The sequence below is a fragment of the Fodinibius roseus genome, from assembly GCF_900129315.1.
Lineage (GTDB): Bacteria > Bacteroidota > Rhodothermia > Balneolales > Balneolaceae > Fodinibius > Fodinibius roseus.
In genome coordinates this window covers 1-57,671 of record NZ_FQUS01000012.1, presented here as the reverse complement: position 1 = coordinate 57,671, position 57,671 = coordinate 1, and the positions used below count along the sequence as shown (strand labels likewise).

The 57,671-nt window shown below is 50.6% G+C and carries 32 protein-coding genes; all 32 read left to right on the top strand.

Annotation, left to right across the window (positions count from 1 at the left end; translation table 11 throughout):
* Window positions 1-152: 152 nt before the first annotated feature.
* The 32 genes from BUB16_RS12000 to BUB16_RS11840 all read left to right on the top strand — a co-directional run bounded on the left by BUB16_RS12000 (window position 153) and on the right by BUB16_RS11840 (window position 57,082).
* Window positions 153-1,673 (top strand): sulfatase family protein, encoded by a 1,521-nt coding sequence (locus BUB16_RS12000; RefSeq protein WP_211483163.1) that lies wholly within the window; start codon window positions 153-155, stop codon window positions 1,671-1,673.
* A gap of 284 nt (window positions 1,674-1,957) precedes the next feature.
* Window positions 1,958-3,838 carry a sulfatase-like hydrolase/transferase gene (locus BUB16_RS11995; RefSeq protein WP_084088241.1) on the top strand — a complete coding sequence of 627 codons (1,881 nt, stop codon included), beginning with the start codon at window positions 1,958-1,960 and terminating at the stop codon, window positions 3,836-3,838.
* Window positions 3,839-3,868: 30 nt separating this feature from the next.
* The gene (locus tag BUB16_RS11990) at window positions 3,869-5,275 is read left to right on the top strand and encodes a sulfatase family protein (protein WP_084088240.1); all 1,407 of its coding nucleotides are present in this window, start codon (window positions 3,869-3,871) and stop codon (window positions 5,273-5,275) included.
* A 129-nt stretch (window positions 5,276-5,404) separates the two neighbouring features.
* A complete protein-coding gene (locus BUB16_RS11985; RefSeq protein WP_073064398.1) occupies window positions 5,405-7,624 on the top strand; it encodes an alginate lyase family protein in 2,220 nt (739 codons plus the stop codon).
* Between the two features lie 818 nt (window positions 7,625-8,442).
* Complete coding sequence (locus BUB16_RS11980) at window positions 8,443-9,801, top strand: sulfatase-like hydrolase/transferase (protein ID WP_073064396.1); 1,359 nt, start codon at window positions 8,443-8,445, stop codon at window positions 9,799-9,801.
* A gap of 243 nt (window positions 9,802-10,044) precedes the next feature.
* On the top strand, window positions 10,045-11,754 hold the full coding sequence (locus BUB16_RS11975; protein WP_211483162.1) for an FAD-dependent oxidoreductase: 1,710 nt from the start codon (window positions 10,045-10,047) through the stop codon (window positions 11,752-11,754).
* A gap of 120 nt (window positions 11,755-11,874) precedes the next feature.
* The gene (locus BUB16_RS11970; RefSeq protein ID WP_434083891.1) at window positions 11,875-13,584 is read left to right on the top strand and encodes an FAD-dependent oxidoreductase; all 1,710 of its coding nucleotides are present in this window, start codon (window positions 11,875-11,877) and stop codon (window positions 13,582-13,584) included.
* Between the two features lie 254 nt (window positions 13,585-13,838).
* Window positions 13,839-14,399: an RNA polymerase sigma factor gene (locus BUB16_RS11965; protein ID WP_073064387.1), complete on the top strand. Its 561-nt coding sequence runs from the start codon at window positions 13,839-13,841 to the stop codon at window positions 14,397-14,399.
* Between the two features lie 545 nt (window positions 14,400-14,944).
* The gene (locus BUB16_RS11960) at window positions 14,945-16,024 is read left to right on the top strand and encodes a FecR family protein (protein WP_073064383.1); all 1,080 of its coding nucleotides are present in this window, start codon (window positions 14,945-14,947) and stop codon (window positions 16,022-16,024) included.
* Between the two features lie 49 nt (window positions 16,025-16,073).
* The gene (locus BUB16_RS11955; RefSeq protein ID WP_170864374.1) at window positions 16,074-19,505 is read left to right on the top strand and encodes a SusC/RagA family TonB-linked outer membrane protein; all 3,432 of its coding nucleotides are present in this window, start codon (window positions 16,074-16,076) and stop codon (window positions 19,503-19,505) included.
* Window positions 19,506-19,526: 21 nt separating this feature from the next.
* Window positions 19,527-21,326 (top strand): RagB/SusD family nutrient uptake outer membrane protein, encoded by a 1,800-nt coding sequence (locus BUB16_RS11950; RefSeq protein WP_084088238.1) that lies wholly within the window; start codon window positions 19,527-19,529, stop codon window positions 21,324-21,326.
* Between the two features lie 239 nt (window positions 21,327-21,565).
* Window positions 21,566-22,384, top strand: a complete 819-nt coding sequence (locus tag BUB16_RS11945; protein ID WP_084088237.1) for a sialate O-acetylesterase — start codon at window positions 21,566-21,568, stop codon at window positions 22,382-22,384.
* Window positions 22,385-22,505: 121 nt separating this feature from the next.
* On the top strand, window positions 22,506-23,096 hold the full coding sequence (locus BUB16_RS11940; protein WP_073064380.1) for an RNA polymerase sigma factor: 591 nt from the start codon (window positions 22,506-22,508) through the stop codon (window positions 23,094-23,096).
* Between the two features lie 351 nt (window positions 23,097-23,447).
* Complete coding sequence (locus tag BUB16_RS11935) at window positions 23,448-24,536, top strand: FecR family protein (RefSeq protein ID WP_073064377.1); 1,089 nt, start codon at window positions 23,448-23,450, stop codon at window positions 24,534-24,536.
* Window positions 24,537-24,642: 106 nt separating this feature from the next.
* Window positions 24,643-28,092 carry a SusC/RagA family TonB-linked outer membrane protein gene (locus BUB16_RS11930; protein ID WP_073064374.1) on the top strand — a complete coding sequence of 1,150 codons (3,450 nt, stop codon included), beginning with the start codon at window positions 24,643-24,645 and terminating at the stop codon, window positions 28,090-28,092.
* Between the two features lie 29 nt (window positions 28,093-28,121).
* On the top strand, window positions 28,122-29,654 hold the full coding sequence (locus tag BUB16_RS11925) for a SusD/RagB family nutrient-binding outer membrane lipoprotein (protein WP_139240293.1): 1,533 nt from the start codon (window positions 28,122-28,124) through the stop codon (window positions 29,652-29,654).
* A gap of 292 nt (window positions 29,655-29,946) precedes the next feature.
* Window positions 29,947-31,392 carry a DUF4832 domain-containing protein gene (locus tag BUB16_RS11915; protein ID WP_170864373.1) on the top strand — a complete coding sequence of 482 codons (1,446 nt, stop codon included), beginning with the start codon at window positions 29,947-29,949 and terminating at the stop codon, window positions 31,390-31,392.
* A gap of 318 nt (window positions 31,393-31,710) precedes the next feature.
* Complete coding sequence (locus tag BUB16_RS11910; protein ID WP_073064361.1) at window positions 31,711-33,318, top strand: sulfatase family protein; 1,608 nt, start codon at window positions 31,711-31,713, stop codon at window positions 33,316-33,318.
* A 202-nt stretch (window positions 33,319-33,520) separates the two neighbouring features.
* A complete protein-coding gene (locus BUB16_RS11905; protein ID WP_084088245.1) occupies window positions 33,521-35,053 on the top strand; it encodes a sulfatase family protein in 1,533 nt (510 codons plus the stop codon).
* Window positions 35,054-35,226: 173 nt separating this feature from the next.
* Window positions 35,227-36,981 carry an arylsulfatase gene (locus BUB16_RS11900; protein WP_211483160.1) on the top strand — a complete coding sequence of 585 codons (1,755 nt, stop codon included), beginning with the start codon at window positions 35,227-35,229 and terminating at the stop codon, window positions 36,979-36,981.
* 465 nt (window positions 36,982-37,446) lie between these two features.
* Window positions 37,447-38,895 (top strand): sulfatase, encoded by a 1,449-nt coding sequence (locus BUB16_RS11895; RefSeq protein ID WP_073064658.1) that lies wholly within the window; start codon window positions 37,447-37,449, stop codon window positions 38,893-38,895.
* 55 nt (window positions 38,896-38,950) lie between these two features.
* A complete protein-coding gene (locus tag BUB16_RS11890; RefSeq protein WP_073064655.1) occupies window positions 38,951-40,381 on the top strand; it encodes a sulfatase in 1,431 nt (476 codons plus the stop codon).
* A gap of 307 nt (window positions 40,382-40,688) precedes the next feature.
* The gene (locus tag BUB16_RS11885) at window positions 40,689-42,164 is read left to right on the top strand and encodes a sulfatase family protein (protein ID WP_211483159.1); all 1,476 of its coding nucleotides are present in this window, start codon (window positions 40,689-40,691) and stop codon (window positions 42,162-42,164) included.
* Window positions 42,165-42,349: 185 nt separating this feature from the next.
* Window positions 42,350-43,690, top strand: a complete 1,341-nt coding sequence (locus BUB16_RS11880; protein WP_073064354.1) for a BNR repeat-containing protein — start codon at window positions 42,350-42,352, stop codon at window positions 43,688-43,690.
* Between the two features lie 99 nt (window positions 43,691-43,789).
* Complete coding sequence (locus BUB16_RS22040) at window positions 43,790-43,921, top strand: hypothetical protein (RefSeq protein ID WP_280173655.1); 132 nt, start codon at window positions 43,790-43,792, stop codon at window positions 43,919-43,921.
* 63 nt (window positions 43,922-43,984) lie between these two features.
* Window positions 43,985-45,421, top strand: a complete 1,437-nt coding sequence (locus tag BUB16_RS11875; RefSeq protein ID WP_073064351.1) for a hypothetical protein — start codon at window positions 43,985-43,987, stop codon at window positions 45,419-45,421.
* 202 nt (window positions 45,422-45,623) lie between these two features.
* Window positions 45,624-47,033: a sulfatase family protein gene (locus BUB16_RS11870; protein WP_073064346.1), complete on the top strand. Its 1,410-nt coding sequence runs from the start codon at window positions 45,624-45,626 to the stop codon at window positions 47,031-47,033.
* Window positions 47,034-47,209: 176 nt separating this feature from the next.
* A complete protein-coding gene (locus BUB16_RS11865) occupies window positions 47,210-48,886 on the top strand; it encodes a sulfatase family protein (protein ID WP_170864372.1) in 1,677 nt (558 codons plus the stop codon).
* Window positions 48,887-49,171: 285 nt separating this feature from the next.
* Window positions 49,172-49,777 (top strand): RNA polymerase sigma factor, encoded by a 606-nt coding sequence (locus BUB16_RS11860; RefSeq protein ID WP_073064342.1) that lies wholly within the window; start codon window positions 49,172-49,174, stop codon window positions 49,775-49,777.
* Window positions 49,778-50,336: 559 nt separating this feature from the next.
* Window positions 50,337-53,066, top strand: coding sequence for a PVC-type heme-binding CxxCH protein (locus tag BUB16_RS11850; RefSeq protein ID WP_084088232.1), 2,730 nt, complete (start codon window positions 50,337-50,339; stop codon window positions 53,064-53,066).
* A 111-nt stretch (window positions 53,067-53,177) separates the two neighbouring features.
* A complete protein-coding gene (locus tag BUB16_RS11845) occupies window positions 53,178-54,635 on the top strand; it encodes a right-handed parallel beta-helix repeat-containing protein (protein WP_073064333.1) in 1,458 nt (485 codons plus the stop codon).
* 86 nt (window positions 54,636-54,721) lie between these two features.
* Entirely contained in the window at window positions 54,722-57,082 is a 2,361-nt protein-coding gene (locus BUB16_RS11840; RefSeq protein WP_073064330.1) for an alpha/beta hydrolase family protein, read from the top strand.
* Window positions 57,083-57,671: the final 589 nt, after the last annotated feature.

Genomic DNA, 57,671 nt, shown 5'->3' with positions numbered 1-57,671 from the left:
GTCAGCGCCTGTTTTGCACGCTTTTTCGCTGGCCCGAAAGAGAAAGCCAAGATACATATTTCGTTATGAGCTATGTTAATGCTTACTATTAAAAATGTTGGATTATGAACACTGTTCGCTCGTTTGGTTTCCTTGCTAAGAAAATACTGCTCTTGAGTTTGATCACATGCTGGGGGATATCCGGTCACGCCCAGGAGCAGCGTCCCAATATCCTGTTTGTCATCAGCGACGATCAGTCCTTTCCGCACGCCTCGGCCTACGGATCGGAGTTTGTGGATACCCCTGCTTTCGACCGGGTGGCCGGGGAAGGCATTTTGTTTATGAATGGTTTTGTGGCCTCACCCGGCTGCAGTCCCTCGCGCGCTGCGATACTGACGGGGAGATATCCCTGGCAAAACGAGGCCGCGGGGACGCACGCCAGTTCGTTTTCTGAGAAATATACCGTACTGCCCGACCTGCTTGAAGAAGCGGGATACACGGTGGGCTATACCGGCAAGGGATGGGGACCGGGGGACTGGGAGGCGGGGGGCAGGGAGCGGAATCCGGCGGGACCTGCGTTCCAGGATGAGGAGCTTACCCCGCCCCATGACTATATACGCGATACCGATTATGCGGGCAACTTCCGGGTTTTCCTGGAACAGCGTCCGCAGGAATCTCCCTTTTATTTCTGGCTGGGCACTTCCGAACCGCACCGGGCCTATGAAGAGGGTATAGGCCGGGCGGCGGGCAAAAAGCTTGAGGATGTGGAGGTGCCGGACTACCTGCCGGATACGCCTGAAGTGCGAGGCGATCTGCTCGATTACGCTGTTGAAATCGAATGGTTCGACCGGCACCTGGGAGAAGCGCTCGCACTGTTGAAGGAGCGGGGTGAGCTTGAAAATACCATGATTATTGTGACTTCCGACAACGGGATGCCGTTCCCGCGGGCCAAGGCGAACCTCTATGAGGACGGGATTCACGTGCCGCTGGCCATAAGATGGGGGGAGCACGTGGCAGGGGGACGCGTGGTTGAGGATCTGGTCAGTTTAATCGATATTATGCCGACCGTTCTCGAGGCGGCCGGGGTCGAGCACCGGGGCGAATACGTGATGACCGGAAAGAGCCTGATGAATATCCTGACCTCCTCCGAAGAGGGCATCGTGGATCCCTCCCGCTTGGCGGTTTATTCGGGACGGGAGCGTCACTCGAGTTCCCGCTGGAACCACCTGGGGTACCCCCAGCGGTCCCTGCGCACGCATCAATACCTCTACATCCGGAACTTCGCCCCCCAGCGATGGCCGGCCGGGAGTCCGCGCCGCATTGAAGATGGACAGCTGACTCCCATGCACAGCGGCTATCACGATATTGACGCCGCTCCCGCGCTGGAGGTGATGACGGAACAGGCCGATGATCCCTATTTCAACCGGTACCTGCACCTGGCCGTTGGCCGGCGTCCCGCTGAAGAACTATACAATATTAAGAAGGATCCCGCCTGTATCAACAACCTGGCGCTGGATCCCGAATACGAAGAGCTTACCCAAAGTTTCCGGGAGCGGTTGAGGGGAGTTCTCAACAAAACAGGAGATCCGCGCGTGGCCGGTGACGGTGATGTGTGGGAAAGCTACCCTCGTCTCCGGGGACCCATGCGGGAATTCCCGGCCCCGGAATGGGTGCTGCCGGTGAAAGAGGATTGAAGATTGTTATTTTTGAATTAGATTTTGTTAATTGGTCAGGGTTCAGGTTTTTAAAACGGGATATGATTGCCCGATCCCTCTCTTACCCAACGGCCGCCGGGGGGAGTCAATAATTTTTTATACTATTTTTACCGGTCATGGGATCTGCGGGTACCTCCGGTACGCCCCCAGAGCTTGCAGAGATGGATGTACTTGTCGGCAAGGATCGGAGGATGGACTTTATGCACGGGACAGCCATTTTATAAACAGTTATCTAACCCATATTCGCATTAACAGATAAAACCATGAATTGGACAGGGAAAAGAATTTGGACATCTATCACAGGAACGGGATTGATTCTGCTGCTGGTTTGCGGCCTGGTCGGCTGCGGGGAATCCACGGAAGACTCTCCGGAAGAGACCCTGGAGGAGCTGCCGCCGCCGAACATCCTGTGGATAACCAGCGAGGACAACAGTCCGATTCTCGGGGCGTATGGGGACGACTATGCGGATACACCCCATCTCGACCGGCTGGCCGAGCGGGGCACGGTCTATGAGAACGCCTATGCCACCACGCCCGTATGCGCACCCTCCCGGTTCACCCTGATCACCGGCACCTACGCCAACCGGATGGGCACCGAAAATATGCGCAGCCGCTTTCCCATCCCGGAGCAGATCCGTTTTTTCCCGCACTACCTGCAGGAGGCGGGCTATCATACGACCAACAACCGGAAAAAGGATTACAATACGGTGGACCAGCCCGGGGCCTGGGATGAGTCCAGCGGGGAAGCCCACTACCGCGACCGCGAAGAGGGCCAGCCCTTTTTCCATGTACGCAATATTACCATCAGCCACGAGAGCAGCCTGCACGATCCCATTGATACGCTGATTCATGATCCCGGCCATGCGCCGGTTCCCCCCTACCACCCGCAGACGGAAGCCGTGAAGAAAGACTGGGCCCACTATTACGATGAAGTCACGCGGATGGACCGCCAGGTAGGTGAGATCCTCGAAGAGCTGGAAGCCTCCGGCGAGGCCGAAAACACCATTATCTTTTATTACGGTGATCACGGGGGAGCGGTGCCCGGCTCCAAACGGTTTATGAACCAGCGGGGGCTGCAGGTGCCCCTGATGGTGTATGTGCCCCCGAAATACCGGCACCTGGCCCCGGAGGACCCCCGCACCGACCGGCTGGTTTCCTTTGTGGACTTCCCGGCGACAGTGCTGAGCCTGGCCGGCATCGAACCGCCCGAATTTATGGACGGCAGACCCTTTTTGGGGGAATACGAAGCTGTCCCCCGGGAGTATGTGCATACGTACCGGGGACGCATGGACGAGCGGTACGACCTGGTGAGGGCGGTCCATGACAAAGAGTTTTTGTATGTCCGAAACTACATGCCCCAGCGGATATACGGGCAGCATCTGTGGTACCTGTGGAAAGCGCCCTCGATGCAGAGCTGGCATACGGAATATCAGGCGGGCACCCTGGATGAAATCCAGCGCCGCTTTTTTGAGCCCAAGCCGGCCGAAGAACTGTATAAGCTCTCCGACGACCCCTACACGGTCCATAACCTGGCGGACGACCCGGAATATCAGGAAGAGCTGAGGCGGCTGCGGGAAGCCAACCGGGAATGGATCCGCGGGCAGCGGGATGTGGGCTTCATCCCGGAGGGTATTATCGATCCTCTCCGCGGCGAACGCCCCCTGGTCGAGGCGGTCCGCGAGGATGAAGTCCCCCTCGGGGAGATTATTCGAACCGCCGAGATGGCCTCGCGGGGCGTGGACGACCATATAGGGGAGCTGGCCGACCGGCTGGACCACGAAGATCCCTCGGTGCGGTACTGGGCGGCGATGGGACTGGCGATCGGCCACGAGCACGCCTCGGCCTACGAGCAACAGCTATTGGAGCGCACTGATGATCCGTCGGGGGTGGTCCGGGTCGCCGTTGCGGAAGCGCTGTATGCGCTGGGTCGCCGGGAGGAAGCCTTCGGCATGCTCGGGGAGAGCCTCGAGCATCCCGATGATCATGTGAAACTGCGGGCGATCAACTTTCTGGAGACGGTACGCTCGGATCCGTTTCCCGGGGAGCTGACCGAGCGGCTGCGTGCCCTCGCCGAACAATACGAAGGCAGTGACGGGACCGGCAACTATGTGCACCGGGCCGCCTCGAGACTGGTCGCAGAATAAGATTCAATAATTAAATAACCTAATATCAGTATGTTGCATAATAGTAGTAAGGTATTTTCAAATTTTAAACAGCGCACGTTCCCCCGAATCGCAGGCATCGTTTTGTTACTGTTTTCATGCATAGGCCTCGCCGGTTGCGGAGAGCAGGCAGCAGACGAGGGACAGCCGCCGAATATTGTTATTTTATTCGCCGATGACATGGGGTATGGTGATCTGAGCAGTTACGGGCACCCTACGATTGCGACCCCGAATATTGACAGTCTGGCCGGGCAGGGGGTGCGGTTTACCTCCTTTGTCACCGCCTCCTGGTGCGTGCCCTCGCGTACGGAGCTGCTGACCGGACGTCACCTGCCGCGGGTGGACCTGGGCGGGGGCACCGGCTCCGACGGGGAAGGGGGGCTACCCGACAGCGAGGTGACGCTGGCCGAAGGGCTCCAGGCGGCCGGGTATGCCACCGGCATGGCGGGCAAGTGGCACCTGGGGTATATGGAAGAGGAGTTTCTGCCTCCCAACCAGGGTTTTGACAGCTGGTTGGGGCTTCCCTATTCCAATGACTACCGCAAGCCGTGGGTTCAGACCGAGGAGCCGCTGGGGCTGTACCGGGGGACACAGATGGTAGAGCATCCGGTTAACCAGGATTCCCTGACGGTCCGATACACCGAAGAGGCCGTCGACTTTATCACCTCCCGGGCCGGGGAGGACCAGCCGCTGTTCTTCTACCTGGCCTACAACATGCCGCACCTGCCGATTCACACCACGGAGGAATTTCGCGGGCAGTCGCGCGGGGGCTACTACGGGGATGTCATCGAAACCATCGACTGGAGCGTGGGCCGGGTTCTGGAGGCCCTGGAGTCCGAAGGACTCTCTGAAAATACGATTGTGTTTTTTGCTTCCGACAACGGTCCGTGGAACAACCTTCCGAAGCGGATGCTGCAGGAAGGCAACAAGCACTGGCATACGGGCTCGCCCGGGCTGCTGCGCGGATATAAAGCTACTACCTACGAGGGCGGCACGAGGGTACCGGCGATGATTCGCTGGCCGGGTCAGATTCCCGCCGGACAGGTGACCGATGAGCTTGCGGGGATGCCGGATATCTACCGGACGCTGATGGAGGCGGGCGGGGCAGATCTGCCCGATCATACCCTGGACGGCTACGATCTGATGCCCTTTTTGAAGGGAGAGCAGGAAGCCTCGCCCCGCAAGGAGTATCCCTATTTTCTGCGGGGACAGCTGCAGGCGTACCGGGAGGGGCCGTGGAAGTTGCGCATTATGGAGCCGGAACCCCAGCTGTTCAACCTGCAAAACGACCCGGGCGAGCGGTGGAACCGGGCGGAGGAGCATCCCGGGATTGTGGACCGGCTGCAGGGCAAGATAGAAGAGCTTGCCAGGGAAGTGGGAGCGGAGCTGCCGGAGCCGGAAAAAAAGGAGCAACAATAGCGTCATATAAGTATACCGTCCCCCTGGTCCCGATAGCACTTTAAACGGTTAAGATGGATCCCAACGGAGCAGTAAGGAGGGACAAAATGTGAGCTGGTATTTTGATTCAAAGTTCTGTATGTCCGTACTATGTATAATTATATTTCTTTTATTCTATGGGCTGCCATAACCTTTTTAGCCGTACCTCCTGTTACGGTTGTGAATACAGCTGCAGGTATAACAGAGGATAAGATAGTGGGTACGGCAGAAGAAAGGGTTTTACTGTCCGCCGAACTCACGGAGGATTCAACAGACTGGAGGGCGATAAGGAGCGTTGAAGAGGTTTGGGGTGCTTATCCGGACCGGGTTCGATTTCTGATGGAACAGCTGGATCTTGATAAAGCGGGACTCGAAAAAGTGAGGGTAGCCGTGCAAAATGGGGATACGGTTAAGGCCGCCAAATCTTTAATAGCGTATTACAAAGAATCCGACTCTGGTTTATGGCTGAGGAATAAGTCTTTCAATTCTTTAGAGACTTCTGTTCTTAGAGAGGCAAATCAACTCTTAGATAACTCTGTTAATATCAGTGGAACTCAATTAACTATACCTTCCAATGATAAAGGAGGGTGGCAGTGGGATTTCAAAGGACCAGAGAAAGATAAAGAGGTAGCATATAAGTTAAATGCACACGAATATCTAGTCTCTTTATATAAGGCAGGTATAAGTATTAAAAAGGATGAATATATAAAAAAAATTGATTCTATAATGAGAGACTGGATCATTCACAATCCACTGCCCAGTGAACAGGATTCGATGTATATGGTGCTCAATACGTCCACGGAAACCCTGGACTGGAGGGATATCACGGAGGTCCGGTGGAGAGATTTAGAAGCGGGAGTTCGTATGGGCGCTACCTGGCCTCAAATATTTTATGGATTTCAACAATCCGAAGATTTACTTCCAGCCACTCGCCTGCTTATGCTTTCAAGTATTGCCGAACATGCCGGGTACCTGCGGGAATATCATAAAGAGGGAAGTAATTGGACTATTTTAGAAATGCATGGTCTTTCCCTAATTGGACTTGCTTTTCCTGAATTCAGAAAGGCGGAAGATTGGACTCAATATGCTCTTGAGGTAATGGAGGGTGAAATCAATAATCAGGTATATCCAGATGGAGTTCAAACAGAACTATCAACAAAGATTCAGTGGACAGCGTTAAAGCGCTTTGAGTCGCTGGCGGATAATTTTATGCAAGCGGGACAGGCGGTCCCGGGGAGCTATGTGGAGCGGCTGGAGCAGATGTACCGGTACCTGGCCTACAGCATGCGCCCCGACGGACACCAGCCGCTGAACAATGATTCCGACCGGGAGGATCTCCGGCCGAGAGTCCTGGAAGCCGCCGGCACATACGGGCGGCCGGACTGGCGCTGGATTGCCACCAACGGCCGGGAGGGACAGCCGCCCGGGGGTGTGCCGTCGGCGGTTTTCCCGTGGGCCGGCATTCATGTGATGCGCGATGGGTGGGGCCCGCAGGCCCAGTGGGGGTTCTTTGATACGGGTCCCTTCGGCACCGGCCACCAGCACAGCGACAAGCTGCACCTGTCGGTGTCCGCCTACGGGCGGGACCTGCTGGTGGACGGGGGACGCTATACCCATGAGAACTACTTTAGTTTTGACCCGACCACCTGGCGGGGGTATTTTCGCAGCTCATTTTCCCATAATGTGATTCTGGTCGACGGAGGGGGACAAACCAGCGAATCCAACCGGGCCGAAGCGGCCCTGGTATCCGGGGACGATTACCTGAACAGGCCTGGTTTTGACTACGCGCGTGGCACCTACGGGGGAGCCTATGCCGGGGCCGCGGGAGGGGCGGCCCATACCCGCGCGGTGCTGTATGTGCGGGGACGATACTGGGTGGTAGTGGACCGCATCGCCACGGATCGCCCGCGTGAAATTCAGGCCCTGTGGCATTATGCCCCCGGGCTGCCGCTGCAAAGCGAGGGGCACCGGCAGGTGGTCTCGACCAGCCCGGGCGGGGCCAACCTGCGCATCACCCCGGCCGGTCCCGGTGCCATGGAGTGGACGCTGGAGGTTGTAGAGGGCCAAACGGAGCCGGTTATCCAGGGATGGTACAGCGAGACCTATGGCCGGAAAACCCCGAATCCCACGGCGGTCTACAGGGCGGAGATCGACGGCGATGCGGTCTTCGGCTGGGTGTTGACGCCCGCCGGCGGGGAGGTCCCGCCCGTGCGGGCAACGCTGCTGGAGGCTACCCCCCGGCAGGCCAGGATCCGCGTGGAGGTGGAGGGCGAACCCCCTGTTACGGCCACGGTCCCCCTGCAGGAGGGGCTCTCGCCAATTATAAAATGACCTTCCTAAGAAGGAGAAGAACACAATATTTTTGCCATGGCAGGTCCATATCTAAGAATAATTCTATGCAGGAATTATTTATTTTAAATTGACGAAGACGAATTATAAGATAAATCGTCCGGATCCTGTCTTTGTTTATTATCCTGATCCTGATGTTGATGGTCAACACCGTCTTTGCCCGGGTGATCTCTATCCTGTTTATCTCATTCCCACCCAGCGGTTTATACTGGTTCTATTTTTCTTTTCAAATTAGTAAGTACGTTTAGTTTGGATTATTCATGAATAATCCAAACTAGATTGATTTTGATTTAAATAAATAATTAACATTTTATAAAGAAGATCTAAAGGTAAGATATTTTTAGAAATGGGGGAATGCGCTGTATAAAAACCTTGCTTCATACAGTATCATTAGTAAGTATTTCAAAAATGTATCGGAACACATATTGTGGTTATGGGTAAACCAATTCACAAGAGAACCTATACTGAAAGTCGGTTGACTGCCGCATTATATTTGGCACCGAAATATCTGTTTAATGTTTCATGTGGATGTTTAAAAATGCGGCCGGGAAATGGTGATTAAGATGTGTATGATATAAAAGATAAATATCGTGAAATAAAGAAAAATTAAAGACTACCTATTTAACTCTCCCAAGTAGAGATAAGTCGGTTGATGGATCAAATAAATGATCGGACTCTGGATCCTACAGAAGAAATTTACCCGTTGGGAACTCCCTATTAGAGCGTCATTTTTAGCCGGTGGTTATGGATGGGGTAAATGACCCCAGTATATCGATAACAAGTAATTTTGGAATAAACTTATGAAAATCCCACATCTGGTTGTAAACCTTGGATCTATTGTACTGTTAATCTTATTGTTTTTATTAGTTTCATCATCTGAAGCGAAGATTAGCAAAGAAAAGGAAGTCCATAAAGATAGACCCAATATTCTATTTATCCTGGCTGATGATCTCGGGCTCGATGGGATCAGTGCCTATGGTGGAGAACTCGTCGAAACTCCCAACATTGACCGCCTTGCCAAAGAGGGGATGAAGTTTTCCCACATGTTTGTGAATCCCTATTGCACTCCGACACGTTCTGAGCTGTTGACGGGACGATACCCGTTTCGGACGCAGACCCTCTTTCCCATATCAGATTATGAGCGCCATAAAAATGATGTGTTAAAAACATCCGAGCCAAGTTTCGCCCGGCAGTTAAAAAAAGCGGGGTATAGAACCGCTATAGCCGGCAAATGGCAGCTCTCGTTTTTGTCAAAACAAGATTGGGTCCGTGACTTTGGATTTGATACCTACCAGTTCTGGCAAATCATGACGGAGAATAATGAGCGGACGACGAGATACCATAATCCATACTATCGCAGGGATGGAAAGGTTATTCACGAAGAGATCAACGATCGATACGGTCCGGATGTTATGGTTGACTTTCTTACCGACTTTATAACCGATAGCCACCGGGAAGGCCGTCCGTTTATGGCGTACTACACTTCGTTGCTGCCTCATTTCCCCTGGGTACCGACCCCCGACAGCAAAGATTCCAGCCTGTCCGGTAGTCTTGAGCGGGGTATAAACTATGGTGTGCCAAAATATTTTCCGGATATGGTTCGGCGTCTGGACTATAACGTTGGCCATCTCCTGGAAACCCTGGATCGGTTGGGAATTGCTGATAATACGGTAGTGATATTTCTGACTGACAACGGTACGGATCAGCATCTGTATTCAAAATTTGAGGAGCAAACGCTGTATGGAGGGAAAGCCACCCTTACCGACCGCGGATCACAAGTGCCCCTGCTGATACGATGGCCAGAAAAAATTGAGCCCGGGAGTGAAAATACCCATTTGATTGAGGCCGCTGACTTTCTTCCTACTTTAAGTGAGATTACCGGTGCGCCGCTGCCAAACCAGTCGATCGACGGTAAAAGTTTTGCTAAGAGCCTTACCGGTGATGACGGTTCTTATCAGCCCAAAGAGTGGGTTCATGTCCAAACGGCCAATGGACGCTATCTGCGTACAAAAGAATGGATCGTCACGGATGATGGAAAATTTAAAAGAGTCAAACCATATCCCACGGATGCAGTGGAGGTTGATGAAACTGAACTGAGTGAAACGGATAGAAACACGTTAAAGCAGCTGGAACAAACGCTGAAAAGTCTTCGGGACTGAAGGGAAGAATGAAAGCATTAATGCCGTCACAGCATATTCAGCTATTTCCGGAGGTTGCCACACACTTGAGGTTCTGTTTGCAGCAAATGGTAAAGAGCTAAAAATAAAGTATTCATTGCGGGTTATTCTTGAAGAAAGATTAAAGCGAGGTAAAGATGCGGCTTCATGATCATCGTGAAGAGGTTAGCATGCAATTTGAAATAAATAACATGGTGGAATATGTCGGTCAATCGAAGAGATTTTTTGAAACGTTCTATGGTGCTTACAAGCGGACTTCTGGTGCCCCGGTATCTTGCGGGCTGTAGCGGTGCTCCCCGGGACGAAAAGTATGATATGGTGATTTACGGGGCGACCTCCGCCGGGGTGATTGCGGCGGTGGCTGCCGCCCGCAAAGGGCGTTCCGTGATACTCCTGGAGCCGTCGGGACACCTGGGAGGACTGACTACCGGGGGACTCGGACAGACTGATATTGGCATTGAAGGTACCATAGGCGGGATGTCACTGGAGTTTTACAGCAAAATCCGCGAGTACTATACCAATGACGACGCCTGGCAGTACCAGACCCGGGATGAATTTATGAACCGGACCGACCGCCTGCAGGAGGGAAGTGACGGCATGTTTGCCTTTGAGCCGCATGTGGCCAAGCAGGTATATCAAACGATGCTTGATGAGGCCGGCGTTCCGGTGGTTATGAATGAGCGGATTATCCTCGGCGGCCGGGGGGTGAGGATGAATCAGGATAAAATCACCGCCGTCGAAACCACCTCGGGAAATGTCTACAAGGGTAAGATGTTTATTGATGCGAGCTACGAAGCAGATCTTATGGCTATGGCAGGGGTTTCCTACACCGTGGGACGGGAAGCAAATTCCAAATACGGGGAGACCCTGAACGGGGTTCAGAAAAGAAGGGCCCATAACCACATTTTCAGAGAACAGGTGGATCCCTATGTAGAAGCCGGGCAGCCCGGCAGCGGGGTATTGCCCGGCGTCCATAACGAAAACCCGGGCGAGGATGGAGAGGGCGATGATCGCGTGCAGGCCTACTGTTTTCGCTTGACGCTTACCGATGTATCCGAAAATCAAATTCCGATCGAAAAGCCTGAAGGATATGATGAGCTCAGGTATGAACTGCTGTTCCGTAACTTCGAGGCGGGCGATCACCGGATTCCCTGGATAAACTCTCCCATGCCCAACCGAAAGACGGATATTAATAACAGGCTGGCGTTTTCAACGGATAATATCGGGATGAATTATGATTATCCGGAGGGCAATTACGCCACCCGTTCCGCCATCATTGACGAGCACCGGAATTACCAGCAGGGCCTGTTATGGGCGCTTGCCAATCATTCCAGGGTGCCTGAGAGTGTGCGCAGTGAAATAGGGAAGTGGGGACTCGCGGCCGATGAATTCCGGGATAACGGATCCTGGACACCACAGCTGTATATCCGGGAGTCCAGACGCATGCTCGGGGAGTACGTAATGACCGAACACGATTGCCGCCGGCTGGAGATGGCCGATGATCCGGTGGGACTGGGGTCCTACAATATGGACTCCCATAACGCGCAGCGTCATATCACGGAGGAGGGATACGCGCAAAATGAAGGCAACATTGAATATACCCCGGGCGGTCCCTATGCCATCTCGTACAGATCACTGACCCCTCGCAGCGAGGAATGCTCAAATTTACTCGTGTGCTGTAATGGCGTGTCCGCTTCCCATATTTCGTTCGGTTCCATTCGCATGGAGCCGGTCTTTATGGTGTTGGCCCAGTCAGCGGCCAATGCGGCCGATATTGCCCTGGAGACCAACAGTGCGGTGCAGGAGGTCCCGTACCGGCAACTCAGAGAGCGGCTGCTTGAAGAGGGACAGAAACTCGATATCGATCTCGAGCAGTGGCCCCCGGCGGACCAGCCCACCGATGAACTGTGTCAGGCTGACTGCGGCCGGCTGTAAGGAGCAAGAATCATATAGCGTCCGCAGGATTTTTAATATACATACAGACACGGTTTTTCTATGCAGGATTACTTAGCAGAAGCATTGAATTTCATTTCAACTAACATAGGATATAGTAACATGAGAATGAGCCAGTCTAAATATTACATAAAAAGACTATCCCTTGTCTTCATTTTAATGGGTATCGCTCCCCTGCTGTTTGCGCAGCAGCATAATGCTCCAAAAAAGGCCGGTCACTACCAGGCGGATGTCGTTATCTACGGGGGCGCCTCAGCGGCGGTGACGGCGGCGGTGCAGGCGTCCCGCATGGGAAAGTCGGTAATCATGGTGTCACCGGATATCCACCTGGGCGGGCTGACTTCCGGGGGACTCGGGTATACGGATGTGGGGGACAAGGCGGTTATCGGGGGACTCTCACGGGAATTTTACCAGCGGGTGTATACCCATTACCAGGATACGGCGGCCTGGCGGTGGCAGGATCACGCCGATTTTGGTGAGCTGCGCGGGCAGGGTACCCCGGCCGTGGACAAAGACAAGGCTACCATGTGGATCTTCGAGCCCCATGTGGCGGAGCAGGTCTATGAGGAGTGGATAGCAGAGGAAGCGATCACCGTACTTCGTGATGAGTGGCTGGACCGCAAGGGCGGGGTGATCAAGGAGCAGGGCAGGATCCGATCGATCGAGACCCTGAGCGGGAAAGTTTTCCGGGGACAGATGTTTATTGATGCTACGTACGAAGGGGACCTGATGGCGGCCGCCGGGGTCGACTACCACGTGGGACGGGAGGCCAACAGCGTATACGACGAAAACTGGAACGGGGTGCAGACGGGAGTCTTTCATCACAGCCACCACTTTGATCCGGAAACGGATCAGGTTTCACCTTACTTTTCACCCGGCGAGCCCTCCAGCGGTATTATCGGGGGCGTTTCGGCCGCTCCACCCGGCCGGAAAGGGTCCGGCGACCAGAAAATCCAGGCCTACTGTTTCCGGATGTGCCTGAGCGACCATCCCGACAACCAGGTCCCTTTCCCAAAGCCCGACAGCTACGAACCCTCTCAGTACCTGTTGTTACTGCGGATGTTTGAAACCGGCTGGCATGAGCGAAATAACTTTTTTGCCAAATACGATGCGATCCCGAACCGCAAGACCGATACCAACAACCACGGGCCGGTCAGCACCGACTATATCGGAATGAACTACGATTACCCGGAGGCTTCGTACCAGCGCCGGGAGCAAATCATCCGGGAACACGAGGATTACCAGAAGGGACTGATGTATTTTCTGGCCAACGACCCGCGGGTGCCCGCGGAGATACAGGAAGAAGTGAACCGGTGGGGACTGGCTAAAGATGAATTTACGGACAACGGCCACTGGCCGCACCAGCTCTATATCCGGGAAGCCCGGCGGATGATCGGCCGGTATGTCATGACCGAACACGAAGTGCTGGGCAAGCGCGAGGTGCCCGAGCCGGTCGGGATGGGGTCTTATACGATGGACTCCCATAACGTGCAGCGATATATTACCCCGGAAGGGTATGTTCAAAACGAGGGCGACATCGGGGTGCACCCGGATCAACCCTACCAGATAGCCTACGGGTCGCTCGTGCCGAAAGAAGCTCAGGCGGAGAACCTGCTGGTCCCGGTAGCGCTGTCGGCCTCCCATATTGCTTTCGGGTCGATCCGCATGGAACCGGTATTTATGATTTTAGGGCACAGCGCGGCCGCCGCGGCGGCTCTGGCCCTTGAAGAGGAGGTGAGCGTGCAGGCCCTGGACTACTCGCTGCTGCGCGAGCAGCTGCTCGGGGACGGACAGGTCCTGGAATATGAATAAGAGAGACCGCTTTTCTTTGTGAATAATCCAGCTTAGATTGATTTTGATTTAAATAAATAATTTAGATTTTATAAAGAAAATCTAAAGGTAGGATCTCCCATAGAAATGGGAACGGATGGGAGTAAAAATTTAGCAAAATAGTATTCAAAATCAGGTATTAATTGAGCTTGGGTTAAGATGTCAATCGTTCGAGGAATAACTGTGTCCATGCGATACTGGATAAACATTGCTGCCAGGTTTATCCAGACAATGTTATGAAAAAAGACCATTATGCAGAAGATGTCAGATTGTGGAAGCGTCTTCTCGACGATGATCGCGAGGCATTATCCGAACTGTTTCAAAAATATTACAGGCCATTGCTGAACTATGGATTAAAGCTTATTCCGCGGGAAGAGCTGGTAAAAGATAGTATACAGGAACTGTTTTATTCCATTTGGGAGCAGCGGAGTAATCTGTCGGACATAGAGTATGTCCGTTCCTATTTGTATATATCCCTCAGAAGAACTATTTACAGACAGAATGAAATTAAACAAAAAAGAAATAAGAGAGAGCAGTCCTATTCTGAAGAGTCTTTCCGGCATGTGGTAAATAAAGAGGATCTGATGATGATGGAAGAATTCGAACGAGAGCAAAAACAGGAACTAAAAAGAGCCCTCGAAACACTTAATCAGAGAGAAAAAGAGACAATTTTCCTGAAATTTTACAGTGGATTGTCAAATGCAGAAATTGCCGAGGTTATGGAAGTGAACCGGCAGAGTGTCTATAATTACGTGCACCGGGCCATTCAGGCATTGAAAAAGTTTTTGAATGTATAGATTCTGGTGCCGAATTTCAGACTGAAATTAGAATAAAGGCTTTTCCTTGAATTGCTCATGGCTGGGAGGGTAGTGTAAATTAAACCCGGCGGTGTTGGGTAGTGTAATCTAAACTCTGTCCGGTTTGTTTATTTTTCAGGATTACGGGTTAAATCCAGCGGCAGCCGATCTCTCAATCGAATGACTGGACAGGTATGCCTCCACCTTTTCTTTTTAAAAAAACAATTCATCACTACTGCACAGTCAAATAAATTCATTCTGTGCGTTCAAATACACCTTTAATCGGACGTAATGATAAAGCGGAAGCAGTACATGTCTTTTAGGGCTTATCTTGTTGTAAATGGAGTTTAAGATAGTAAAATCGCTCTCAACTCCGAAATAAATGAGTCGGTTGTGCCGGTTGGTGATAATCTTCTTGCATGCAGCTGATTTTGGAAAATATTGTTGATTTTAGAAAAAAAGAATTTTAGATGAGTAGATTTTAGGTATGGCTTCCTTTATAAATATGGAATAGAAAATTAACCAGATAAATAAAGCTACCAACAGTGTCAGAAGAGGAACAGATATTATTAGATCTATTAGATGATCCTTCCTTTAATCGCTGGATTAATGGAGAAGCTGGTAGAACAGAGCAAAAAAGGTGGGAAAACTGGCAGGAGGAGTCCCCTCTGCATGCAAGGGTCAGGAAAAAAGCCGATATGCTTTATAACTTGCCGATGGAAGAAAGCCGGGGTAGTGACCTTCAGCAAGAGTTAAAGCAACTCCAGGAACGTATTGATGAGCGTAATAACATATTTCAACTACCTGACAAAACCAGGCAAAGTAGTACCGGATACCGCTGGGCAGTCGCAGCCAGTATCGCACTTCTTATAGCAATGGTTGCAGCTATCACACTCTTTACTCAGCAGCAACCGAAAAAGGCTAACTCAGAGCCGCTGTATTCAAATGTTGAAGTAGGGTATGGTGAAAAAGCGAATTTAAAGATCAGTGACGGCTCAAGAATTCGGCTGAACGCTAATTCCACCTTGCGATATAGCCCTGAACAGTTCAATCGAGCTCTCGTGGAAGTCTGGTTAGAGGGGGAAGCTCATTTTTCGATTACCAGAAACCCGGATGGGAAGAATCGAAATTTTATTGTCCATACTCCTGATGGTGATATACATATACTCGGAACTCGCTTTAATGTAAATACTCGTTTTGACCGAACGGGGGTCGTACTGGAAGAAGGGAGTTTAGAAATACTGTTCAAAGACCCTGCAAAAGGGAAACCGGAAAATTTCAAGCTCAAGCCGGGACAACGGGCCCAGTTTTCTTCAAGTCAGTCTGACATTCAGCTGCAGGAGGTGGATACCCTGCTTTATACCGCCTGGCTTGACGGAAAGCTTGAATTTAGAGAGACTCCTCTTAGCGACTTGATCAAAAATATTGAGCAAACCTACGGAGTATCCGTGGAGGTTCAGGATTCGACATTGTCAAAAAAGAAAATTTCGGGATCACTCCGAAATCCGGACTTGCAAACCTTGCTGGAAGGGGTAGAAGCTGTGCTGAATGTAACGATAGTGGAGCAAAAGGATAATTTATTCTTGATAGCCAGAAAGCAAAATATCAATAAGGGAAAAATATGATATGGATCGATACAGATTGATGCTTAATCAACATATAGGGAATACAGATATGCAAAAGAGAATAGGAGGAATAATAGGGGTGCTTTTTTGCCTGTGTTTTGGTAGTGTAGACTCGCTGCACGCTCAAACAGTGGAGAAGAGAATGGCTCAGGCTGAATTAATACATAATGAGCATTTGGACAATGTACCCGATTCCGGGATACAACTGTCTAAAGCCCTGGAGCGATTAGAGGAAGAATATGATATCTCCTTTATGTATAAAACCGGATTGTTTTCATTCGACAATAAGTTACTGTCAAAAATATTAGTGCCTGTTGAACATCTTGAGCATGATAACCTGACACTTGTTCTGAAAAAAATACTGGAGCCATACAACCTTACCTATTCTCGTATAAATAACCGGACGTTCGCTATTTCATTTGACCTTACCAGATACGCCACCAAGAAAGAACAAAAGGCACAGGAACAGATTCAAGGGGTAGTCACGGATGCCGAGTCCGGAGAAACCCTGCCCGGCGTCAATGTCATTGTAAAGGGAACGACCACCGGTACCTCTTCCGGCAGCGACGGGACGTATAAGCTGACCCTGGAGTCGCTGCGGGATACGCTGGTGTTTTCTTTTGTGGGTTATCAGACTCGGGAAGTGCCGATTGACGGGAGGACGGAGATTGATGTGGCCCTGCAACCACAGGCGATTGCGGGAGATGAGTTAGTGGTGATCGGATACGGAACCGCACAAAGAAAAGATGTCACCGGTTCGATCGGGAGTGTGAATATTTCTGAACGGGCCCAGGTAGAGTCTATCACCAACCTGGAGCAGTTTTTTCAGGGAACGGTGCCGGGACTTAATGCCGGGCTTGCAACGGGACCGAGGGGGTCGACAAGTCTTGAGGTGAGGGGACGAAATTCTATTCAGGCCGGCAACGACCCGCTTATTGTGCTTGACGGGGCTCCTTATTACGGAAACTTATCGGCGATTAATCCCAATGACATTCAGTCGATCGATGTACTGAAGGATGCCAGTGCGGCAGCTGTATATGGAGCCAGCGCAGCTGCGGGCGTTATTGAGATAACAACGAAACAGGGGGGAGATGCAGAACCGTCAATAACGTTTAACAGCAGTGTTGGCTTTACAGAGAATGGTTCCAACCAGCGTCCCTACGGTCCCGAAGAATATTTGCAGCAGCGAAGTGATGTGGCAACGAGGCAGAATCCCGGCCAGCCGGACCATTATTATTCCGACCCCAGGGATCTTCCTGCTGATTTGACGCTTGAGGAATGGAAAGCCATGGATTCGGCTACGTCAGGGAGTCCTGAGGAGATCTGGCTGGGACGGATAGGGCTGGCCAGTAATGAGATTGAAAATTTTATGAATGGCAAGACGATTGACTGGTATGACCAGGTCTATCAAAAAGGGGTTAGAACCAACCAAAACTTAAGCTTGTCGGGCCGGGAAGGGGGACTAAATTATTACTGGTCGCTCGGATACACCGATAACAACGGTACTGTTACCGGGAGTCGATTCAAGACGGTTCGAACCCGCTTGAATGTTGAAACAGAAGTGGCTGATTTTATCAGGGTAGGTATTAAAAGCCAGTATCAAAACAGAGAAGAGGGATATCTGAGTGCATCTGCCGATCAGGTAACTTATCAAAGTCCATTTGGGGATAAATATGAGGAAGACGGGTCACTGCGTTGGGCGCCTAACAATGATCGTGTTGCAGCCACGAATCCCTTTCTGTATACCACCGAAAGCGGAAGAGAATCGATGGATAACATTAATTTGATTATTGGTAATATCCACGCTGAATTAATTGATTTGCCTTTTGGTCTCGGGTATAAAGTACGGTGGAACAATATGTGGGGAATGGTGAGAGATTATATCTTCAACCCGTCAACAGTACCGATGGGGCTGCCCGGGGGTAACTCAAACAGGCGTGAAAGTACAACCTATGATTGGACCCTGGATAATATATTGACATGGAATCGAACGATACAAGAGAATCACGAGTTTGATTTTACTTTTCTTTTCAATGCTGAAGCCCATGATGACTGGACTTCGAGATTAGCGAATGAAAGCTTTGAGCCCAATGAAAACTTAGGATTCAGCGGCATCGAATCCGGAGAAAACCCGACGGTTAACAATAATGACACCCGGTCTACGGGAACGGCATTGATGGGGCGATTAAATTACCGATTAATGGACCGCTATTTGCTTACGGTGTCTTATCGGAGGGATGGATATTCAGCTTTTGGTGAAAGCAATCCCTACGCCTATTTCCCTGCTGCCGCCGTTGGATGGAGACTATCTGAGGAACCTTTTTTCAATGCTGACTTTATCAATAACTTAAAGCTGCGACTCTCATGGGGGATAAACGGCAACAGATCCATTGGCACGTATTCTGCTTTACAAAGATACAGCACGGCCGACTATATTTATGGAACCTCGACGGTAAAAGGGGTTTATGCCAATAATCTTGCCAATGCCGACTTAAAATGGGAAGAAACCAGAAACACGAATATTGGCGTTGATTTCGGATTATTTTCCGATCGATTATCCGGTTCTATAAATGCCTATCAGATGTCGACCAAAAACTTACTGCTTCAAAGATCATTGCCAAGCATTACGGGGTATGAAAATATATGGGCTAATCTTGGCGAGGTCGGCAACAAAGGTCTGGAAATGAGTTTGGAATCCAGAAATATACAGAAAGAAAATTTTGTATGGCAGTCCACCTTCACTTTTTCCATGAATCGCAATGAAATCAAACATCTCTATGGAACCATGGAGGATATTGTAGATGAAGAGGGGAATGTTATTGGTCAAAAAGAAGCAGATGATCGTCAAAATGGTTGGTTCATCGGTCATGCACTGGATCAAATATATGATTATAAAGTGTTGGGAGTGTGGCAGACGGATGAAGCAGAGGAAGCCGCGGAATACGGTATGCAACCGGGCGATTTGAAGCTGTTGGATGTGAATGAAGATGGCGTTCTTTCACCGGTGGAAGACAAGGTATTCCAGGGTTATACCAAACCTCGCTATCGGCTTAGCCTGGGTAATACCTTTAGCTACAAAAACTTCGATTTGTCAACCATGTTTATCTCACATCTCGATTACTACGGGGCCGCGAATATACATAAACATACCGATTGGAGATATGGAAGAGCTAATAATTATGATGTCCCTTATTGGACACCGGAAAATCCCACAAATGAATGGGCGCGGTTAGACTCCAGAGGAGAAAACCCGAATTTTACTTACTGGGAAAACCGTTCCTTTATCCGGCTGCAAAATGCGTCACTGGCCTATAATTTCCCCACGTCTCTGCTGCAAAAAGTTAATATCAAAAGCCTGCAAGCCTATGTTAATGTACGAAATGCCTATGTAACGCCGCTTGCCGGCTGGGATTTTTGGGATCCGGAAACCAGAGATCAAGCTCCCAGAATATATTCGCTCGGTATTAATCTCACTTTCTAAAACATTAAAGCTTCAATTATTATGAACTATTCGTACTTGAAGGATATTAAAGTCGGTTTGGTGCTTGCTATTCTTGTCGCAATAGGTACCAGCTCCTGTGGTGATACCTTTTTGGAACCTGATCCGAAATCGTTTTTAACTCCCCAGAACACGTTGATCGACCGGTCCGGATTTGAAGCAGTACTATTAGCTAACCGAAGGGCACTGGGGACAGAGTTTTATGGCTTTCATGCCGGGATACTTTCAGAATATTATTTTACGGATATTGCGGTAAATGCTGCCGGGCCGAGTGTACACCCTCATAATATGGAGCGGCAAATTACTCCCACCGGCGATGGTTCCGCAAAAATAATAGAATACTGGGATCGAGGCTTTGACGCCGTGAATTATGCCAATATTGTTATCTCTAATATTGACAAAGACAGGGTAAACTGGCAAAGCGACGAAGAAAGAAATACTGTATTAGCAGAGGCATACTTTCATCGATCCTACTGGTATTATCGATTGGTTCATCAGTTTGGAGATGTACCGCTTGTGTTGGAAGAAGTACAGGAGCCAAGACTTGATTTCAATACCTTTACGCGTGAATCAATCCTGACACAAATAAAAAATGACATGGAGTTTGCGGTTCAGTGGCTTCCCCGGGATGTGGAGCCCGGCAGGGAGAACCGCGCGGCGGGATATCATCTGCTTACCAAAATTTATCTTTCCCTGAGGGAATTCCAGAATGCAGAGGAAGCGGCCACTCAGGTAATTGACAATGGCAGCCATGCCTTGATGACCGACAGGTTTGGTAACGGTCCCTATGCGGATAATCCCGACTTCAACGTTTTGTGGGATCTGCATCAAAAAGAGAATATAAGTAGCAGCGGTAACACTGAAATGATACTGGCTTCTCAAGACCAGATAGATACGGAGGGAAACAGGGGATCGGGTAACCAGATGGGGACGCAAATGATCCGGAATACCCTTCCTGTTTGGTGGTGGGGACGCGTGAGAGATCCCAACGGCGCTCCGGGCGCAACGGATGGTCCCGCGGGCAATCCGCTTTCTGACTCATTGGGAAGGGGATCGGGTTTCTGTGCTACCGTTCCGTATTATAACTACACCATCTGGCAGGATTCCAATGATTTGCGGCATAGTGAGGTGAACTGGTTTTCAAAAGATGATTTTTATTATAACAATCCCTCCTCCGAATACTATGGTGAACCTTTCGTAGGGGAGTTTATTCAGGATACTATACGGTCGTGGTATCCCTTTGCTTATAATAAGCTGTATGTCCGTGACGAGGTGAATGAGACCAGGAAGCAGGGGGGACATAGCGACTGGTATATCTTTCGCCTGGCGGAAACCTACCTGTTGCGGGCTGAAGCCCATTATTGGCAGGGAGAAATGGGGGATGCGGCCGGTGATATCAATGTGGTCCGTGAACGAGCCCAGGCAACTCCCGTAAATGCCGGAGAGGTTACGATCGGTTATATCTTTGATGAGCGGGCCCGTGAACTGTATATGGAGACGCCGAGGAAAACCGAACTGACCCGTGTGGCCTACATCATGGCTCAATCGGGGCGAAACGGTTATAGCATAGACAACATGTCTCAGGACAACTGGTACTATGATCGGGTTACCGGTAAAAATGTCTATTACCGGGAAGAACTGACCTATGGCGCAAATACCTATAGAATAAGACCCTACCATGTATATTGGCCCGTGCCCCAAGACGAAATTGATGCCAATGTACAGGGGAATATCAATCAGAATGAGGGGTATTCCGGGGCCGAGGATAACGTTCCTCCCCTTGATCTAAGCGACCTGGAGTAAATAAAGGAATCCCCCGAAAAATAGGAAGAGGTCATCACAAATTAATTGGATCCCTGTATGTTTTTCCAGGAGGTACGGGTTGGTTTGCCGAAGTTTTTATATCGGAGTCTTTCTGAAGAAGGGTACAACTATTATATTTTCTTGCTGCAATGACCTTTAGTGAGAGGGATTGAGCAGGTTAATTAACCGGCTTGACCAAACAGTAACTGATATATGAATTAATAAACCAAGTAAAATAGATGGCGAATATCAGGATATCCCTGCTCTTAACCGGTTTATGCCTGCTGGCGGTTTTACACATTCAGTGTGATAAAGCGCCGGATTCTGCAAAAGAAAATTCGCAGAATAAGAAAAAGCTTCATCTCTTTATTTTAGCGGGCCAGTCAAATATGGCCGGCCGTGGAGAGGTCCGGTCCCGGGACCGAAAACCACCTGAGCGAGTTTTTAAGCTAAGCCGGGAGGGCAAGTGGGTACCTGCCGTAGAACCGGTGCATTATGACAAGCCCAGGGCCGGTGTAGGTCCCGGGCGCAGTTTCGGTATGGCACTGGCTGAGGAAGATACGACGATTAAAATAGGTTTGATTCCCTGTGCCGTCGGAGGATCTTCCGTCACGACCTGGAAACCCGGCGGATTTCATGAGCAAACGCAAAGCTATCCCTATGACGATTGTATGAAGCGTAGCCGGAAGGCGATGGAAGACGGAGTACTGAAAGGCATTCTCTGGCACCAGGGAGCGTCAGACAGCAACGCCAGGCTGGCTCCCCCCTATAAGGATCGTTTGTATAACTTGGTTAGCCGGTTCAGAAACGACCTGAATGTTCCGGAACTGCCCTTTATAGCCGGACAGTTGGCGCATTTTGAGAAAAAACCCTGGGATAAATGGCGTACAATGGTGAATCAGGCGAATGCCTCCCTGGCTGACAGCCTGTCAAATACTGCTTTTGTTTCTTCCCGGGGACTGACAGACAAAGGGGACCTGGCCCATTTTGATACGCGATCATCCCGTGAACTGGGAAAACGATATGCAGAAGCATATCTCAGGATTACGAATCAGTAATAAAGCCTTCTGAAGGAAAAGCATTCTCAATTGTATTTGACATTTGAACGCAGGCCATTATTTTACTTATGGACGGTGTAAGATCCGGCGTGTCGGAAATAAAAAAGTCAATACCTTCAGGATGCTCATCCGAGATAACAACAGAAAGGCATATGGGGATACAAGTGACTTAGAGCTATGTCGTTTAACAAGGTGGGGAGATGAAGACGCCTTTTCTGAGTTGTTCCGGCGGCATTATAACGCTCTTTATCAATACGGGATGAGCTTTTACTCCAGTAAAGCATTTGTCAAAGACTGCATTCAGACGCTCTTCTTGCGATTATGGAGAAAAAAGGAATATTATTTAAGGGATATCCAGTCTCCAAGGGCCTATTTGCTGGTATCCCTGAGGAGAATAATGCTCCGGGATAAGAAGAAAAGATCGGCGAGAAAGGAGAGAAACAGGGAATATGCAAGTGATTTTTCAAAGATAAGCCATGCTGTAGAGCAAAGTATAATAGATCGGGAAATTACAGAAGAACACAAGGTACTTTTGGAAACCGCACTAAACTCATTGACGAAGAGGCAAAAAGAAGCGTTTGTACTGCGACTGCATCAGGGGTTGGACAATGAGGAAATTGCCTATGTGATGGAGATTACCAAAGGGCGGGTGGAGGATCTTATTTACCATGCCACCAAGAGCATAAAAAAAGAGATTAGCGAAAGGGCTTAAAACATTTCCCTTCTTTCTGAAATAAATTTCAAAAAAATCCAAGAGTTTTATCAGGTCGCTGTTTCTATAATAGTGAAGGGAAAGCAGTCCGGGATTATTCACGAAATAGTAACAATTAAAGAGTAAGCCATTGCTATTGATAGACCTATCGAATAGTACGTATAGCTCAAAGTTTAGTGCAGTCGCAATGGGCTGCGAAATTGAGCCGTGCACTTCGTTGAAAAAAATGACGTGCCCAAGGTACATAAGTACCTTTCTGCCACCATTTTTCGTTCGCTTCATTCACATACAAATTTCTTTGTGAATAATCCGGGCAGGGATAATGTAAACAAGTAACATAAGAGTTATATCGTGTCAGAAAATCCGAATTTAGAAGACCTGTTGACCAGCGTTTCTTTTGTACGCTGGATCCGTGATGAAGGGAATCCGACAGAAAACAGCTATTGGAATAATTGGGTTGAAAAGGACCCTCAGCACCACGAACTGGTGGAGGAGGCGAAACTCTTACTTACTACAGAGAAACATCAGCTTGATTCCGGCGATATAGAAGATGAACTGGGAAAGCTCAGGAATAAGATCAGCTGGGACAAAAAAGAGGATCGTGCTGTACTCGGTGCAAATATAAGCCCTCGCTTTTCTAAAAGATCGTGGATGGTTGCCGCCAGCATTTTGTTGGTTTTAGCTATTCTGAGTGGGGGATTCTATATGAATTACCATGAGGAAACCAGCCGACAAGAAAGTGTGGCCGAAGCGGCACCGGTTCAGGAATTTCGAACTGATTTTGGAAAAAAGAAAACCCTGCGCCTGAAGGACGGTTCGGAGATCGTACTTAATTCGAATTCCCAGTTGAGATACAATCCCAACATAAAAAGAGGAGAGGATATAGAAGTTTGGCTGCAAGGAGAGGCTTATTTTGATATAACTCATTACGGTAATGAGAACCAACGGTTTTTTACCGTCCACACTCGCGATGGAGCGGTTCAGGTGCTGGGTACTAAATTTGCCGTTAACTCATTTGGTGAAGAAACTCAGACGGTATTAAGTGAAGGAAAAGTAAAGGTTAGGGCTAAGAACGATTTACAGGGTCACAAAGTGGAGCAAATACTAAAACCGGGCGATTTGGCTCGGTTTGGCCGGTCGCGCAAGACCATAGCTCTTCAGGAAGTCAATCCGCTGGTGTATACCTCCTGGACTGATGATAAGCTGGTGTTTGAGAAGACCCCTGTGACGGAGGTGAGTACACGAATAGAAAATACTTTTGGGGTAAAAATTAAGATTACGGATGAATCTTTGCGAAGAAGAAGGTTGTCAGGTTCTATCAGAATACCCAACCTTGAGGTGTTGAAAGAAGCCCTTGCAAAGCTTCTCGATGCAGAGGTCAGACAACAAGGTCAAGTGCTGCATATTGAGCCTAAATCAGAGTCAGTCAAATTGGATTGATGATCAAAAATGCATTCTTGTTTAAAGAATTAGCAGAAAGTGATCAAAATAAGCGGTGTTGTAAAACTATAAAAAATAACATCTAAATTTCTAAATTGTGCGGATTATGAATAAGCTACGACTCTCTATCATACTGGTTATTACCTTCCTGGCTGTTCATGTAGCAAATGTTGAATTATTGGCACAAGATCAGCAGCAAAGCCAGTTATTGGTTAACAACAATAATAGTACAGATAATATACTGCAGTGGAATACGGACCAGGTTTCGCTTGCAGATCTGCTGTCACGGCTTGAGGAGAGGTTCAGCGTCACATTCTTATATGATCATCAAACGGTTACAGACAAATTTGTTAGCCGCTCTAAAGCCGGGTTGAGCGGGAATCCCGGTCCCGAGCTATCGCGTATATTACAGGAGTTGGGACTGGCATACGATGAAATCCATGAGGGTATATTTTTACTGATGCCCAGGCATCTGCCTTTGGACAAGGCGTTTTTGATGCAAATGGTTTCCGGAACGGTTACCGACGCCCAATCCGGAGAGACCCTGCCCGGCGTCAATGTCTTGGTTAAAGGAACCTCAACAGGTACTTCAACGGATAGTGACGGGTCATTTGAATTGAATGTGGAGTCGTTGCAGGATACACTTATTTTTTCCTTTGTCGGTTATCAAACCCGGGATGTCCCCATAGAAGGACGTGAAACCATTGATGTGCAAATGAGACCACAGGCGGTGGAAGGAGATGAAGTGGTAATAACAGCTTTTGGTATGGAGAGAGAGCGAAAAGCACTTGGATATTCGACACAGGAAGTCAGCGGTGATGAACTGGGCAATGTGGGAGAAACCAACTTTGTCAGTTCTCTAAAGGGAAAAGTTTCGGGAGTCAGTATATCGGAGTCCCCCACACCCGGCGGATCTACCGGAATAATCATAAGAGGGGCAAATTCGATTTCCGGCAATAATCAACCGTTGATTGTGGTGGATGGTATTCCGATCGACAACCAAAATTTGGATTCGCCAGGTCTTTTTGGAGGCATTGATTATGGAGATGGGATCGGTAATATCAATGCTGAGGATATCAAGAACATCAATATTTTAAAAGGACCTAATGCTGCCGCAATGTACGGGGCACGAGCCGCAAACGGAGCTGTTATTATAACAACGAAGTCCGGGCGCGGACAGACAAGAGGAGTTGGCCTTTCCTATTCAAGTAATATCAGTCTCCAGCAACTCAGCGTATTTCCGACATTTCAAAATAAATGGGCCGGGGGGTATGATGACAATACGAGCGCATATGGTACCACAACCTACAACGGGCAGGAATATTTGCTATATCCAAGTTGGCTGTTGGACCAGTGGGGACCGGCAATGGACGGCAGGGAGGTTATTTTACAAAAAATGCCTGAACTGGGGCCGGTTCCTTTAAGCCCTCAGCCGATTGATAACATTAAAAATTTCTTTGATACCGGAATGACATTTACCAATACACTGGCTTATTCCGGCGGATCCGAAACAACTTCCTTCCGAATATCGGCTTCCGATTTGTCTAATTCGGGAATTGTCCCCAAAAGCACATTCGACAGAAATTCTGTTAATCTGCGAATTATCGCTGATATAACAGACCGATTAAGCATTGATGGTAAAGCGAATTATATCAGACAGGAAGGCCATAATCGCCCTGAATTGGCAGCAACTTTTAGAAATCCATTTCAAAATGTCATTCTTATGCCTCGCTTCGTTGATTTAGATTGGCTTAAAGATTATAAAACGGATACAGGAGAGTATGTAAACTGGAAAAACAGTTATCCCATGAATCCATATTGGGTTATTAATGAGCTCACAAATGATGATAGTCGCAACCGAATTATTGGATTCATTTCTGCTGAATATGACTTTACAAATTGGTTAAATCTCAAAGTCAGAACAGGCACAGATACCTATACGGATGAGCGGGCCTCCCGAACTTCCGTTGGAACCCCGGGAACTCTTAACGGCGCGGTAGAAAACAATACGTTTAACGTACAGGAAAATAATTCTGATTTCATGCTGACCGCCAATGGCAACCTGACAGAAGATTTTACCGGTACGCTCTCACTGGGAGGGAACCACCTATATAGCGAAACCGAGATTACCGGCAATCGTGGAGAAAATCTAAATGTATCGGGTTTATACCATATAAGCAACGCAAGACAGGTTACTCCAAGATACTGGCTTTCACGGAAAGAGATTAATTCATTGTATACGATGGGACAAATAGTATATAAAAACTTTCTCTTTTTGGATTTAACTGCCAGAAATGATTGGTCTTCTACTTTAGGCGAGGATAATAACTCATTCTTCTACCCATCGGCCAGCCTTTCATTTGCTTTCACTGATGCTTTGGATATGGATTCGGACCTTTTAACATTCGGGAAACTACGAGCATCATATGCTGAAACGGGAGTCGATGCCGATCCCTATCTTACCAATTATGGATATAATATTTCTTCTTCCAGCTTTGGAGGACAAAATTTTGCTTCCATTCAGGGTTCCATTCCACTGACAAATTTAAAGAATGAACTCACCACTTCCTACGAATTTGGGACAGATTTGCGTTTTTTTAACAACAATCTGGGGATTGACTTCACCTATTATAATTCCTCCACAACAAACCAAATTTTACCTGTAGATATATCCTCTACCACAGGTTTTTCCCAACGTATTATCAATGCCGGAGAGATCCAAAATAAGGGGGTTGAAGTACTCATCAATGCAACCCCGATACAGTTACAGGATTTTCAATGGAATTTGAAATTAAATTTTTCCAAAAACTCTTCAGAAGTCGTCTCTCTGGCCTCCGGGGTCGACAGCCATATTCTCATTTCCAGTTTTGGTGCCAATATTGAGGCCCGCCCCGGCGAACCTTTTGGTAATATCATTGGATATGAGTATAAAAGAAATGAACAGGGACAGAAGGTCGTCACCTCAGACGGTGCTCCACAACGGGCTGATGAACAAACTATCCTCGGTAATATCCAACCCGACTGGCTGGGTGGTATCACCAACACCTTTCGTTATAAAGGGTTGTCCTTGAGTGCATTGATTGATATCCGGCAAGGGGGAGAGGTCTACTCCTATTCTAAATATGATCAAATGGCCAAAGGAACGGGGAAATTTACCGAGGATAGGGGAAATCTCGTGGTAGATGGCGTAGTGAAAAATCCTGATGGGAGCTATAGTCCGAATACCACAGAAGTTGTTTCACATAGATATTATGCACAACGGGCATGGGGGAATATAGGCGAAGAATTTGTGATTGATGGGAGTTATATAGCACTGAGAGAAGCATCTGTCAGATATTCTTTCCAACCTGCTTTTTTGTCGAACACCCCTCTCGTTGCATTTGATATTTCTCTTGTTGGAAAGAATATCTTCTACATTGACAGGGCCGATGAGTTTGAGGTGATGGGGATAACCCCCGAAAGTGCATATAGTCGTAGTGCGCCTGCTCAGGGTTATGAGGCCAGGAATATGCCCTTGCCGAGAAGTTTGGCTATTAACGTAAATCTCCAGTTTTGATCCAGGAAAATTTAACAATTCCGAATACTATGAAGCTATTAAAAAGTACCACAACAAAAATTGCTGTAAGCGGAGTATTGATTTTGTTAATGTTCAGTTCGTGTACTGAAGATTTCAATGATTTAAACACTGATCCATCCCTGGTGACCGAAGATATTGTAGATCCGGATTTACTATTAACAAATGTCTTGAAAAATTCCATTTTTTCCATACACAACGGTGGAAGAATCTCGGAGTTTGCGTATTATTATAGCAACCAGGCCTCCGGAAATATTTTCAACAATACTGATTATGATTTTAGTGGATATTATCAAGACTATTTGATAAATATTGCAGAAGTGATTCGGCTGACCGAGGAGCAACCTAATCTGGTGAATAAAAATGCGATTGCCAGGATCTGGAAGGTTTGGTTGTTTCACCGGCTTACGGATGCGTATGGTGATCTACCTTACTCAGAGGCCGTTTTAAGTGCTCAGGAATCTGTATCACAGCCCAAGTATGATACACAGCAGAGTATATATACTGATATGCTCAACGAGCTTAAGGAAGCCTCCGAGGTTTTGAGCGATGATCCGTCCCAATTAAACTATGGGGAAGCAGATATACTTTATCAAGGTGATATCGACTTATGGAGGCGATTTGCCAATTCGCTTCGATTGCGATTGGCAATGAGAGTAAGATATGTTGATGAAGATCTGGCCGGCCAGCATATTTCCGAGGTGATTGATGCCCCTTTGATTTCTGAAAGTAACCAGATTGCTTCGTTGACTACAGAAGGAGAATCTGCGGCAGATACCGAGAACAGAAATCCTCTTTATAACAGGTATCTGCCCGACTTTTATCCTATGTGGTGTACCTATACCATTACCGATAATTTACAGGAAAGAGATGATCCCCGTCTTCCTATATATTGTTTACCCGCAGCAGATGGGACTTCCGGTTATAACGGCCGCCCTATTCAGCTGTTGGGAGCAGAGCAAAAAGGGGTCTATACAGAGCAAACGACTGCAAGATTGGGAGAATTGTTCTGGGCTCCTGAATATAATATTAAAGTGATGACAGATGCTGAGGTCTCTTTTCTGAAGGCCGAAGCTTATATGACTGGTTTGGCTGCCGGAGATGCACAGGCTGCCTATCGCGAAGGAATCAGAAAGGCAATGGAGATCTATGCCATTCCGGGTAGTGATATTACGGATTACCTGGCTACCTCTGAAGGTATACTTTTCGGTACTCCGGAAGAACAGCTACAACAGATTATTGGTCAAAAATACCTGTCTCTCTATTACCAATCGCGTGAAGCCTGGGCTGAATACAGAAGAACCGGCTATCCACTAATGTGGAAGGGAGCAGAACAAGGCGATACGGGGGGACACATTCCCAGGCGTTTAACGTACCCCCAGCAGGAATATTCATTAAATAGTCAGAATGTACAGCAGGCGGCCGGGCGCCTCGAAAATGGTGATGATCTGATGAGCAGGGTATGGTGGGATGCCAAAGCGGATCTGCCATATGAACATCCGGATCAGGGAACGTTTCCACCCCCGAAAGCAAAAAATCGTTGATTCCTAAATCCATCGGAAATGGTCCCTATCCAATACACTCCATACCTGGGGAGCATAAATTAACAGGAATTGCAGGTACGGGTTTGTGCCAGGGATATTGTTGACTTAAGCGAGTATTTTTCGAATCAGCTTCCTATTTTTCTTCTTTATGAATTTTCCTATAGTAAAAAAAATGAGTATATAAATATCATACTATATATGGAGGGAATTCAAAACCTATCCAAAACTGATCTTTACACGGGGTATGTTTAATCCAAAAATTTTGTATCTGTTTCTTTGGGCATTTTTATTCATGTCGGGAAATGTACTTGCCCAGGATACAGGTACAACCGAAACAGTCGTGGTAAAACCTCAGATGACTGACAAGGTGCTCGATAATCCCGGCAAGGGTTTTATGACTTTCCAGCGGTTTAACGGAGATACAGCAAATGTTCTCAACAATTGCTGCGGTAATTTCAGGGAAGAATTCCCATTTCCGGTTAACCGGGATACGGAGATGGAACTGGTAAATGAAGATTATCCAGATACAAAGATTGCCTACTTCAGGTTTTACTGGAGATACATTGAACCTCAAAAAGGAGAATATCGATGGGAAATTATTGACAGAGCATTGAAAACGGCTCATGAAAGAGGCCAAACCCTGATGCTCTCTGTTATGCCTTATGGGTCAGAGGGAGATGAAGAAAATGATGTCCCCGACTGGTATCGGGAAATGGTTGGTGAAAAGACCGATTGGGAGTATGATAATCCTGTCAATAAATGGCTGGTAGATCCCGAAGATGCCCGGTATATAAAATATTATGGGGGACTAATCCGGGCTTTGGGAGAGCGCTACGACGGACATCCCGACCTGGAAAGTGTGGATGCCCGAATTGTGGGAGCCTGGGGTGAGGGAGGAGGAACAGAACTGCTGACCCGGCAGACGATGCAGGCGCTGATGGATGCATACCTGGAGTCATTCCGGGAAACGTCTCTGGTTACCTTGTTGCATGGAGAGGAATCAGTCCGGTATGCCAAATCACAGGCCGAAGTCGGCTGGCGGCAGGACTGCCTGGGGGATCTGGGTTTTTGGGCCGAAGACGAAGGTGACTGGACCCATATGTACGACTATTATCCCCAGACAACCATTGATTACGGAATGGAAGATGCCTGGAAGATGGCCCCGGTTACCTTTGAGATTTGTGGCACTTTCACCCGATGGAAGGAAGAGGAGGGTTACGACCTGGAGGACGTGAAATATATATTTGACCAGGCCCTGAAGTGGCATATGTCCTCGTTCAACGCCAAGTCCTCGCCGGTCCCCGAAGAGTGGCGGCCGGCGGTAAACGAGTGGCTGAAGCAGATGGGCTACCGGTTTGCCCTTCGGCGGTTTGCCTATCCGCAGCGGGTGGCCCCGGGCGGGAAGCTGTGGTTTACCTCCTGGTGGGAGAACCGGGGAGTGGCCCCGATCTACCGCAAGTATCCGCTGGCCCTGCGACTGCAGGGAGCGGGGCAGAGTACGGTGCTGCTGACCGGCGCCGACATCCGGGAATGGATGCCGGGCGACAACCTGTATGACGGGGCGGTCTTTATTCCCCGGGAGCTGCCGGAAGGCGACTATACCCTGCAAGTGGGACTGGTCGAGCCGCTGCGAGAGCTAAACGAGCCGCCCCGTCCGGCCGTGGACCTGGCTATTGATGGACGCACGCAAGAGGGCTGGTACTCGCTCGGGGAGATTACGATCAAAGATGAAGAATGAATGGTAAAAGCTTAGTTGGGAATACGTTTGATTTAGAGACCTGTTAAGTCCTGTGAAACAAATTACCGAATGATAACAAAAGGTAAATTATTACTACTCAATAAATTTTTTTTATACTATTCGTTAAACACCTCTTACAATTAAATCCGCACCATATACCCTCTAAACTTTCAGATCAGACATGTAATTAATCGGGTCAATAAAGAAATAGGGCTAAGCAGTAAACAGAATAAATCTTTATGTTGATCATGCATTATATTGAATTGTCTAAAACTGTTTTGTGTAGAAAAACCACCATTAAATAACTCTCTATTACTTATGTTTTTTATTCGAGAATGCTCTTCCGTTGCTCTTTTAGTGCTTGTTTCTATTGCAGCTCTGGGATGTGAATCAACGGAGGCAGAAGCGGAAAAAAACCCCGGGAATAGCCCGCCCAACATCATTGTGATGTACTCCGACGACCATACCGCCCAGTCCATCGGCGCCTACCGGGAGGCTCTGGAGTACGGGCTCAAGCTGGATCACTCGCCCACGCCCAACATCGACCGGCTTGCCGCAGAGGGCATGCGCTTCGATAATGCTTTTGTCACCAACTCCATCTGCAAACCTTCCCGTGCCGTTCTGTTGACCGGGATGCACAGCCATAAGAACGGGGTCTTGACCAACGGGGAATCCATTGACGTAACCCTGGAAACATTCCCGCAACTGCTCCGGCAGGCAGGCTACCAGACCGCCATGGTCGGGAAATGGCACCTGGGCACTGAGCCGCAGGGCTTCGATTATTATGAAGTACTGCACGGGCAGGGGCCCTATTATAATCCGACCATGCGCACCCCGGAGGGTGATGTGGACCGGGCGGGACATACCAGCCGGGTGATCACCGACAGTGCCTTGCGCTGGCTGCGGGACGATCGGCAGCGGGGCACCCCGTTTATGATGATCTACAACCATAAGGCCCCGCACCGCAACTGGCTTCCGGGTCCGGATCACCTGAATGACTACCGCAACCGGGACCTGCCGGAGCCCCCCAGCCTGTTTTACGACTATTCCGGGCTGACGACCGCGGCTCGGGAGCAGGATATGGAGATCGGAACGACCATGAGCTGGGGCTGGGACCTTAAAGTCCCCCGGAACCCCGAAACCGGGGAACCCTCGGAGGGGTGGGACCGGCTGGTCGAGCGCAACCGGCTGACTGACCGGCAGCTGGAGCGCCTGGAGCAGGCTTATGGCGAGCAGAACGAGCAGCTTTACGAAGATTACGGGCAAATGTCCGAAAAAGAACGGCTGCGCTGGCGCTACCAGCGCTACGTGAAGGATTACCTGCGGGTGATCCGGGGCGTGGACGACGGGGTCGGCCGGGTGATGGACTACCTGAGACGCGAGAACCTGCTGGATAACACGGTGGTGATCTACGCGGGGGACCAAGGGTTCTTCTTGGGCGAAAATGGCTGGTTTGACAAGCGCTGGATCTATGAGGAGTCGATGCGCATGCCCCTGATCATCCACTGGCCGGAGGGCATTGCCCCGGAGTCGGTCAGCAAGCAGCTGGTCCAGAACCTCGATTTGGCCCCCACGATACTTGATCTTGCCGGGGCAGAGATTCCCGGGCAGATGCAGGGCCGCTCGCTGGTCCCCCTGCTGAAAGGTGAGGAGCCGGCCGACTGGCGCGAGGCTGTGTATTACCACTATTACGAAGGACCCCCGGCCGTTCACAAGGTCGCCCGCCATTACGGAGTGCGCACCGGCCGCTACACGCTGGCCCATTTCTATGAGAACGACGAGTGGGAGCTGTTTGACCTGCAGGAGGACCCCGAGCAGCTGCAGAGCGTTTATGGGGACCCGGAGTACAGGGAGGTGCAGGAAAAGCTCAAGGGAAAGATCAGGGAGCTGCAGCAGCAATACGGTGTTGAACATCCACAGCGATAGGCTATAAGACCGCCTTTTTATTTTTCATCCAATGTATAGAATCTTTGAAAACCGGAAAATTAATCGCTGTCAATCTCCGGGCGAATGCAACACCACAGCATAAAAGCACAGGTGGGAATGGTGCATGCACGAACATACAGCAATTCGCCCAATGAGCGGTTTTACAAAGCTTTCTTATATCTTTTATATAAAACGGAAAATTATGATTACCGGTAACCGCTTTACACTACAGCTGCAGATCGTGATCGCTTCTCTTGTTATTTGTGCGTTCCTGGGGGGATGTAACCGGGACGACCGGTCTGCTTCGCCCGCACCGGAAAAACCGAACATCGTGATTCTGTTTGCCGATGATATGGGGTATGGGGATGCAGGGGCGTATAACAGCGAGTCCCGGATTCCCACGCCCCACCTCGACCGGCTGGCGCAGGAAGGCATGCGGTTTACCGATGCCCACGCGCCCGGCGCCGTATGCCATCCGTCCCGGTACGGTTTGTTGACGGGACGGTACCCTTTTCGGACCAATACCGGGGTGTGGCCGAACGAGCCGGTCATCGACGAAGATCGCATGACGATTGCTTCCCTGCTGCAGTCAGAAGGCTACCGGACGGCGATGGTGGGCAAGTGGCACCTGGGCTTTGATGAATCTCACACCACCGACCGGTCGGCGAACCTGCAGGCGGGTGAAAATACCCGGGCCGCCTACCGGCAGTATGACCCGGATATACCGCTGACGGGGGGACCCGTGGATCGGGGTTTCGACAGCTTCTTCGGCATCCGGGCCTCAACCGATATTCCGCCCTACTTTTATATACGCGGCGACCAGGTGGTAACCCCACCGACCGATACGGTTGAATCCCATTACAGCGGGGGTAAATGGACCGATATACAGGGAGCGTTCTGGCGGGCCGGTGGCATCGCACCCGATCTGGACCTGTCGGATGTGTTGCCGCGTTTTACCAGGGAATCGATTGATATTATCCAGAGGCACGGTTCTGAGCATTCGGATCAGCCATTGCTGCTGTATGTGGCATTTCCAGCTCCCCATACACCCTGGCTGCCTGCCCCGGAATTTGAGGGCGTGAGTGGTGCCGGAATGTATGGTGATTTTACGGCGATGGTCGATGCAAAAGTTGGAGAGATACTCGCGGCCCTAGAACAGGAAAACATGTCCGATGAGACCCTGGTGATTTTTACCAGCGACAACGGTCCGGTGTGGTATGATAAAGACCGTGAGCAGTTTAACCACGATTCCCAGGGCGGACTGCGGGGGATGAAAGGGGATGCCTACGAGGCGGGTCACCGTATGCCGTTTATCGTACGCTGGCCGGGCGTGATTGACCCGGGATCCGTGACCAGTCAGACGATTTCTTTTACGGATATGATGGCAACGTTTGCCGATATCCTTGCGGTGGATCTACCCGAAGGGGCCGGCGAAGACAGCTTCAGCCTGCTTCCGGTCCTCACCGGCGACCAGCCGGAAGATGAGTCGATTCGGCCGCCGGTGGTCTCTGTCTCAGCCCGCGGCGTCCGGGCCATCCAGGACGGCCAGTGGAAACTGATCGAAGCGTTGGGCTCCGGTGGATTTACCGATCCCGCCCATATTGAAGCAGGTCCGGGGGATCCCGGGGGACAACTTTACAATCTTGAGGAGGATTTGGCCGAAACGAACAACGTATGGAACAAGCATCCGGAAGTGGTGGACCGCCTGAAAGGACGGCTCGAACAGTATGAATAGGATAATGAAGTTATCTCTGGCAACCATTGTTTGCAGGCTTGGAAATGTGATGGACTATTAATTTTCAGAAGAGTTACAAGGTTATCATTATACTGCCTATTGCTATATAGGTATAAATACCCGATATGATTCATTACAGGCAAATTATATACATGCTATGGCTGATCATCCCCTTGTCAGTCCTACAGGGGTGTGCCGGTGAGGAGGAGCCGGCGCCAGGGGATCGCACAGCCCCCAATATTGTACTGATTGTCACTGACGACCAGGGATGGGGGGACCTGAGCGTTCATGGAAACACGAATGTGCACACCCCGAATATTGATGCTCTGGCTTCCCGGGGAGCATCCTTTTCGAATTTTTACGTGAGTCCGGTGTGCTCGCCCACGCGAGCAGAACTGCTGACGGGGCGATACCATCCGCGGGGTGGGGTGTACGGCACCTCGGCCGGCGGTGAGCGGCTGGACCTCGATGAAACCACGATCGCTGAGGTATTCAGTCGGGCCGGCTATGCGACAGGCGTTTTCGGAAAATGGCATAACGGGATGCAGTATCCCTACCACCCCAACGGCCGGGGCTTTGATGAATTTTATGGCTTTGCCTCCGGCCACTGGGGCGATTATTTCAGTCCCTCGCTGCTGGAACACAACGGGGAGCTGGTGCAGGGGGACGGTTACCTGCCCGATGATGTAACCGGCAAAGCCCTGGAATTTATCGAGGACCATGGTGGGAGCGGGGATCCCTTCCTGCTGTACCTGCCCTACAATACCCCGCATTCGCCCATGCAGGTGCCCGACCGGTGGTGGGAGGCGCTTGAAGGCAGGGAGCTTGCCATGCGCCACCGGGATCCCGGCAAAGAGGATCCGGCGTTTACCCGGGCGGCGCTGGCGATGGTCGAGAATATCGACTGGAACGTGGGACGGATTATGGACAAGCTGCGGGAGCTGGAGCTGGGCGAGCAGACGATTGTGGCGTATATGAGTGACAATGGTCCCAACAGCTGGCGCTGGAACGGCGGGATGCGGGGCCGGAAGGGATCGACCGACGAGGGAGGCGTGCGTTCCCCTCTGTTTATCCGCTGGCCGCAGCTCATTGAACCCGGAACCGAGATCCCGGAAATTGCCGCGGCCATTGACCTGCTGCCCACCCTGTCCGACCTGGCGGGCGTGAAGCTGCAGACCCGTAAGCCGGTGGACGGGATCAGCCTTGTCCCCCTGCTGAGCGGAGGAAAGCAGAATTGGGATGAGCGGCTGATATTTTCGCACTGGAACGGGCGAACCAGCGTGCGGAGTCCCGCCTACCGGCTGGACCATCAGGGAAGGCTCTACGATATCACCGAAGACCGCGGGCAGCACCGGGAGGTGTCCAGTCGGCACCCGCAGGTAACGGAGACGCTTAGGGATACCCTGCAGGGATGGGAACGGGCGGTGATCCCGGAGGAGCGGGGGGAAACAAAGCGTCCTTTCCTCGTGGGAGACCCGGACTTCAAATATACCCAGCTGCCGGCCCGCGACGGGAGGCCGCACGGCAATATTGAGCGGTCCAACCGCTTCCCGAATGCGTCGTTTTTTACCAACTGGACGAGCACCGCCGACAGCATCAGCTGGGATGTGGAGGTGCGGGAGCCCGGCACCTACCGGGTGAAACTCTACTACACCTGTCCCCCGAAAGACCTGGGGACCGTCGTGCAACTCTCCTTTGGATCCGCCGCCGTCACCGACACGATCAGGCAGGCCCACAATCCCCCGCTTCGGGGAATGGAGGACGACCGGGTGGAGCGGATCGAATCATATGTCAAAGATTTTAAACCACTGGAAATGGGGACGATATCCCTGCCCGGAGGCAGGGCCCCTCTGGTGCTGCGGGCGCTTGAGATCCCGGGCAGCGCCGCCATGGATTTCAGGACTCTTATGCTAACCAGGATCGATTAGATTTTAATGGTTGCAGAGCATGGGAGAAGACTTTGAAAACCAGGAACTTTAGTCAATATCAAGGCCCGAGCACATTCAAAACCACCCTCGTGGTATATTGTGAGAATGTTGAATGCGTGAAAATGCAAATATTGGTCAAAAGAATAATTTTGCATAGGCTTATAGGAAAGAAAACCCTGTTGAAGAGTAAACTATAGTACGGCGCTAAGATCCCAGAAATTCGACGATCGGGATTCGATTTGCAATTTGCTGCTATTTTCGGGATCTATTTTGCCTGGGCTAATGGCGCAAAATAGAAATTCGGAAGCCGTTATTGAGCGTGGAGCTGCCTGCATAATTATCACATGGAATCAAATACAGAATGTCCGTAATCTCATGATTAACACGTTTAAGAGTATAAATCAAATAAAATATCTCCGTACAGGTCTGCCCACCTTCCTTTTATGTCTGTTATTATTTCCCGGGATGCTACAGGGACAAGACAAGCCAAACGTCGTACTAATTATTGCGGATGATTTAAACACCCGGATCGGTCCGTATATGGATATTGACCATCACACACCGAACCTTGACCGGCTGGCCCGGGAGGGCGTTCGGTTTACCAGAGCCTACGCACAATACCCGATATGTGGTCCCTCGCGTGCTTCGCTCATGAGTGGGTTGTATCCCGAAACAAACGGGGTACTGGGTAATTCCACGCAGCTCGGCAGCTACAAAAAAAAGACGCCCGATCTTTCGGATCATCCTTCGATGGCCGGCTTTTTCCGGCAACAAGGGTATTATACCGCCAGGGTATCAAAAATATTTCACATGGGCGTGCCGGGCGGGATTGAACGGGGCGGTGCCGGCGGAGATGATCCCGATTCATGGGATTATGCCTACAATGTGATGGGGCCCGAGACGCTGGGACCGGGACAGCTGGAGTTACTTTCCCCGGATAATCATCACTATGGGGGCAACTTTTCGCGCATGGTTATAGCGGACAGCATGAAACATACCCAGACCGATTACCTCGCGGCCAGCCAGGCTATCGCTGTTTTGGAAAATCGGACGGGCGATATCGCAGAGGGAGCAACAAATTTAGTACGGGAAAAACCGGATGCTCCTTTTTTTCTTGCCGTTGGTTTTGTCCGGCCCCATGTTCCCTTTATTGCGCCGAGAAGTTCTTTTCAGTCCTATCCGGAGGAGGAGGTTGTGTTGCCTCCCGGCAAGGTTGATAAAAATGTTCCCGATCAGGCCCTCAGACAGCAAAATGATAACAAGTTCGGGATGAATGAATGGCAAAAAAGGCAGGTGATCAGCGGTTATATGGCAAGCGTGCGGTTTATGGATCGGCAGGTGGGACGTATTCTCGATGCGCTTGACCGGCTTGAGGTCAGGGAAGAAACGATTGTTGTTTTTCTATCGGATCACGGCTATAACCTCGGCGAACATGACAGCTGGTCAAAGATCAGTCTGTGGGAAGGCAGCGCGCGGGTTCCCCTTATTTTATCGGTACCGGGAAGAAAGTATCAAAAGAATTATGGGAAAAAGAGCCGGCAAATTACCGAACTTATAGACCTCTATCCTACCCTGACAGATTTAACAGGCTATGCTGGGGAAGTTCCGACCATACTCCAGGGGAAAAGCCTGGTGAGGCATCTGACAGAGAAAGAACCCGGGCTTACAGACCAATTAGCCTATACCGTTTCCTACCAGGGAAATGCTGCTTCAATCAGGACGGAAAGATGGAGGTATACGCGATGGGGGGATGAGGTTCAGGCTCATAACGAAGAGCTGTACGATCATAAAAATGATCCGGAAGAATATGATAACCTGGCGGATGATGCCGGGTATAGAGATATCCTCGAAAAAATGAGGAAAACCTTCAATGTAAAGCAGCAGGACGTACAGGATGCTCGTTTTTGGGAATAATGCATTATTTGCAGGATTAGATATGATGAAAGGGTCAGATATATATATATATATAATGAAACGATTAATCTTTAAAGGATTTGCAAGGCACTTTTTCCTCAGCTTGTTGATATTGGCCATGGGTATCAGTTCTGTTGCGGGACAGGAAGGAACTCCTGATAAAAAGCCCAACATCGTTTTCATCATGGCCGATGACCTGGGTTTGACCGACATTAACAGTTTTGATCCGCTGAAACGCACCTTCTATGAAACCCCGAATATCGATCGCCTGGCCGCAGAGGGAATGAAATTTTTAAACGCCTATACCAATGCCGCCAACTGTTCGCCCACGCGGGCGGCGCTGGTCAGCGGACAATATTATCCGCGTCAGCCGATCTACCACGTAGGAGATTCGGGTCCCGGTGCCATGATTCCCGCCGAAAACGCCCACGCGCTCCCTACCGAAAAAATAACCGAAGCTGAAATGCTGGGGCAGGCTGGGTACAGTACCGCTCTGATCGGCAAATGGCATTTGGGCGATCCACCGGCGCACGGACCCGGGCAGCAGGGATACGACTACAATATTGGCGGGTATGGGGCCGGAAATCCCGGCAGCTGGGAGGGCGGCTATTTTAACCCCGGCAATAATCCCCATATCGCGGATGCCCGGCAAGGGGAATACCTGACCGATTACCTGACCAGGAAAGCGATAGCGTATATAGATGATCACCGCGGGGGACCTTTTTATCTCAATCTTTCCTTTTATACCCCGCACAGTCCCTTCCAGGCGCCGGAGGAACTTGTCGAAAAATATGACCGGAAGAAGGGGGACCGGGGACATTCTCACTCGGCCTATGCTGCGATGATTGAACGGTTGGACCGGAATGTTGGTAAAATTTTGGATGCGCTTGAGGAACGCGAACTGGCTCGTAATACCGTGGTCATTTTCTACTCGGACAACGGTGGGCGGGGCGGATATGGATTTTTGGGACACGGGGAGGCCAATATTACCGACAACGCTCCCCTGAAAGGAGGGAAGGGGACCTTTTATGAAGGGGGCATCCGGGTACCGCTGATTATCCGATGGCCGGGGGTGGTTGCACCTGGATCAACAAGCCGGGAGCCGGTGATCAGCATAGATTTTTACCCGACCTACCTGGAGTTGGCCGGAATGGACAACCCACGCCATTACCCGCTGGACGGACTCAGCCTGGTGCCTCTGCTGGAGGATCCGAAGGCTTCGCTGAAGCGGGATAACCTATATTGGCACTTTCCCGGCTACCCGAATAATGCCTGGCGAACGACGCCGGTGAGTGTGATCCGGTCGGGATCGTGGAAATTGCTGAAGTTCTATGAAACCAATGACTTTCAGCTTTATAACCTGCAGGAGGACGCCGGTGAAGAGCAAAATCTTGCCGGAAGCAGGCCAAAACAGCGGGACAAGCTGAAACGGAAGCTGGAAGAGTGGCTCGAAAGGACAGGGGCTCCCCTGCCTCAGTGGCCCTGAGAATCCTAAGCCCTGGTAATCCAATACTCGGATTCCGGACACCGGTTAAGGCAGGAAATTTTAAATCTTATATCAGTTGCAATATGTTACAAGGGCCTGAAATTTTGCTTCTTTCACAGTATAGAGGCGGTTAATGTAGCTTATGTTTATAACATTGATCATTCATTGTTACAAGGTGGCTTGTGTTATTTTATATTTGTGAGGTAATGAAAAGTGGATCCCGATCCTTTTAATTACGGATGCAAGCTATTTTCAAGCAAAGAAATACAGTTTCGCTATTTAATGTAAATCAAAAAGAAACAGTCCAATGACATCAATCGGAAAAGGAATGCTGCCGGTACTATTATTAATGGGGTTAATGAACGTAGGTGCGGGACAGGCCCAGTCACAGTCACCGCCGCAGAATGTCATCTTTATCCTGAGCGATGACCACCGCTACGACTACATTGGCTTTCACCCGGAGAGCCCGGATTTTCTGAAGACCCCGGGCATGGACCGGATGGCCGAAGAGGGGGCGCACCTGGCCAACGCCTTCGTGACCACCTCCCTCTGCTCGCCCAGCCGGGCCTCGATCCTGACCGGGCAGTACCCGTTTCGCCACGGCGTAGTCGATAACAACAATGTGATGCCGGAAGGGACCCCGCTGTTTTCCGAAGCTCTCCAGGAGGCGGGCTACCAGACCGGCTACTTCGGCAAGTGGCACATCGGTCATGCCCATGATGACCCCCAGCCCGGCTTTGACCGTTGGGTGAGCTTCCGCGGGCAGGGCGTCTACTACGATCCGACCCTGAATATCGACGGGGAGCGCCGGCAGGTGGAGGGCTATATTACGGACTTGCTGACCGACTATACCCTTGAGTGGCTGGAGGAGGTCGACCGGGACCAGCCTTTCTTTGCATACCTCTCTCACAAGGCGGTCCACGCCGAATTCGAGCCGGCGGAGCGTCATGAGGGGATGTATGAAGAGGCGCAGATCCCCACGCCCCAGTCGATGAAGAATATTGAATCGAACTACGAGGGCAAGCCGGACTGGGTGCGCGAGCAGCGCTACAGCTGGCACGGGGTCGAGCACATGTATCACGGTCGGGCGGATCACCCGCAGGGGATCGATGAGATTATCCCGCGCTACAGTGAGTCTCTGATGGGTGTGGACGAAAGCATCAGCCGGGTGCTGGACTATCTTCGGGAGCAGGGACTGGCGGAAAATACACTGGTTATCTATATGGGCGACAACGGTTTTATGCTGGGCGAGCACGGGTTGATCGACAAGCGACAGGCCTACGAGGAGTCCATGCGGGTGCCGATGCTGGCCTGGTCGCCGGGATTCATTGAGGCGGGCAGCACCATTGGGGAGAATGTGCTGAATATTGATATCACGCCCACCATCCTGGATCTGGCTGGGGGCTCCATGCCGTCGGGGCATACTGTCGACGGACAGTCGTTTTTGCCGCTGCTGGGAGGGAAGACTGTGGATGACTGGCGGGAGACGTTTGTCTACCAGTATTTTTGGGAGCACGCCTTCCCGCATACGCCCACGACCTACGCGATTCGGGGGGACCGCTACAAGTATATTTACTACCATGGGGTATGGGACACCAATGAGCTGTATGACCTGCAGGAGGATCCCCGGGAGATGCACAACCTGATTGACGTCCCGGCCCAGCAGGAGCGGGTTCAGCGGATGCGCAATGAAATGTTTGAGATCTTCGAGGCCAGCGGGGCCACGGACGTGAAGTTCCGGCGACCCGGCGGATTTCAGGCGGATGAGCGGAAACTTCATTAAATAGGAGTCCCTTGAATATTTTCGTGTATATCCCCCGGTTAAAAGGGTTATAATTATCTATAACGAAATCCAGCCTGAAAATGAAATGGTGGATGAACAAATCAGTGAACAGGCCTGCAAACCCTCATGTCAGACAATTTTCATGTCTGTTAACTATAATACCATATAACACATCGGGTTCATGTATGAAATTATTGCCGCTGTTGCCTCTTTTATTGGTTATGACGACCGTCCTGGTCTCTGGTTGCAACGATGTTTCGCAATCAGAAAAACGGCTTGTCATTAAAGATTCTCTGCAGGTCGGTTTTATCTGGCCGGCGCATCCTGTGGGGTTTGCGATGATAACAGAGTCCCCGCACCAGTATATCGCCTATTATGACAGCAACAGGGTGATGACCGTCGCTCACCGGGAGCTGGGGAGTGATAACTGGGAAAAGAGACGCCTGAATGAGAAGATCGGCTGGGATACTCATAATTATATAGCCATGGCCCTGGACAGCAAAGGGTATCTCCACATTTCAGGGAATATGCACGTGGATACGCTGGTCTATTTTCAATCTGCTGACCCGTATGATATCCAAAGCCTCGAAAGGGTGCATGCGCTGACCGGGGAACAGGAGGATCGTGTTACCTATCCGGAATTTTTTGAGGGCCCCCGGGGAGATCTGATCTTTACCTACCGGGATGGCGGAAGCGGCCGGGGGAATCAGATCTACAACAGGTATGATCCCGGGACGGGGAAGTGGAAGCGGCTGATCGACGAGCCCCTGGTGGATGGACAGGGGGAAATGAATGCCTACCTGCATGGTCCGGTATTGGGACCGGATGATTATTACCATCTTATCTGGGTCTGGCGCGATACCCCGGATGCTGCGACCAATCATGATATCAGCTACGCCAAAAGCAGGGATCTCGTACACTGGCAGAAGAGTGACGGTTCGGACCAGCCGCTTCCCATCACCATCGATAATGGGGAGATCATCGACGCGGTCCCGGCGGGCGGGGGCATGCTCAATGGCAACACCGTGATCGGATTTGATCATCAGGACCGCCCGGTAGTGACCTATCACAAATTCGATGCGGAGGGCCGTACCCAGGTCTATAACGCCCGGCGCGAAGAGAACGGCTGGCAGATTTACCAGGCGACTGGCTGGGATTTCCGCTGGGATTTCGGCGGGCGCGGCTCGATCAATAACAGGGTGGGGGTCTACCCGGTACAACCGGAGGGCGACCAGCTGGTCCAGCGGTTTTGGATTGATACGGTGGGGGTACAAAGGTATGCGCTGGATAAATCGGATCTGAAAGCCGTTGAACAACTGAGAGCTGATCATACATACCCTGCATACCTGGATGGTGTCCGTGCGGATCACCCGGAAATGCGGGTGAACATGGTCACCGATAAAATCGACGGTGAAGAATATTACCTGTTGCGCTGGGAGTCCCTGAACCGAAACCGCGACCGGCCCCGCGAAGCGCCGGTACCCGCCGCCCGACCGCTGGAACTGTATCATGTGGTAAAAGAGTGAGAGGTTGCTTTAGCCCGTATTTTTCACAAAGATTTATGATATATTGTTGTAATCTTATGATACGGATAACCTTATATCGATTTTTAAGGTCAAAAAAATATGACAGTATGCAACATACGTCGAACATTGCCGGTCAGCGGCGTTGAAGATAACAATAGCGTGGCGGGTGCAGGGGGCAGGTCTGCGCTGGCATTTTTCCTTCGCCTTGTTGAAGTACAAATTTCCTGGTGAGAAATCCGGGTTAGCCGATAAACGTATTATATTAGCGTACACACGAAAACAAATAAAGGGATCATGAAATATTTCAACAACTTAACTTTTTGGCTGGCGGCGGGACTGACTTTTGCAGCTTGTTTCGGCGCGGAAACCGCCTCAGCCCAGGACGATCAGGACCGCATCCAGCCCTGGGAGGAGAACCCTTATTACTGGCAGTACAAGGGTGAGCCCGTGCTGCTTCTGGGGGGATCGAAGGATGACAACCTGTTTCAGATTCCCCGGTTGAGGGAGCACCTGGAGGAGATTTCCGGGGCCGGGGGCAACTATATCCGCAACACCATGAGCGACCGTCCCATGGATGGTGAGCGTCCCGGCAGCGGATTTGTGGAATACCCTTTTAAACAGCTGGACAACGGTAAATACGACCTGGATCAGTGGAATGAAGAGTATTGGCATCGTTTTGAAAACATGTTGAGATGGACCTCCGATCGCGACATTATCGTGCAGATTGAAATCTGGGACCGGTTCGACTATTCCCGTGATAACTGGCCGCCGCACCCGTACAATCCCCGGAATAATATCAACTACAGCTATGAGGAGTCGGGATTTCGGCCCGAATATCCCAATCACCCGGGGGCGAATGAGCAGCCGTTCTTTTTTACCACCCCCCGGCAGCGGAATAATGAGACCGTCCTGCAGTACCAGCAGAAGTTCGTGAACAAGATGCTTGATTACGCCCTGGAATATCCCAATGTTTTGTACTGTATGGACAACGAGACCTCCGGCGAAGAAGCCTGGGCGGTGTACTGGGCGGAGTTTGTCCGCCAGCGGGCCGGGCAGGAAAACAAATCCGTGTACCTGACCGAAATGTGGGACGACTGGGATCTGACGGCAGAAGAGCACCGGCGCACGCTCGATCACCCGCAGCGATTTGATTTCGTGGATGTCTCCCAGAACAACCACCAGCGGAACGAAACGCACTGGCAGAATTTTCTCTGGGTGCGGGACTACATCAGCGACCATCCCCGTCCCATCAACAGCGTTAAAATTTACGGAGCCGACGGCGGCCGGCACGGGGGGGATAATATCGACGCGGTGGAAAAAATGTGGCGGCTCATATTTGCCGGCGCAGCCTCCGCCCGTTTCCACCGTCCCAGTTCCGGCATCGGTCTCAGTGCCCTGGCTAAAACACAGCTTCGCAGCGCTCGCATGTTTTTAGAGGAGTTCAATATTTTTGAAGCACGTCCCGATACCGGGCACCGACTTTTATCCGGCCGCGGGGAAGACGAGGCATATCTCAGTTACAGGGAGGAGGAACAATATGCCGTCTTTTTTACCGGCGGGGGCGAAGTGGAGCTTCAGCTTCCGGAGAGCGGTCGCCGGTGGCAGGTCCGCTGGCTCGATATATCCAACAGCCAGTGGGTCCGCCCTCAGACCATATTATCCCGACAAAAGGTATCCCTGCGTGCTCCCGGTGATGGGCCGTGGGTCGCTGTTATCAGTGAGGAAGGATAAATGGTGCGTTTGCGCTGTCATTTTTCCCTCGCCTTGCTGAAGAACAAATTTCATGGTGTGAAGTCCGGGTTAGTTACGTTGCATAAACTGCTCGAACTCAGATTATAATTCAATCCGTCAAAAACTAAGAACAATGGTTCTCCACACACGCTTTCTATCGAATATATTTTTACTCCTGGTGTGTTTAATCCTGGGTTCGGGAATGGGAATAATCACCCAGGCCCAACCCGCCTCTGCCGGGGAGCGTCCCAATATCCTGATTTTCGTTGCCGACGACGCGGGGTGGCGGGATTCCGGCGCGTACGGCAATGAGGTCATCCGGACCCCGAACATCGACAAGCTGGCCTCCGGCGGACTGCTGTTTGAGCAGGCGTTTCTGACGACTCCCCAGTGCAGTCCCTCCCGCATCTCCATCCTGACCGGGCGCTACCCGCATGCCACGGGGGCGGAGGACCTGCACATGCCGCTCCCGGAAGGCAGCCGGATCCTGCCCGGCTACCTGTCCGACGAAGGCTATTACACCGGACACATGAAAAAAACGCACTACGGTCCCCACGCCGATGCCCAGTTCGACTGGTACAGCGAGGAGCTCTCCGGGGCATTCCCCGATTTTTTGGCGGAGTCCGGCGAGGACCCTTTTTTCCTGTGGGTGGGATTCTCCGATCCCCACCGTCCCTATAACGACGCCCCCGCCCGTCATTCGCCGGAAGAGGTAAAGGTGCCGCCGTACCTAGCGGATACCCCGCAGACCCGCGCCGACCTGGCCCGCTATTACGATGAAATCGCCCGGATGGACGGGCAGATCGGCCGGTTTATGGAGGAGTTGGAGGAGCGGGGTCAGGCCGAAAATACCCTGGTTATCTTTCTGAGCGACAACGGGGCACCCTTTCCGCGGGCCAAGGGGACGGTCTACGATGCGGGTGTGCGCACGCCGCTGATATTCCACTGGCCGGAGGGCGTTGAGGCGGACAGCCGGTACGGGGGACTAACGAGCGTGATTGACCTGGCCCCGACCCTGTTGGAGCTGACGGGCGCCTCCATTCCGGAAAACATGCAGGGGAGGAGCATCCTGGGTGTTCTTTCCGATCAGACGCTGCCGGGCCGGGAGTATGTCTACAGCGAGCGGAACTGGCACGATACCGATGAGCATATCCGGAGCCTGCGCACCGAGCGCTTCCGGCTCATCCAGAATGCCTACGTGGAGCTGCCGCACGGCACGCCCGCGGACATCGGGGGCAGTCCCTCGTTTCGGAGCCTGATCGAGGCCAAGAAAGCGGACACGCTCACGCATGCGCAGTCCCGACTGTTCGAGGTCCCGCGTCCCCGCATCGAGCTGTACGACCTGCAGGAAGATCCATGGGAAATCCGTAACGTGGCGGCCAGCTCGGAGCACTGGGAGAAGGCCCGCGAGCTGGCCCAGCAGCTCAACGAATGGAGAGAGGAAACCGGCGATTTTCCGCCTCACCTGCGGGTGCGGGGCGACCACACGGATCGCATGACCGGCGTCTGGTTTTCAAAGGAAATCCCGCCCATGCGTAATCTCCGGGAGCAGCAAGATAGTACTCGCAGCAAGGGCCCCGGCAATAGAACTTTTAAAAAACAGGAAATTTAATCAATACCAACTCTTGAGCAAGTTCAAAACCACAGCCTTTTCGATGTAAGGATTATGTGAGGATGTTGGATGCGCGAAAATGTAGAGATTGGGCAAAACAAAAGTTTTATTAAGCTCACTTAAAATATATAATACCAATTAAATAAACACCGATCGATAAAATGATCTATCAACACATGGACTCATATAAATATAAGTTTACCCGCCTTTTAAAACGATGTTGTCTGCCGGTTCTGTTCCTTGCCATGGCCGGCGGGGGACAGCTGTCAGTGGGGCAGTCCTATAGCGCGGCCGCATCCGGGACCGGATCGCGTTCATCCGATGCCGGAGAGGAGAGCCCGCCCAATATCATCGTCATGTACTCCGACGACCACACCGCCCAGTCCATCGGCGCCTACCGGGAAGCGCTGAATTACGGGCTCAAGTTGGATCACACGCCCACGCCCAACATCGACCGGATGGCCGAAGAAGGCATGCGCTTCGACAACGCTTTTGTCACCAACTCCATCTGCAAACCCTCGCGGGCGGTATTGCTGACGGGCCAGCACAGCCACCTGAACGGGGTGATCACGAACTTGCAATCGATTGACGTTGATTTGGAAACATTTCCCCAACTCCTCCAACAGGCTGGCTATCAGACGGCCATGATCGGCAAATGGCACCTGGGCACCGAGCCCCAGGGTTTCGATTACTATGAAGTACTCCACGGGCAGGGTCCCTATTACAACCCGACGATGCGGACCCCGGAGGGGGATAAGGACTACCAGGGACACACGACCGGCATTATTACCGACATAGCGCTGCGCTGGCTGCGCATGGAACGGGACCGGGACGAGCCGTTTATGATGATCTACAACCACAAGGCCCCGCACCGGGAATGGCTGCCGGGTCCGTCGCTGAACGACTACCAGAAGCGGGACCTGCCGGAGCCCCCCAGCTTGTTTTACGACTATTCCGGGCTGACGACCGCCGCGCACGAGCAGGATATGGAGATCGGGGAAGTCGGAGGTTCCGACATGCGATGGGGCCGGGATTTGAAAGTCCCCCTGCACCCGGAGACCGGTGAAGTCAACGAGAGCTGGAACAACCTGGTCAAAGGAAACAGTCTGACCGACGCCCAGCTGGAGCGCATCAAGGAAGCGTATGCAGAGGACAATGAGTATCTCTACGAAAATTATGCGCAAATGACGGATAAGGAGCGGCTGCGCTGGCGGTACCAGCGCTATGTCAAGGACTACCTGAGGGTCATTCGCGAAGTCGACAATGAAGTGGGACGCATGATGGATTACCTGAAGCGCGAGAACCTGCTGGACAACACCGTGGTGATCTACGCGGGGGACCAGGGGTTCTTCCTGGGCGAAAACGGCTGGTTTGACAAGCGCTGGATCTATGAGGAGTCGATGCGCATGCCGCTGATCGTCCACTGGCCGGAGGGTATTGCCCCGGAGTCGGTCAACAAGCAGCTGGTCCAGAACCTCGATCTGGCCCCCACTATTCTGGACCTGGCCGGGGCGGAAATTCCCGGGCAGATGCAGGGCCGCTCGCTGGTCCCCCTGCTGAAAGGCGAGGAGCCGGCCGACTGGCGCGATGCGGTGTATTACCACTATTATGAAGGTCCCGAGCTGGAAAGGGGATGGCATGACGTGGCCAAACACTACGGCGTTCGCACTGACCGCTATACCCTGGCGCACTTTTATACCCATGACGAGTGGGAACTGTTCGACCTGCAGGAGGACCCCGAACAGCTGCAGAGCGTGTATGGCGACCCGGAGTACGCGGAGGTGCAGGAAGAGCTCAAACAGAAGATCAGGGAGCTCCAGCAGAAATACGATGTAGAAAATCCGGAAAGGTAGGTCTGGGAGATTGTTTTAGTCAGTTGATAACATCCTCCATTTCTTTAGTATCAAGAGAGCGTCTACTTGTTTAGTGCTAAGAGAAGTATTTGTCCAAAATAGTGTGCCTGGTTCCTACCTGCTGAGAAAGGCATAACACTATCGTATTTGTAAATATTATTTAATTTTAGTAATTAAATAAAAGGGCATTGCTGTCAAAAATAATATCCGGGACAATTTCAAAGGGGTAGTCTCTGCATAAACAGGAAGGGGCAAAACGAAGGGAACTACAGGAAATGTATTAATATGCTGAATCAGTCAAACCTATCTGATAAGTGGAAACTCAGAAATAAGGAAGAGCTGTGGACTTCATTCACTGAGGATAACAGAGAAGCATTTTCTGTGTTATTTCTACGATGTTATGAACGACTTTTTCGATATGGAATGCATTTTGCATCCAATGAGGATACTGTTAAAGACGGGATACAGAAGCTTTTCTTTCGACTTTGGAAAAAAAGAAGCAAGCTGACTTGTCCCCAATCCGTAGATGGTTATCTGTATGTATCACTGCGCCGGATCCTGCTCAGACAAAAAGAGCGGCAACAATCGAGACAAGAGCGAAATATCGCCTTTATGGAAGAAGAGCTGGACCATATCTTCTCGATGGAGGAGTTGATTATTTTTAAAGAAGAGCGAAAGAAACGCCAGGAACTATTTCTAAAGGCCCTGCAGCAGTTAACCCCGCGGCAAAAAGAAGCCCTTCTCTTGCGGGTGGACAGCGGGATGAGCAACGGGGAAATATCTAAAATAATGGAGATATCCGATAAGCGGGTTAGAAATCTTATATATGAAGCTACCAAGCGGTTAAAGAAAGAGATTAGTGAACAGACCGGTAAAATTAAAGAAGAATAGCTGTATTGTGATAAGCTTATGCTTTTATTCTGGCTGATTCAGCTTGGTTTAATTCTTTGCGCCCGGATTTTTTCCATTCCTGCATAACTATTATTGCACGAGTCTTTGTCAAATGAGATTTCATAAAAATATTCTGAGAAAAAGCCGGGACATTGGGCATAAGAGGGCCTCTTTGCAAGTAGAAACCTTCACTGAGGGATAGATTGAAGCTACTCTTACCCCTCGGGTACATCACCATAAGGTTGCTGTTTAACAGATAAAACATGTTAGACAGTTGTTGTAGTATCCCTTATACAAGCCAGGGAAGGTGACGCCTCCCTGGCTTTTATTTTTGGTTGAATTTGGTAAGGGACAATTGTGAACTCTTACCTAATAAATGGTCCATTCTGAAATAAAGTTTTCGGGCATTATTAATACCTTACCCCTTGGTTCATACGTTGCGGATTCAATAGTAACGATATTCTCGTCTGTTATTAAAGGGACAATAGATAAATCAATTTTATACGATGTTAAGTTTTTAGTACGACCACAAAAGTATAGAAATGATTAAGTTTAAAGTATGGGTATTAGAACAAAAACAGGTTGGATCAACGTTTTTACACCGCTTCTTGCTGGTATGATGCTCATAAGCTGCCATGAGCGTCCCTCAGCGCCGGAGCCATGGCCGTGGACGCCGCAGGTAGAAGAGTTTGCGGAGGTGTACTGGGAGCACGGGGGGCAGCGGCTGGTGGACTGGATGGGGGAGGACACGACGCTGAGTCCGGAGGCGTCTTTGGAACAATTCAACGTGATTGAGGGGCTGCAAATGGATCACGTAGCCTCCGAGCCGGTGGTCCAGCAGCCGATTGATCTGCACTTTGACGCCCGCGGTCGGCTGTGGGTGGTCCAGTACCTGCAGTACCCGTTTCCGGCCGGTGCGACGATCAATTTTTACGATCAATACCTGCGGGCCGGCTACGACCGCGAGCTGTCGCCCCCGCCCGGCCACGTGCGGGGAGCCGACAAGATTACGCTGCTGGAAGATACCAACGGGGACGGGACCTACGATAGCCACCGGGATGTGATTACCGGGCTGGATATTACCACGAGCGTGCTGTATGCCTACGGGGGACTGTGGGTCATGAGTCCGCCGCACCTGCTGTTTTATCCCGATGAGGATGCAGACGGGCTGCCCGAGGGCGAACCGGAGGTCCGCCTGGAAGGATTTGGCCTGGAGGACACCCACTCGGTGGCCAATGCCCTGACCTTTGGTCCGGATGGATGGATCTACGGGGTGCAGGGCAGTACCAGCACCGCCGAGGTGGCCGGACAATCCTGGCTGGGGCAGGTGGTCTGGCGCTACCACCCGAAGACCGACCGGTTTGAGCTGTTCTCCGAAGGCGGGGGTAACAGCTGGGCGCTGGATTTTGACAGCCAGGGGCGCGCGTTTATGGGAACGAATGCCGGGAATACCCGGGGACTGCATGTGGTGCAGGGGGGGCGCTATCGCAAGGGCTGGGCCAAACACGGTCCGCTGACGACCCCGTATGCCTTTGGGTATTTCGACCACATGGACCACGAGGGCTATTCGGAACGGTTTGCGATGACGTTTCTGATTTATGAGGAAAACAGGCTCGGGGGCTACCACGGCCAGCATATCTCGGGGATGGCCCTGACCAACCGGGTGCAGGCGTCCCGTTTTCTCCAGGACGGGTCAACCCTGCGAACCGTGGATACCGACTCGCTGGTGACAACGCCGGACCGTGGATTTCGTCCGGTTGATATGAAAGCGGGTCCCGACGGAGCCGTTTATATCGCCGACTGGTGTGATATCCGCATGAACCATGTGCAGCCGGTGGATACCTGGAATAAGTCCTGTGGGCGGATCTGGCGGCTGCAGCCCGATGATTACCAGCCCGCGGCTCCCTTTGATCTGACTGAGGCCAGCAACGGGGAGCTGATCGCCCTGCTCTCCGATGAGCGTAAATGGTACCGCGAGCAGGCGCGCCGGCTGCTCGGCCAGCGCGCTGACCGCTCGGTTCTGCCCCGGCTTCGGGAGCTGGCGACCAGTGAAAAGGGTCAGCTTGCCCTCGAAGCGCTGTGGACGATCCATTTAATCGAGGGGCTCGACCAGCGGTGGGCGCTGGAGTTGCTCGGCCACCCGAATCCCTACGTGCGGGCCTGGACGATCCGCCTGGCGGCCGATACCCGGCAGCTGCGCGGGGCCTTTCGGAACCGATTGACAGAACTGGCTCGCAGCGAACCGCATGCGGAGGTGCGCAGCCAGCTGGCCGCCTCCCTGCGCCGGCTGGACCCCGGGCAGGCGCTGCCCGTTCTGCGGGAACTCATCGGGCGGCCCGAGGACTGCGGGGACAAGCATATACCGCTGCTGCTGTGGTGGGCCCTGGAGGAGATGGTGAGCCGCGAGGCCGATGCGGTACTGGACTTCCTGGAGGAGCACCCCCAGCTGTGGGAAGCCCCGCTGTTTGAGCAGCACTTGGCCAGCCGGCTGGCCCGGCGTCTGGCTTGGGAGCGGGGCGATTCCCCTTCCTATTCGCGGAAGAACCCGTATAAAAACTGGATGGCCTATGCCGAGCATCCCCGCAGCCGCATGCCGGACGGGAAGGGCGACTACAGCGAGTGGCGTACCAATTACACCCCTGCGGTAAGCAATCGAAATCTGGGGCGGCTGGCCCGGCTGCTGGAGATGGCCCCCACGCGGGCCGCCAGGGAGCTTCTGCTGGAAGGGATGGCCGCCGGGCTGGACCAGGGGGCTCCTGTGGAGCAGATTCCGCCGGCCTTGCAGCAAACGCTCCGGGAGCTGCGCCGGGAGTTTCCCCGCTCGGAGGCACTGGCCCAGGTAGCGGTGCGGCTGGGAGAGGCGGCCGAGCTGCCGTGGGATCAGCCGCTGCCGGCCCGTCCGCTCCTCTCCGGTGAAGAGCGCCTCCAGCAACGCCTTGCGGAGGGGAAGCAGGCCTACGAGACCCATTGCGGCTCTTGCCACCAGTCCGACGGTAGTGGGATGGAACGGATGGCCGCCCCGCTCCGAAATTCCCGCTGGGTCAGCGGAAACCCGAAGCAGCTTATCCGCCTGGTCCTGCACGGGCTTCGCGGCGAGTTGCAAATGCCGCCGATGAAAACGCTGAGCGACGAGGACTTGGCGGATATCCTGACCTACATTCGCAACCGGTGGGGGAACGGGGCCGGCCCCATTTCTCCGGAGGCAATAGATAGTGTGCGCGGGGAGACCACCGGACGTGACCATCCCTGGACCCGCCAGGAACTGTCCGGGGTAGAAACAGGACAATGAGGGATAAGGGAAGAGTTTGAAATTATTGAAATTTAATAGGGTTCAAGAAATAAACTAATGCAGTAAATACCCTGAAGTTGAAAGTTCGCCGGATTCCAAAAATGATTTGTTATGAATAGAAAGAGTTTTATGAAAAAGGCCGGCCTGGGTACAGTTACAATGGGCTTGGCAGGTTGTAACAACACCCGACTTGTATCCTCTGAGAAACAGGAAGTACCCGATTTTACGGAATATAACGATGGTAAGAAAGATGCCTCATCTGTTATCCAGCAGGTAGTGGATGCGGGTATTGGAGATATCTATTTTCCGAAAGGTATCTACCGGATTACCAAAACCATTACAATCGATCTTAATAGTGTGGGGGTTACTTCCATTTTTGGCAATGGGACAGCTCGTATTTTAATGGAGGGAAAGGGACCCGCTTTTAGATTTATAGGAACCCACGAAGGTACGGCAAATCCATCGACCGTAAAAGACGATGTATGGAAGCACCAGCGTTCTCCCATGGTGGATGGGATCGAAATTGTCGGGGCTCATAAGGAAGCCATTGGAATTCAGGCGGAAGGTACCATCCAGTTCACGGTCACTCGCACTTCTATACGGTCTGCATTTCATGCTGTACATCTGATCAAACGGAATCGCAATGTCGTTATTTCTGAATGCCATTTCTATGATAACAGAGGCATAGGGATATTTCTCGATAATCTCAATCTCCACCAAATTAATATTGTCAACTGTCACATCAGCTACAATAGCAAAGGAGGCGTGGTCTCGAAGGGAACGGAATTGAGAAACTTACAGATCGGCTCTTGTGATATCGAAGGCAATATGGGCGATGCGGAATCAAACGTGGCTGCAAATATTTACATTGAATCTCGAAAAGGGAGCTGTGGAGAGATAGCGATTATGGGGTGTACCATTCAGCACACTCATGAAGCCCCGGATTCTACAAATATCTTTATTGATGGGAAAGTGGCAGCACAGTCTAATACAAGACAACACAAAGATGGTAACATTACGATTGTGGGAAATGTAATGTCAGATGCTAACATGAATATTGATCTTCAAAATGCTCGGGGCGTTGTCATTACGGGAAATACGATATGGATGGGGTATAACTATAACTTACGCGTTCATTGCTGTGAGAATTTCATCGTATCTGACAACATGTTTGACCGTAATCCTGTCTACCATTCCTCCAGAAGAGATAACTGGAATTTGGCTGTGTTATTTAGTGACTGCGACGGAGGGATAATAAGTGGAAATCATATTCGAGGGGCAGGGGAGATCGAATCTGCCGTGACCATCCGTGACAGTAGACACATGAATGTAGCAAATTGTAATATTCTTGATTTTGGAAGGCAGGGGCTTCTGCTTGAAAATGTGTCTGATAGCAAAGTGTCTGACTGTATTATACGAGAAAATCGGGCTGAATGGAGGGAAGAAGCCATTGCTATTCGCTGGAAAAGCGGCAGGGATAACATGATTACGAATAATCTATTCGGAAATTCATTTTCAGTTGATGATACGATTGGTCACATGAATGGCAATATTGAGAAATCAATGTAAGTAATACCAGTGTAAATAAAACTTTTATACCCTGTATTTTCGATTGGTCACTATCAAAATGATTTATTCAGCAAACTTATCATATTATGGATAGACGTAACTTTATCAAGTCCTCAGCTTTTTTTGGAACAGCACTTGGATTTCCGGGTTCAATTTCCCTTTTACAGCAGTCCATGAGAAATGATGGTATAGATGATGATCTCGCCTCCATAATGGTGGAGGGGGTTCACAGGTTTTTGGATTCTGAAATACAATCTTTTAAAAAAAGGAGGGACCGGTTTTGGAAGTATGATTTCTCTTCCAATATGAAGTTTAACGAATCTATTGCATCTCAACGCGAAGAACTGGCTTATCAGTTAGGGGTGGTAGATGATCGGGTCTCCCCGGTGAACATGGAGACACTTACCGGTAACCATCTTCGGAGATTTATAATTGACACGGAACAATGCACCATACGCGCCGTTCGCTGGCAAGTACTTGGTGGCATATACAACGATCTCTGGGCAGAAGGACTATATCTTAAACCTCAAGAAGAGATACAAGGTCGGATCATCCTGCTGCCGGATGCTGATATAATTCCTGAAGTCGCGGCTGGTATTCAGGGATCGAACAAGCCGGGATTCGGAATGGCTAACTTGCTTGCGGAAAATGGTTTTGAAGTATTGATCCCTGCTCTTGTTAACCGAAATGATACCTTTTCAGGAAATAAGCAATTGGATCGCTATACGAATCAGCCCCACCGTGAATGGATTTATCGTCAGGGTTTTGTATTGGGACGACACATTATCGGCTATGAATTGCAGAAAATTTTTGCAGCAGTAGACTGGTTCCGATCCCTTGCTAAAACCGATGGCAGCCGTGGATCTGTAGGTGTGGCAGGTTATGGTGAGGGCGGGATGCTCGCTTTATTGGCCTCGGCTCTTGATACGCGCATAACTTCCACTTTGGTTAGCGGTTATTTTGATTCACGTGAAGACGTTTGGAGAGAGCCGATTTATCGTAATGTATTTGGCATGCTGAAGCAGTTCGGTGATGCGGAATTGGCTTCCATGTCATGGCCCCGGAAATTGATTATTGAACATGCCGAATTCCCTGAAGTGACGGGGCCTCCTCCTGTTTCAGAGGGGCGTTCGGGAGCAGCTCCTGGCCGCATCACTACGCCCAGTCTAACCAGAGCAAAAGCTGAATGGGAACGAGCTGTTGAGAAAATTCCAAAAGAACAAAATCATCTGCAGTGGTATGACGATGAAGGCGCAGCTTTAAAAACACCGTTTTCACGAAATGCTGTAAGTGCATTGGCTTCTGGACTGGAAGTTCAGTTATCAGGGGAAATTGATTTAAGCCGGCGTGTTCTTGAAGTTGAGAAATGGATAGATGCAAAAAAACGTCAGGAAAGGACGATACGGGATATTGAGTCCCATATCCAACAGGTACTTAGAATGAGCGAAAAGACTCGCAAGAAAAAATTCTGGGATACATTGAAGGAGGATAAAACATCCGGGAATACTGAGTGTGACAGTGATGGGCTTAAACCGATTAAGGAATTTCACAGAAATCGATTATGGGATGTTATAGGTCGTCTTCCGTCTCCTTCGGTTCCGGCAAATCCGCGGGTGGAAGTGATGGAGAAGGGCAAGAAATGGACCAGTTATAATGTGAGGTTGGATGTATGGCCGGAAGTGGAGGTTAGTGGCATATTATTGGTTCCTACAGATGTGAAGGAGGGAGTTCAGAGGCCTGTTGTAGTTTGTCAACATGGTTTGGAAGGAAGACCTGAGGACGTGATAACAAAGGAACCGGGAACCAGGGCGTATGAAGTATATGAAGGATTTGCTTCAACGCTGGCAGAAAAGGGGTATGTCACGTTTGCGCCCCAGGGATTATTCCGAGGGGAAGAAAATTTCCGCCTGATTCAGCGAAAAGCCAATCCATTGGGACTGTCGTTGTATTCATTTATGGTCGGGCAGCATCAGCGTATCGTTGAGTGGTTGGGGGAACAATCCTACATTGATTCGGAACGCATTGGATTTTATGGGCTTTCCTATGGTGGAAAGACAGCAATGCGAGTACCTGCATTGGTTGAGGAATATGCCCTCTCTATATGTTCTGGTGATTTTAATGAATGGGTACGTAAAGTTGCAAATGCCGGACCTGATGCATATAACAGCTATCCCTTTACAAAAGAGTATGAAATACCGGAATGGGATTTGGGACATACTTACAATTATGCTGAAATGGCTGCACTGATTGCACCCCGTCCTTTTATGGTCGAACGGGGGCATTTTGATGGAGTCGGAAAAGATGAGTGGGTGGCTTATGAGTTTGCCAAGGTCCGCCGTCACTACGATTTGCTCGATCTCTCGGAAGCCGCCCGTATCGAATATTTCAATGGCCCTCATAAGATTCATGGCAAGGGAACTTTTGAGTTTATTGACCAACATTTGTAGGAATTACTTATAATTTTGGTTTACATAAGCAGATCAGGGCTAATTCAATGCATGAAATTTTATAGGAGAAGTGGATGAGCCTATCTGCCTTCCTCTCCCATACAAGAAGCCATTGCAAAACCGCTTTTTTGCCCAATATCTGCGTTATCTTCCGATTGAAATGCCCACATATGGGATATGCTGCGATTCCAATCTCCCTCTCGCCTTGACCTTGACAAAGATTCCTGGTTTTCAAAGCCTACTATAAGTAACTGCTGCTCTCATTTTGATAAGACATAGATTTTTGAATTTGATACGGGACAATTGCCACATTGTCGTTTCTATATTGTTGAAGTATGAAGGATAGTAATTAAGTAATTAGAAGCGGTCAAAAAATAATATCCTGTCATTTATTATCAGATCCTTTCTATGCTATGCCTTAAAAAAGGCAATTATAAGGTAAAAAATGAATGTATTTAGAAAATTTCGATCATATATACGATCGCTTTCTTGAACGCTGTGTAAATTAGTTTCTGTAAAAGTAGGTAAGGAATTGGAAAAAAAGAAAGGCCATGGCTAGGTTTTGATTGATCGCTTAAAATCATAACCA

Coding starts and splice junctions, on each gene's coding strand:
- BUB16_RS11965 (WP_073064387.1), top strand. CDS start 13,839: ATGAAAAAAGACCATTATGCAGAAGATGTCAGATTGTGGAAGCGTCTT.
- BUB16_RS11905 (WP_084088245.1), top strand. CDS start 33,521: ATGATTACCGGTAACCGCTTTACACTACAGCTGCAGATCGTGATCGCT.
- BUB16_RS11845 (WP_073064333.1), top strand. CDS start 53,178: ATGAATAGAAAGAGTTTTATGAAAAAGGCCGGCCTGGGTACAGTTACA.
- BUB16_RS11895 (WP_073064658.1), top strand. CDS start 37,447: ATGCTACAGGGACAAGACAAGCCAAACGTCGTACTAATTATTGCGGAT.
- BUB16_RS11945 (WP_084088237.1), top strand. CDS start 21,566: ATGGCGAATATCAGGATATCCCTGCTCTTAACCGGTTTATGCCTGCTG.
- BUB16_RS11985 (WP_073064398.1), top strand. CDS start 5,405: ATGTATAATTATATTTCTTTTATTCTATGGGCTGCCATAACCTTTTTA.
- BUB16_RS11880 (WP_073064354.1), top strand. CDS start 42,350: ATGAAATTATTGCCGCTGTTGCCTCTTTTATTGGTTATGACGACCGTC.
- BUB16_RS11910 (WP_073064361.1), top strand. CDS start 31,711: ATGTTTTTTATTCGAGAATGCTCTTCCGTTGCTCTTTTAGTGCTTGTT.
- BUB16_RS11885 (WP_211483159.1), top strand. CDS start 40,689: ATGACATCAATCGGAAAAGGAATGCTGCCGGTACTATTATTAATGGGG.
- BUB16_RS11980 (WP_073064396.1), top strand. CDS start 8,443: ATGAAAATCCCACATCTGGTTGTAAACCTTGGATCTATTGTACTGTTA.
- BUB16_RS22040 (WP_280173655.1), top strand. CDS start 43,790: ATGACAGTATGCAACATACGTCGAACATTGCCGGTCAGCGGCGTTGAA.
- BUB16_RS11925 (WP_139240293.1), top strand. CDS start 28,122: ATGAAGCTATTAAAAAGTACCACAACAAAAATTGCTGTAAGCGGAGTA.
- BUB16_RS11970 (WP_434083891.1), top strand. CDS start 11,875: ATGAGAATGAGCCAGTCTAAATATTACATAAAAAGACTATCCCTTGTC.
- BUB16_RS11890 (WP_073064655.1), top strand. CDS start 38,951: ATGAAACGATTAATCTTTAAAGGATTTGCAAGGCACTTTTTCCTCAGC.
- BUB16_RS11990 (WP_084088240.1), top strand. CDS start 3,869: ATGTTGCATAATAGTAGTAAGGTATTTTCAAATTTTAAACAGCGCACG.
- BUB16_RS11860 (WP_073064342.1), top strand. CDS start 49,172: ATGCTGAATCAGTCAAACCTATCTGATAAGTGGAAACTCAGAAATAAG.
- BUB16_RS11915 (WP_170864373.1), top strand. CDS start 29,947: ATGTCGGGAAATGTACTTGCCCAGGATACAGGTACAACCGAAACAGTC.
- BUB16_RS11875 (WP_073064351.1), top strand. CDS start 43,985: ATGAAATATTTCAACAACTTAACTTTTTGGCTGGCGGCGGGACTGACT.
- BUB16_RS11840 (WP_073064330.1), top strand. CDS start 54,722: ATGGATAGACGTAACTTTATCAAGTCCTCAGCTTTTTTTGGAACAGCA.
- BUB16_RS11950 (WP_084088238.1), top strand. CDS start 19,527: ATGAACTATTCGTACTTGAAGGATATTAAAGTCGGTTTGGTGCTTGCT.
- BUB16_RS11995 (WP_084088241.1), top strand. CDS start 1,958: ATGAATTGGACAGGGAAAAGAATTTGGACATCTATCACAGGAACGGGA.
- BUB16_RS11930 (WP_073064374.1), top strand. CDS start 24,643: ATGAATAAGCTACGACTCTCTATCATACTGGTTATTACCTTCCTGGCT.
- BUB16_RS11865 (WP_170864372.1), top strand. CDS start 47,210: ATGGACTCATATAAATATAAGTTTACCCGCCTTTTAAAACGATGTTGT.
- BUB16_RS11955 (WP_170864374.1), top strand. CDS start 16,074: ATGCAAAAGAGAATAGGAGGAATAATAGGGGTGCTTTTTTGCCTGTGT.
- BUB16_RS11940 (WP_073064380.1), top strand. CDS start 22,506: ATGCTCATCCGAGATAACAACAGAAAGGCATATGGGGATACAAGTGAC.
- BUB16_RS11850 (WP_084088232.1), top strand. CDS start 50,337: ATGGGTATTAGAACAAAAACAGGTTGGATCAACGTTTTTACACCGCTT.
- BUB16_RS11870 (WP_073064346.1), top strand. CDS start 45,624: ATGGGAATAATCACCCAGGCCCAACCCGCCTCTGCCGGGGAGCGTCCC.